This window comes from Prochlorococcus marinus str. NATL2A (assembly GCF_000012465.1).
GTDB lineage: Bacteria > Cyanobacteriota > Cyanobacteriia > PCC-6307 > Cyanobiaceae > Prochlorococcus_B > Prochlorococcus_B marinus_B.
On record NC_007335.2, the window covers coordinates 397,401 to 454,364 of the forward strand.

A 56,964-nucleotide genomic window follows, 5' to 3' on the forward strand; every position below is an offset into this window, starting at 1 on the left:
CTAAAGAAGTGTGGAAGGCCCCTATAAAAATATTGGCTGTAAAACCTCAACAATTGAGCAAAATCAAAGAATCTGTCTCGTCATTTCAATCGAATGATCAGTTTCCTAAACCGTTATTAATTTCAGTTTTAGCTGGAATAACACTGAAAAGTCTTAAGAAAGCTTTCCCTAGACACACATGTGTAAGAGCAGTGCCCAATACCCCTTCTCTTGTCGGCCAAGGGCTTACTGGTTTGGCGTGGCCAGATGATATGACTTTGGATCAAAAGAAAGTTGTTAGAAAGATTTTTGAACCTATTAGTGAAATTTACGAATTGGAGGAGCCAAAGCTTGATTCCTTTTTGGCTTTAACTTCTTCAGGACCTGCATATATAGCTTTAGTTGTTGAAGCAATGGCTGATGGAGCTGTTGCCGCAGGATTACCACGACTCTTATCCAATCAATTAGCTCATAAAACCCTTTCAGGTACTGCATCTCTACTAAGAGAAAAGAGTTTGCACCCTGCTGAACTAAAAGATATGGTTGCCTCTCCTGCAGGTACTACGATTAGTGCTCTTCGACACCTTGAACTTGCTGGCTTGAGATCCGCCTTAATTGAAGCAGTTGTTTTGGCAGCGCAGAAGAGTCGTCAATTGGCTGAGGAAGTTTAGAGCTAGATGATCTAAGTACGTTTGTATATAGATTTTCAAGTGAGTCAATATTTTGTTGAAGTGTATATTTTTCTTCTACTCTTAAGCGTGCACGTCTACCTAGTTCGTGGGTAAGTACTGGCTGATCGTGCAAAACAGGTAAAAGAGTCCTTAATTGAGACGTTACACCCTCAGTATTAAGTATGATTCCTGCTCCATTTTCAAGCACCTCTCCATCTGCTCCAGCATCTGTCGCGACACATGCTGTTCCTGTTGCCATAGCTTCCAACAAGGCAATAGATAATCCTTCTACAAGACTTGGAAGTAAAAAGACCTCAGCGATTTGAAGAAGAGCGACTCTTTTATTTTGATCAGCTTCGTATCCCCACCAAAACACATTATCTTCTTTGTTGGAAATTGAATGATTTTCGAGTGTTGGCCTTAGTGGACCATCTCCCACTATTACTAATCGACATCCTTTTGGCTGGACAAATCTCCATGCACGTAGTAGAGCTTCAACATTTTTTTCAGAAGCTATTCTACCCATATAGATAAATATTCTCTCAGAACCAAGCTTTTTCCTTATCTCGAAATGAAGTTCATTTTGTGAATTATGTGGTTTAAGCGTGTTCCACTTCTTTATATCAATTCCATTAGGTATTACTTCTAGTCTGCTCTCTTTTACTCCTAGTTTTGCGAGAACCTCTGCTTGTAAATCTGAAAAAACAATTACTTTGTCATACTTAGCTAATGATGGAGCATAAAGTTGGTAGGTAAGTTGCTGTGTATTGGCCGTAAGATTTCTGAGCTTTGAATCGAAAGCTGGGTGAAAAGTTGCTATCAAAGGTAAATTAAGTTGATGACAGAGCTCAGGCAGTCGGAAATCCAATGGAGAAAGCGTAAGACTTGCATGAACTAAATCAGGTTTCAGTCTTGAGAGCGATTCTCTAAGCTCCCTTTGCGCATTTAGAGAAGGAATTGTGTAAACCTGAGATTTAATTAAATAAGGAAGACTTACGTCGGGATCATTCGCCAAGAGGGAAGTCTTATTATTCCCATCCCTCATTGGGTTATCAAAATGAATAAAACTTGTTTGATATCCTCTTTCTTTGAGCTCTTCAGTCGTGCTAAGCCCATAACAGACATTCCCGCAAAAAGGTGTTTTTTTGCCTAGCCAGGCGATATGGGTCAAACTCTAGAAAACCGGTATTTTAAATTAGCAGCTATCATATATTTCTAATCAAACTATTGTTAATAGTTAAATAATTTATAAATAAGATTTTCTAAAAAAAATTTAAATATAAGTTACTACTTGGTATTTAGTTCATTACTAATTATTACTTCTCTCATCATTTCAAGAGATGTGATTTTTTTTTGTAAATGAGTTTCAATCCAGGTTTCAACAATTCTCAGTAGTTTTAACCAGACATTTTTAGGACCTAATAATTTCCCATTACTGTGAAAAGGTAATTTTTCAAGTAATAGTCTCTGAAGTAAAGCAAGTTCAGATGGATTCAGTTCTGCGCTTGCATTAGGAATTGTTCCAATAGCAAAACCTTCTTCAGGTATAAAGCTGCACTTCCAGCTCCATTCTCCAATAGGTGGTATCAGCCTGGAACCAGAATGACAACAGTTTTGAAGTGGTAGGCAATATCCTCCTAGAGCCAATAAATGAACACACGATTGAACGCTGATTGCTAAAGCTTCTAATGAATTAAATTCTGTTTTATGTAAGTCATTTAGTCTATTTAAATGGATTAAAACTAATTTAAGTAAATCTTTTTGAGGATCTTCATTGCCAACCATAACCATAATTAGCTCTGAAATCGCTTGGGCTGCTGAAAGTGTTTCGATGTTTCTTCCTAGATCCCCATAACTTTTAAGAATCTTTATTTGTGTAACTCGCCTAAGATTTTTCTTTCCGACTATATGTAAGTCTAAAAAATTAAAAGGTGATGTCGCTCCAAGCCTGCTTTTGGGTTTTCTTGCTCCTGGTATAGCAAAACGAGATATTCCATTTTCTTCACTAAGTATGGTTAATAGCCTGTCACTCTCGCCGAGAGGTCCAACTTTTAAAGAAAGTCCTTTCATTCTTTGATTTAAACTCATTATTCCTTTTTCTTTTGTTCTTGGGTAATTTCAAAACCAAAACTTGTCCCAATAAATGTTGATCCTGCTTCAATAATTTCTATTGCTTGATCAAAAGTTTTAATACCTCCTACAGTTTTAATTGAGCAGCGATTTTTAACAAGTTTAGAGACATGATTAGTTTGATCCTTTGATGCAGATGGCCCAAAACCATTGCCTATTTGAATTCCAATTGCGCCCGCATCAATTAATGCATCAATTGCCACGGAAAGTCTTGAGAAGTTTGAGAGGGTATTTGCATCAATAATTACTCTTACTGGAATACCAAGTTCACTTATTTGATTTATTTCCTCGGCAAATAGTTCTATATTTCCTTCTTTTAATGCAAAATAATTTGGAACTAGATCTAACTCTTCTGCTCCTTTATCTAATGCATATTCGGCTTCTTTTCGTTTGATAGAAGTTGGGATAAACCCAAAAGGGAAGGCGATAACTGAGATTAATTTTGTAGTACTTTTGCTTCCTAACCGTTCACGAGCAATTGGTAGATTGGACAGACTAGTGCATAAACCTGCAAAGCCATTTTGCTTGGATGCATCACAAATCTGAACAATCATTTCTTTATCAAAATGAGGATTTAGGACTGCTTGATAAATCACATTAGAAATATTGACATGAGCTTCTTCCACGCTGTTTTTACTCATTTGACTAGTAGTATTTAAATTTTTTCTTGGATTACGCCATATCCTCCGTGATTTCTCTTATAGATAACTCGCAAAGCGGATCCTTCTTCCTCTCTAAATAAATAGAAGTCATGATCAATCAGGTCTAATTGGACTCTTGCTTGCTCAATATTCATAGGAGTCATCTCGAAATATTTGCGTCTGACTCCTGGGCTAGGTAGATGTGGTTCTTTGCCTTCAGTGAGTGAATGATCCGAGGAAGAAAAATTTTGAGTGTCTTCGTTTTGGACTGATTTCGTTGACTGATTATGATGAACATTATGACTGTTATGTCGCTCTTTGTACTTACGTAATTGTCGTGCAAGTTTATTTGCTACTAAGTCGATGCTTGCATAAAGATTCTCACTTCTTTCTTGGGCTCTTATTACTGTTCCGTTTGCAAAGACAGTCACCTCAGCTGTCTGTTGTGGCACGCGAGGATTTCGAGCGACTGAGAGGTGGACATCAGCTTCTTGCACCATTTCTTGGAAATTGTGAGTTGCTTTATCAATTTTTGTTTTGGTGTAATCACGAAGCGATTGAGTTAATTCAAGATTGCGTCCATGGATAAGAAGCTTCATTTTGTTTCGCCTGAGACAGGGCCTAATAGCAACTTAGATCTAACCCCTCAACTTGCACAATCTTCTTCCGCTTTTCTTTTTGAACCTAAAAATATTGTGCCATTTGAGACTGCCTTAGGTTGGCAGAAGAATTTTCAAAAAAACCTTATTGAGCAACCGTTCTCACCCCAAGCAGTATGGCTACTCGAACATTTTTCTTGTTTCACAATGGGTAGAGGTAGCGATAAAAAAAATTTGTTGTTCGAAGAAAATAATTCTCCATTGCCAGTTTTTAGTATTGAGAGAGGAGGTGAAGTTACGCATCACATGCCTGGGCAGATCGTTGGATACCTAGTTTTAAATTTAAGTCTTCACAAAAAAGACTTATCTTGGTATTTGAGAGAATTGGAGCAAGTGCTGATTGATGTTCTTGACTTGTTGGGAATGGAGGGGAAGAGGGTAGATGGCTTAACAGGAGTTTGGTGTGAAGATAAAAAGGTTGGTTCAATAGGAATTGGTTGCAAGAGATGGGTGACTCAGCATGGGTTTTCACTAAATGTAGATTGTGATCTAATTGGTTTTGAAAAGATAATTCCTTGTGGACTAGATAAAGTGAAAGTAGGGAAATTGAGTGATTGGATACCTGGCATCAAAGTCTGTGACGTTACGCCTCTTTTAAGGGAATCTGTTAAAAGACGTTTTAAATTGAACTGGGAAAAATAAATCAACCTCTTTAAATATCACTAAAAAAATAACAAATTATTTTTTGGCTATGACAAAAACTAACTCACAAAAAAATATATTTTCTTCTGAGGATGCTTTGGCTTTTTGGATCCCTAATAGGAAAGAGGAACAAGCAATTAATAGAAGATCTCACCTTAATAAGATCACTCAAGTTGACCAGATTTGGGAATTATTAAAAGTTCAGTTGAGCGATGTATTGGCAGTTGATTCACCACATACTTTTCACCCAGAAAGCTTTACATATAAAGAACTTGCTGAAAATATTTCTAAGGCAGCATTTTCCTTTACTAAGCTTGGGGTAGGACCTGATGATGTGGTCGCTCTTTTTGCCGAAAATAGTCCTAGATGGCTCATCGCCGATCAAGGTCTTATGCGAATAGGTGCAACAGACTCTGTTAGAGGAGCGACTGCTCCACCTAGTGAACTTAGATATATTCTTGAAGACTCAAATGCGGTTGGATTGATTGTTCAAAACTCCGATGTCTGGGAAAGACTTTCGCTTAATGATGATCAAATCAATAGTTTGAAATTTGTTCTTCAACTTGAGGGGAAAGCTTGTGATGGCGTTTTTGAATGGGAGAGTTTTTTGAAGAAAGGATTGAATATAGAAAATGTAAGTAAACAGGAGAAAATAATTGATAGGCAACCAAAAAGAATAGCAACCATTTTATATACTTCTGGAACGACAGGTAAACCTAAAGGAGTGCCACTAACACATTCTAATTTATTACATCAAATTAGGTCTCTTGCTTGCGTAGCGAACCCTTCTCCAGGTGCGCCTGTATTAAGTGTCTTACCAATTTGGCATTCATATGAACGGAGTGCAGAATATTATTTTTTTTCTTGTGGTTGTACTCAAACATATACATCAATTAGGCATCTTAAGGAAGATTTGCCAAGGGTTAAGCCAATAGTAATGGCAACAGTTCCAAGACTTTGGGAGTCAATAAAGTTAGGGTTTGAGGATGCTGTTGATAAAATGCCGAGACTGAGAAAGACCTTGATAAAAAGTGCGATTTCTAATAGTAAGGCATATAAATTGGCTCGAAGAAAACTTTATTTTTTAACTATTGAGAGTGTTTCTAGTTTTGAACAAATTAGCTCTTTCATAGAGATTCTTCTGCGGTACCCAATGCATAGAATTTCTTCTATTTACTTATGGCCAAAAATTCTTACCAAGATTTGTGGAGGAAGATTGAGATTCCCAATTAGTGGTGGAGGTGCAATTGCTCCGCATATTGATTCTTTCTTTGAAGCTTTAGGTGTTGAATTATTAGTTGGTTATGGCTTAACAGAAACTAGTCCAGTCCTCACATGTAGAAGGCCTTGGAGGAATATACGTGGAGGAGCAGGTCAACCTTTACCAGAGACTGAGATAAAAATAGTAGATCCTGAAACATTCCAAATAAAAAAACTGCGTCAAAAAGGTTTGGTTCTTGCGCGTGGTCCTCAAATAATGTCTGGTTATTTAGGAAAACGATCTGAATCGAAGAAGGTTTTAGATGCTACCGGCTGGTTTAATACTGGAGATTTAGGGATGTTGCTTTCTGATGGATCCTTAATCCTGACTGGAAGAGCAAAAGATACGATTGTGCTAAGTAGTGGAGAAAATATTGAGCCTGGACCTTTGGAGGAATGTTTGATTGCTAGTTCATTGATTGAGCAGGCTTTTCTATTGGGGCAAGATCAAAAATATCTTGCTGCTTTGATTGTTCCAAGAATTGATCATGTAAAAGAATGGCTTGCAGAAAGGGGTGTGAATTCAAAAGTTGTTCTTGGAATATCTCCTGAAAATTATGAATTAAGACAATCTCTAAAATTAGAAATGAATCAAGCACTGGCAAATCGTCTTGGATCTAGAAGAGAAGAGAGATTATTTTCAATTGCCTTAGTAGAGCCATTTACAATAGAAAATGGCTTGTTAACGCAAACTCTTAAGCAAAAACGTGAACAAATTATCCAACGTGATTTGAAACTTATAAATGAAATATATGGTTTGTAATTTGTTTGTTTGGCCAATTAAATTGACCAATACTATCTTTTGTTGAGAACGTATTGATCGAATCATAATTTATTGATCAGGTGGACTCAATTTCTATAAAACGTTCAATAACTGTAAGAGCAGTTGTCACACCTTCATGGAAAGAGGAGGCTGAGCGTGAATTAAGTAATGCAATATCAGCAATAGATCAGCAACTGGGTGAATTAGAAAAAGAAGGACAACAAATTGTTGATGGTATTAGACGTCAGAGCGCTAATCCCCTTGACCCAAGAGTTCAAGAGCAAGTCGCTCAAGTTCAGAACCAAGTTGCTTCAAAGAGATCAGAATTTGAAGAACAAAAAAGAAATCTTCTGTCACAGCAATCTCAAGTTCGTGAGTTGGAGATGGAACAAATCGTCGAGCAAGGACAAATTGACAGCTTTTGTGATTTAAAAGTTGGTGATAACTTAGTCAGTAAAATGGGTGTGAGTATTTTGGTCAGAGATGGCGTAGTAGAGGCAATTGATCAAGATTGAAATTTGGTCGAACTACAATTAATCCAAAAATAATTTTTGATATTAAGAAGAAATCCACATAAAAAAACCTATCGTTGTAAGGACACTCATGTAGAACTAACATTGGTATGTATTGATACTTGCAAAGCTTCTAGATAGAAATTTTTGAAGCCTTGCCACAAACTCTCCATAAAGGAAATAGGAACAAATTATGGCCACTCATGACATCTTTATGCCTGCTTTAAGTTCAACTATGACTGAGGGCAAAATAGTTGAGTGGCTAAAAAAACCTGGAGATAAAGTTGAAAGAGGTGAGTCAGTTTTAGTTGTTGAGTCAGATAAAGCTGATATGGATGTTGAGTCTTTCCAAGATGGCTTTCTCGCTTCGATTGTGATGCCTGCAGGCAGCTCTGCACCTGTTGGAGAGACAATCGGATTGATCGTTGAGACATCAGATGAGATCGCTGAGGCTCAAGCAAATGCACCTTCTCCTTCCCCTCAATCAGGTAGTCAAGAAAAAGAGAGTTCATCGCCTCAAGTTCAAGAAAAACAAGCCTCTGTTGACTCTCCTAAAGCAACAGTAGTTACAAAGACATCACTTGCACCTCTTGTTTCAGAATCCTCTGTAAATCAGGATCAGTTTTTAAATGATGGTCGAATAGTTGCTTCCCCAAGAGCTAAAAAACTTGCTTCTCAAATGGGAGTGGATTTGGCAACTGTTAGGGGCTCAGGACCTCATGGACGAATACAAGCTGAGGATGTTCAAAGTGCAAAAGGGCAACCCATAAGCGTTCCTTGGATTGCAGAAAGTAATGCTCCAGCGAAAATCATTTCTGACGTGCCTCGCATAGAAAAAAAATCTGTTGACTCTGGTAAGCCACCTGCTCCAGGGAAAAGTTTTGGATCTAGAGGGGAAACAATTTCATTCAACACTCTTCAACAAGCTGTAAATCGGAACATGGAGGAAAGTTTAAATACTCCTTGTTTCAGAGTCGGATATTCAATTCTTACTGATGAATTGGATGATCTTTATAAACAAGTTAAATCTGATGGAGTAACTATGACTGCTTTACTTGCTAAAGCAGTTGGCTTAACCCTGGCTAGACACCCCCAGGTGAATGCAGCTTTTAGTTCTGAGGGGATTGCCTATCCTTCACAAATAAATGTAGCCGTTGCAGTTGCGATGGAGGACGGAGGGTTGATAACTCCAGTGCTGCAAAATGCTGATAAGACGAGCCTTACTGATTTATCCCTACAATGGGCTGATCTTGTTAAGCGTGCGAGGAATAAGCAATTAGAACCGCAAGAATACAGCAGTGGAACGTTTACACTCTCGAATCTAGGTATGTTTGGTGTGGATCGTTTTGATGCAATTCTGCCCCCAGGGACTGGAGCAATTTTAGCGGTAGGAGCTTCATTGTCTAAAGTTGTTGCTTCTAAAGATGGTTCGATTTCAATCAAAAAACAGATGCAAGTCAATCTTACCGCTGATCACAGAGTGATCTATGGGGCTGATGGAGCACTATTCCTGAAGGACTTGGCTTACTTAATCGAAAACAACCCTTGTAGCCTCTCGTCGTGAGATTTAATTGGTCGAACCACAAGTGATTTTTTCTTACTTTAACCTGATTTGATGTGTTAGATCAAAAAGATAATCTTTTAAGCTCCTATAACTATGATTTGCCAAATGAATTAATTGCTCAATCACCTACCAAGAGTAGGCATGATGCCAAATTGATGATTGTTAAAGATGGCCTCGATGATTCTTTAAACCTTGTGCATGCAAAGGTATGGGACATAAAGGATATCTTGAAGCCTGCTGATCTTTTAGTTGTGAATAATACGCGAGTTGTTAAAGCAAGATTGAAAATTCGATTGTCAGGAGGAGGGGCAGGTGAATTATTGCTAATGGAACCGAGGGGTGATGGTCGATGGCTTTGTCTTGGTCGTCCTGCTAGGCGTATGAGAGGAGGTGATCAATTGTGGTTGGATATGTCACGAGATAATTCTTTAATCTTGAAAGTTATTGATAAGGATGAGAGAACAGGCGGAAGAATTATTCAATTTTCAAATGAGTTTACTAGTTGGACGGAAATGGAAAATATACTTGATTTATGTGGAGAAGTCCCATTGCCTCCATACATAGATAAGGACAAATCTAGTGATCATGAGGAAAGCTATCAGACTAGATTTGCTTCGAAACCAGGAGCCATAGCTGCTCCCACAGCGGGCTTACATCTAAGTGATGAACTTATAGAAAATTTAAAAACGAGAGGTATTAAAATTGCTCAAATTACTTTGCATGTCGGCTTAGGAACTTTTAGACCATTAGAGAAAGAAGATCTATCTCAGTTGCATTTACACAGTGAGTGGATAGAGGTTACTGAAGAGACCATCAAAGCGATAACTAATTGTAAGGAGGATGGGGGGAAAGTCTTTGCTGTTGGCACTACTAGTGTGAGAGCCCTTGAGGCTGCTTACCTTTCAGGAAGAGGCGCCTTGAAGCCGTATGAAGGTAAAGTGGATTTGGTAATTAAACCAGGATTTAAATTTTCCGTCATTGATGGACTGCTCACTAATTTCCACCTACCTAAAAGTTCTCTATTACTTTTAGTTAGTGCTCTAATTGGTCGAAAACGTATGTTGAAACTATATAAACAGGCTATTTCTAATAAATATCGATTTTTCTCTTATGGAGATGCGATGTTGATAACGCCTGAGTCAGTTATATAGACCCAAGAGTCAAGCTAATGATGGTTCTTTAATAACACCTGTAGGAACATTCTCAAACATTACGGATGAGATATATCTTTCGGCAAGGTCAGGTAGAACTACAACGATTGTCTTCCCTGAGAACTCCTCTTTTTCGGCCAGCCTTAAGGCCACAGCAGCAGCAGCACCACATGAGATACCAACTAGTAGACCTTCTTCTTGTGCCAAACGTAATGCCATTGCAATAGACTCATCATTGGAGACTTGCTCAACTTGATCGACTACGGATAAGTCAAGGTTTTGAGGAATAAACCCAGCTCCAATCCCTTGGATCTTGTGAGGGCCGGGTTTTACTTCTTCTCCATTGAGAGTTTGTGTTATTACTGGGCTGTGAGTAGGCTCTACGGCAACAGACAATAATGAATGATTTTTTTCTTGCTTTATGAAACGAGAAACACCTGTAATTGTCCCACCTGTTCCGACACCAGAGACTAAAACATCAATTTGACCGTCCGTATCATCCCAAATTTCAGGACCTGTAGTTTTGAAATGTATTTCTGGATTGGCTGGGTTATCAAATTGTCCTGGCATGAAGTATTTTTTAGGGTCGCTATCTGCTATTTCCTTCGCTTTTGCAATGGCACCAGGCATTCCTTTTGCTGCTTCAGTAAGTATTAATTCAGCACCAAGAACAGCCATCATCCTCCTACGTTCAATTGACATGGATTCAGGCATCGTGAGGATTAACTTGTAACCTCTAGCAGCGGCTGTATAAGCAAGTGCTATTCCAGTATTCCCAGATGTTGGTTCAATAATTACTTTATCTTTATTGAGTAAACCTTTCTTTTCAGCATCCCAGATCATATTTGCTCCTATTCTACATTTAACACTGTAGGCAGGGTTACGACCTTCTATCTTTGCAAGTACTGTTGCTTTTGCGTTTTTTGTGATCGAATTAAGTTTGACCAATGGTGTATGACCAATAGCAAAACTATTGTCTTCATAGATTCTTGACATTTTTAAAATGACTTAATTAGCTAATACTCTAAATCTATATAAAAATCTCGGTAATTGGTTATTTAGATAATCTTTATTAGTGATTTTTTTATATTGCTGAATTAAATCTTGACCACAACTCATCTTCATTTTCTAGCCCTACTGACACTCTTAATAAGTGTTCCGAGACACCACAACTTTCAGCCCATTTCAATTCTTTGAAGTGAGCTAACTGAACATATGGACAAACCAATGTAAAATTTGTACCTAAACTTGGCCCTTTGTTTACTCTTAATGAATCATAAACTCTTTTTGATTCTTCAATCCCCCCTTTAAGTTCAAACGATAATAGACATCCATAACCTCCTCCTTTCTTTAATAGCGAATTAAAATTTTTACAATATTGGGGATGTAAAACCTTTGAAATTTCTTTTTTTGTTTCTAATTTTTCTTTCAGCTTTAAGCAAGATATATTTAACCTCTTTAAGCGATCCTTTACGTCTCTACTAGTTAACTCCAACTCAATAGCATCTGAATCAGATAGTGTAGATAATGCAACTTTAGGAATGATCTCAGCTATTTCTTTTTTCCATTTAGAGTATGGACTGATAACAGTACTGCCAGCAAGAATATCTCCTCTCCCAGCAAAACTTTTTGTAAGAGAACTAAAAATCACATCTGCGTAAGGAGTCAGGTGAACATTTAGAGATGAACCGATGGTATCGTCAACAATGACAGGTATGTTTTTTTCTTTAGCTAATTTTGAAATAGATATTAGGTCAACACATTGCAATAAAGGGTTGCTAGGTATTTCTATGATTAATGCAGCTGGATTTTTTTTATCCAGCTCTTCTTTTATATGATTTAATTTTGTTTTAATAATGAGATCGCTTCCTTGGAAAATAATTTGAGGTAGTTTAAGTACATCAACATATGGGAAGCCTATTTGAAGCGTCGAAGAAGTTCCTTTAATACAATTTATCGCTGAAATAATAGTCGTTAATGCAGCCATACCTGAACGATGTAGTCGTATTAGACTATTATCGCAATTGTATATATTTGCTAAGCGTTTGATAAGTGCCTCTCTGGCGCAATCACCATCTGAAGTGAGTGGTTTCTTCTCTTTCCCAAGGGCTATTGCCGCTTCACGTGAAGACAATCCAAGACCAGTGTGTTGCCAGAAGGCTTTTGCTGAAGAGGTATTTTTTTGGTCAATAATTAGACACGAAACACCAAGAAAGTCTTCTATTTTTGAAAAACAATCTGAATTCTTTCGAAGACAATATTCTTGAGCACTTAAAGCAGAAGCTCTGTTGGGGTAAGGCCAACTGCTTTTCTTCGATTCGCCATGAAATTCAAGTGATTTTCGAGCTATCTCGGCAACAAAAGGATTAAATCCAAATCTAGGGTAAATTGCTTTTAATGAATTTATACAAGCTGGCACCTTCTCTTCGTATGCGATTACATCTTCCCATCTAGGCAATGCAACAGATACAGCATGTGGCCTACTCGGTAGAGGCTCTCCTAAATCTTTGGCACTCCAGCAAGGATCAATTAGTAAATTTCTTTCAGTCAAGAGATAGTTCCTAAGGCTTGATTCAAATCAGCACTTAAGTCTTCAATGTCCTCACATCCAATAGAAAATCGAATAAGTGAATCAGTAATTCCAATTTTTATTTTTGTTTCCTTGGACACTGAAGCATGTGTCATTGTGGCTGGATGGCAAACAAGACTTTCAATTCCACCGAGACTTTCTGCCATTTTGAAGTAATGAAGACTTTTACAAAATGAATAGGTTTGAGCTTGGGTTGCGTTAACAGTGGCAGTAACAATTGCTCCTCCCATAGCCATTTGTCTTTTTGCTAATTTACATTGTGGATGATCATTCCTGAAAGGATATCGAACATATTTTATTGCTGGATTATCGGCTAATTGATTAGCTATTTTAGATGCATTATTAACTTGTCTTTCTAGACGAAGTGGAAGAGTTTTTATTCCTCGTGTAATAAGCCAGCAATCAAAGGGAGAAGGGTTTAATCCAAGAGCTTTCTGGGCGAAATTTAGCTTGTCTCTCCAGATAGCACTCTCAGTGCATACGGCACCTCCAAGTGCATCTGAGTGACCATTGATAAACTTGGTCGTGCTAGTTAAAGATAAGGTCGCTCCAAGTTGAAGAGGTCTTTGTAATAGAGGTGTTGCAAAAGTATTGTCTACAACAACAGGTATTTTCATTTTATTTGCGAAATGACAAATCCCTTCAATATCAATAATTTTGAGGAGTGGGTTAGTAGGACTTTCGATCCAAATCATCGCGGGTTTGTGATTTGAAATGACTTCTTGGAAATTAGGCTTAGTAAAGTCTATCCATTGAGTTTTTAATCCAAAACGATTAAAAACTTGTTCAAATAATCTCACCGTACATCCATAAAGATTCTCCTCACAAAGGATTAAGTCTCCAGCCTTAAGAGTGGAGACTATTGCTGTAATCGCAGCGACTCCAGAACTAAATACACTTGCGAACTTACATTCTTCCAGATCAGACAAAACTGATTCAAGAATTCGAAAATTTGGATTTCCTGAACGAGTGTAGTCAAAGCCACCCTCATTGCCATGAACGAACGTTGAGGTTGGAAAGATTGGCGGCATTATTGAACCAGTTCCTTCAGAAAAATTATCTTTGTGATGAATGACTCTTGTGTTTACTCCAGTGCTGAATTCCTTCTCTCTTTTTACTGATCCCATATCCTTTGAATAGTTTTTCTATAGGCTATAGAAAAACATGAAAAAGCCCCTAAAGAAAGGGGCACTATAATTAAATTTAATGAGAAAGAAGCTATGAGGGCCTATACCTTTCTTGAATAATACTCAACAACTAACAATTCATTAATTTCAATAGCAACCCATTCCCTATCTGTCTTTGCAGATATCTTTGCCGAGAGTTTGGTTTTATCAAGCTCAAGGTGTGGAGGAACATTCGCAAGACCTGGGAATTCTAAGTTGGCTTGAGCTAATTGCTTACTAGCTTTGTTGTCTCTGATAGCAATAACATCTCCAGCCTTGCATTGGTAGCTTGCAATGTCAGTGATCCTGCCATTAACAGTTACATGTCCATGGTTTACTAGCTGTCTTGAGCCTGGGATTGTAGGCCCAAACCCAAGTCTAAAACAAACATTATCAAGCCTATTTTCCAGAAGCTTTAAGAGATTTGTTCCTGTGGAACCCTCCTGAGCACGAGCTTTCTTTACGTAGCGAACAAGCTGGCGTTCAGAAATACCATAGTTGAATCGAAGTTTTTGCTTTTCTTCGAGTCGGATCGCGTATTCAGAGCGCTTGCGACGGGCTTGGCCGTGCTGACCTGGTGGATGAGACCTTTTAGCGGCCTTCCGGGTGAGACCAGGTAGGTCTCCCAAGCGTCGCGTGATCCTCAAACGAGGTCCGCGGTATCTAGACATAGGGGTTTAATTTAGAAAATGTTTACTGGTAAGGGTAATCTGGAATAAATCCATTGGCCCCTTATTCACCAGTTCATTATTCTATCTAAAGATGCTTACAAAGATCAATAAAGCCATTGCACTTGTTTTTGTTAGTTTGATTTCCTTTTATCAGAAGTGGATTTCGCCATTGTTTGGACCGAGTTGTCGATTTATCCCTAGTTGCAGTGCTTATGGGATAGAAGCCGTTAATAAGCATGGTCCCTGGAGAGGGGGGTGGCTGACTTTGAAAAGATTAAGTAAATGTCATCCTTTGACCCCTTGTGGGTGTGACCCAGTTCCAGAAAAATGAACTCAGATGTATTGATCTTGTATTCACGTAAAGGCTGCTGCTTGTGTCAAACACTTGAAAAAAAATTATCTAGGATATGTTTAGATAATTTAAACCCTTCTATTGAACTTTCCATTGTCGACATAGATAGTAAAACAGTGTCTTTAGATATACAAATGAAGTATACAAATGAAGTTCCAGTAATAGTTCTTGACTCAACTAGATTATTAAAAAATATTGAATTTCCTCGGGTCTCTCCACGTTTAAAGGAAGACATGCTTTTATCTTGGATACAAAAGAATTTGAATATTTTGTACAAAAAAGTTTAAGAAAATAACCAATTCTTCTTTTTAATAAATTTCTTTATTGATTTCAAAGAGAAAAACATAATTTATTTTTTTAACAACTAAAGTTATTTTGTGAAGATGATTAAATTTCTTTTTAATTACTGAATCGTAAGTTGATTTATTTTGTGGTGAAAATCATGCAGATCTTTTTATACTTGAAATGAGCGTTCATTGATTTTTCATTATCCGAGGTTTGTTTTGTCGCGTTATCTGCACACTTTGTTGAAAGCAATTGATCTTCAGGTCCGCTCAGGGTTAGCAAATCCAGAAATAAAAAATCTTTCCACTGATTCTAGAGAAATCGAAAAAGGTGATTTGTTCTTAGGTTTAGACGGTGAAAAAGTTGATGGAGGGAACTTTTGGGCAAAAGCAATTGAGAGAGGTGCTTGTGCAGCCATTATTAGTAAAAAGGCTTCTCTTTTAAATCCGCCAACTAACGAAGACCCCGTAGTTATTCTCCCAGAGCCAGTATCACTATTTATGGGTAAATTAGCTGCAGATTTTTGGGGTAAGCCATCTAGTGAGATTTGTTTGATAGGTATTACTGGGACTAACGGTAAAACGACTACATCATTTTTAATTGAATTTCTGACTACTTCGCTTGGTCATCCATCCGCTTTGTTTGGAACATTAATTAATAGATGGCCTAACCATGAGGAAACTTCAAAATATACAACTACTTTTGCGGTCCCTTTGCAGGCAAAACTTAGGAAAGCCGTTCAGGCAGGAGTTGAATATGGAGCAATGGAAGTAAGTTCACATGCTTTGTCTCAGAATAGAGTTGCTGGTTGTGATTTTAATGGGGCAGTATTTACAAACCTTTCAAGAGATCATTTAGATTATCACGATTCAATGGAATCTTATTTTGAGGCTAAAGCTAGTTTGTTCCGATCACATCTGATCGAAGATGGTGGCCCTAGATCAGTAATTAATATAGACGATAAATGGGGTGCAAAATTAGCAAAAGAGCTCAACAAAAAATGTTGGACATGTTCATTAAAAGAGAACTCCCAAACCAGAGAGAAAGCAGATTTATATATAAGTAATCTTCAAATTATGCAAGACGGATACAAGGGGAAATTGCATACGCCCTTTGGGGTTGAAAATTTTATTTCACCACTAATAGGTGAGTTTAATTTAATGAATATGTTGCAAGCAGTAGGAATTTTAGTTCAAAGGGGACTCCCATTAAATGATCTTTTGGCAGCTTTGAACAAGTTCCCTGGAGTGCCAGGGAGAATGCAACTGATTAACATGGATGGATTTAAAGTAAAAGAGGGCTATCCACTAGTGATAGTAGATTATGCGCATACACCGGATGGTTTGCAAAACGCTTTAATCGCATCGAGATCATTGACGAAAAGAAGATTAATTTGTGTCTTTGGTTGTGGTGGTGATAGAGATAAAGGTAAAAGATCTAAGATGGGGGAAGTTGCTGCTAAGTTTGCAGATTATATAGTTGTGACATCTGATAATCCTCGACAAGAAGACCCAATCGAAATTATTAAAGATATTGGAAAAGGTATAACAATTGATTCTGAGATTTCTGTTGAGCCAGAGAGATCCATTGCAATCCAATTGGCTATAGCAAAAGCCAAGAAAAACGACGTTGTTTTAATAGCAGGGAAAGGTCATGAGGATTATCAAATTCTAAAAGATCAGACAATTTATTTTGACGATCGTGAACAAGCTAGAAAAGCATTATCTTTAAAAACAGATTTTATTTGACTACTTAGTCGAGATGAAATTTTCTAGACCTATAACAAGGTTATTTATTTCGTTTGAATCTGTAGTTATATGAACGCAAGCACGAAGCCATTTAGGATCCTCGAGAACTCTGATCCACAAATTCTCTTTACCAAGATAGTTGACAACCTCTTCAGGAGAATGGTTCCCATTAATGGTAAAACTTATAATTCCTGAGGGTGGTGGACTATTTAAAACAAGTTCAATGTTTTTGATTTGATTGAGTTTCTCCCACAGGACACAGCTGAGGCTTTTAATCTTAAAAAAGCGCTCAGTCTCATTACCTTCATTTTTTAGCATTGCTAGAGAGCTTCTGAGACCAGCTAAAAGAGGGATACAAGAAGTCGCTATCTCAAAACGTCTGGCATCAGAATGAAAAGGAGCTTTATTATTTATATGTATTCCTTCTTCAGCTTTTAAGCTTTTCCAACCAATCAATGTTGGGCTTGATTCTTCTAGAACTCTTGCTGAAAGAACAACAGCGCCCAAGCCCTCAGGCCCGTAAGCCCATTTATGTCCTGTAAACGCATAGATGTCCGCAGTATCACAAGCACCTTTGCTTGGAATATGACAAAAACTTTGAGCAGCATCAACTAATAAATAAGGTTTGCTTGAATGCTCTTTAAGTCTTTTTGAAATAAGTTCAATTGGCATAATTTGCCCTGTATTCCAAAGGAGATGTGAGAGAACAACAAGCTTCGTATTTTTTTGAAGATATTCATCTATCAATTTCAGTACTGAGTTATACGTCTCATCTTTCTTGTCGTTACCATTGCATAACTTTGATACAGGAAGTATTGCTATTGTTAGATTCTTTTTTCGAGCTAACTCTTTGCATGCTGCGACTATCCCCGGATGCTCACAATCGCTAAGTAACAAATTATCACCATCAGAAAATGGTAGCCCTAGTAAAGGCAAGACACATCCGGAGGTGACATTTTCAGTAAATGCAATTCTCTTGGGATGTATAGAGCAAATCTCCGCTATAAGATTTTTTGTGGTTATTACTTCTTTCGTAATGTATGGCCAAACATGATTTGTGAATGGACCTAATTTTTGAATTGTTTGCCAACTAGAAGTTATTGCATTTAATGATTGAGTTGGGAGTGGACCTTGACCTCCATAATTGAAATAAGCTTTATTTTGCAGCGCGGGCATATTGTCTTTGAACAATATTGGTGACATATCTTCTTTTTCTTAGTTGTGGTTACTAAGAATATCTTTTTTTTGCCAACTTACCAATTTGTGTCTGTCTTCTAGTTATGTCAACCTAACGCCTACCATTTTTTTAGTACTTTATGAGCGATTAAAAAAACATGTTATTAAAGTATGATGGTTTTAATTTTTTATTGGTTCATGAATATTAAAAAAGAACAAAAAATCAAAGCTCAAGAATGGGTGGTTATGTTCGATGGGCAAATAAAAAAAAGTGAGAAACAGATCGATTCTGATGAGCATCATTTAGAAGTTAACAATCAAAAGAGTGATTAGCTTTTGGTTTTGTTGGGCAAATTAGTGGAAATGATATTTTCTTGAACTTTTGAATTTATTTCTTTTAAAAGTGTTTCACTTTTTATGGGTTTTATATTAAAATGCTATTCCTAATTAAGTTTCAAGATGAAAATCGATTTTGGCCCCATAACTTTTAGCAGGATTGCTAGCATCCTTTTGATATTGGGTTTTTTCGGTCTTTTAGCTTATAATTCCACTCTTTAATATTATATTAGTTGATAAAAAAACAATATAATATTCTAATTACACATATATAAACTAAATTATTTTCTATCGCTGGTAATTAATTATTTTTTAAAGTATTTATCACTTCAAAATCCTTTAACTACAAATGTCTTTTCAATTATTGATCCATTGAATTTAAGTTTATATTAGGCCAATTTAAGTAGTTTCCATTTGTAGCTCTCGATGTCTGTATTCATGCAGTAGAATCACGTGAATTAATCAATACAAATGGAAACTTCAACTATACTGATCCAACCTTATTGATGCTGATAGGAGGAATTGTTGTTTTATTAGCCGGCTCAGTAGCCTATGGCGTTTATTCAACATTCGGTTCGGGCTCAAAAGAGCTCAGAGACACTATTGATGAGCACGCAAAAATGCATGAATTAGGTATTGCGCATGGTCATGGTGGAAGTTCAGAGGCCTATGAGATGTCTGGAAAACTTCAAAAGGATCAAATTTCGTAAAAACGAAAGTCTCAAAACTTTATTTTGATGAAAAATTGTGTTTATAAAAAATTTCATCAAGATATTTAAACTACTGGGATGTAATATTCAACAATTGATTTTAGATAAACTGTTCACATTGAATGAAGATAATAATTTCTTCGAGAAAGTAATTTCTTCTGATCTTTTCTCATGTTGATCAGCGTCTTGACTGGCTTCTCTGCTGGGGCAGTGCATGTAGTTAGTGGTGCTGATCATATAGTCGCAATGGCTCCTTCCTCTGTCAGAAAACCTCGAGTAGCTTTGATTAATGGGTTGGCATGGGGGATTGGGCACTCAGCAGGGGTTTTAATTCTCTCGATATTAGGGATTTTGGCTAAAGACCTAATAAACATTGAACTAATGTCTTCTTATGCAGAGTTTCTTGTTGGTATAAGCCTTCTGATTGTGGGGGGAGTCGCTATTAGGACTTCCTTGAAAGTAAACATTCACATGCATCAGCATATGCATGGAGAAGAAGCGACTCACAAACATTTTCATTTCCATTCACTTGGAAATAAACTTCATAGAAGTCATACACATGCTGCAACTGGATTAGGGGTTTTACACGGGTTCGCTGGAGCCAGTCATTTGGTTGCAGTTATTCCAGCATTAGCATTACCTTTGTTTGGAGCATTGGCTTATCTATTTGCATATTTACTTGGATCAATTTTTGCAATGGGATGCGTTGTTTTAGGAATATCTTTTGCAACGAGTAAAGTGAATAAAATGTTTTATCCTTTCTTGATGAGATCAATAGGAGCACTATCAATAGTGACAGGAATATTTTGGCTTCAAAAGACCTCAATTCTAACTTTTTAAAAGTATTGCTTCATGAATTACACAGCTAGCCTTTTTGCTTTGGGGGGGTTCTTTTTGTGGGTTGTTATCGCGACACTTATATGGGCAAGAAGAATGAGAAAACTTAAAAAAGAATATTCTCTAAATAAATCAAAGTTCAAAAATTAATTGATACATCATTTTTCATCTTTAGATACATATTTATCAGTGAAAATTATTAAAGATTATGTATGATTAATTAACTATAAAGAAGAGTGATGAAAGGTGTTTTGTTTTTTTTAGGTTCTATCTTTAGATGGCCTGTTCAAAATAGTAAAGAATTTTTGATTCTGCATGTTTATCTTTTAGGTATATATGGAATAACTTTTTTGCTAAGAAACTTAGGTTTAGAAGTGTCTAATCTTATTTTTACAGTTGGACTAATGGCTCCAATCGGTTATCTCATTTATAATGGACTGCCTTTAGATTGTCTTGATTATAAGTCTGCAATTAAAAGAGAATTAAGTTCTCTAAATTAAACAATAAAGGTTAATTAGAAAGTTAATTTATAAAACTTGTATTACCTCGCTAACCTCCGGAATCATTTCCCTTAGTTTTCTTTCAATACCCATTTTTAAAGTCATTGTGCTACTAGGGCAACTTCCGCAAGCCCCCTGAAGTCTAACTTTGACGATTGGTCCATCTATTTCAGCTATCTCTACATTCCCTCCATCAGCCATCAGAAAAGGTCTTAATTCATCAAGAACCTTTTCAACGTTTTCTGTCGTCAGTGCAAGAGTTTCGTCGCTCATTTCGATTTACTTAATTTAATTTTGCTTAGCTTAGTTAATCGCAGGATAGTCTGTATGTAATCTTGATAAAGATTTTGTTTAATACCGGCACTCCAGATTCAGAAAATACTTATGACGCAATATTAGTAGGTGCAGGAATCATGAGCTCTACTCTTGCAGTACTTCTGCATGAGCTTGAGCCGGATTTACGGTTGTTGGTTGTTGAAAAACTATCTTCTGCTGGCTTGGAAAGTAGCTGCGCTAAGAATAATGCTGGAACAGGACATGCTGCTAACTGTGAGCTTAATTACACTCCAATCCAAGAGGATGGCCATCTTAGTACTACCAAAGCTTTTGAAATAAATAAATCCTTTGAGCAAAGCTTAGAATTTTGGGCATCTTTGGCAGAAAAAGGGAAATTGATACCAAAAACTTTTTTAAATAAGTTGCCACACATCAGCCTTGTCTTTGGAGATGAGGATATTTCTTTGCTTAAAAAAAGGTTTTCTAAACTTAGTTCTCATGCCGCTTTTGCCAAAATGGAATTCACTATGGACCATGGTGAATTACAAGACTGGATTCCATTGATTATGGATGGTAGGAAACAGAGTGAGAAGATTGCCGCGACAAGAATTAAAAGAGGTACTGATATTGATTTTGGCAATTTAACTCGCTCATATATCAATCAAATTGAAGGAGCAAAATCTATTGATATTAATTACTCTACTAATGTTGAAAATCTTCAACAAGATAGTGAAGGAGATTGGTATTTATCTTTAGAAGGAGCCAAAAAAAATAGAATTGTTAGATCAAAGTTTGTTTTCCTAGGGGCAGGTGGAGGAGCCTTATCCCTTTTGCAAAAATCGAGAATTCCAGAAGGCTTGTTATATGCAGGATTCCCTGTTAGCGGCAAGTGGTTGATTTGTGATGAGGAGAAATCAACAAAAACACATAATGCAAAGGTTTATGGAAAGGCAGCAGTTGGAGCCCCGCCAATGTCAGTCCCGCACTTAGATACAAGATGGATAGATAAAAAAAAATCTCTTTTGTTTGGTCCTTTCGCAGGATTTAGTTCAAATTTTTTAAAATACGGATCAAAGTTGGATTTGTTTAGATCAATCAAAACAACTAATCTTTTCTCAATGTTGCAAGCAGGATTAGACAATATAGACCTAGGAAAATACTTGTTAAATCAATTAATACAAACAAATGAGGATCGAATAGATACTTTAAAAAGATTTCTTCCTCAGGTTTCACCTAATGATTGGAAGCTTTCAACGGCAGGACAGCGTGTTCAAATAATTAAACAAACCTCTAAAGGTGGTGTTTTAAAAATGGGGACAGAAGTGGTTACTTCATCAGATGGATCTTTAGCTGCTTTGCTTGGTGCTTCTCCGGGCGCAAGCACAGCAGTAACAATCATGATTGAAGTTCTAAACCGCTGCTGGCAGGAAAAAATGAAATCAAGTAAATGGAAAAATAAAATGTTAGAGCTTTTCCCCAGTATTGGTACAGATATTAATTCAGATCAAGAAGCTCTTTTGGCAATTCGAAAAAGAAACGATTTCTTACTTAAATTAATTTAAAACTTTAGTACTGGTGAGCTATATTTAATTTTTATTCAGAGTTGAATTGATAGATGAAGATCTTGCTCCTTTAATTGCTTTCGTATGACTAATGTGCCCATTTCTCGTCTGAGGAACTTCTGCATAATTGCTCATATTGACCATGGTAAATCAACCTTGGCAGATAGGCTTCTTCAGGATACTGGCACTGTCTCCTCTAGAGACATGCAAGAACAATTCTTGGATAATATGGACCTTGAGAGAGAGAGAGGAATAACTATAAAATTACAGGCTGCGCGGATGAATTATAAAGCAGATGATGGAGAGGAATATGTTCTGAATTTGATTGATACTCCTGGCCATGTTGACTTCTCTTATGAGGTGAGTCGATCATTACAGGCTTGTGAGGGCGCCTTGCTGGTTGTTGATGCTAGTCAAGGAGTAGAAGCTCAAACTTTGGCCAATGTTTACCTCGCCTTGGAAAATGATTTAGAAATTATTCCTGTTCTCAATAAAGTTGATTTGCCCGGAGCTGATCCTGAGAAAATCAAAAATGAAATTGAATCAATTATTGGTTTAGATACATCTAAGGCAATTTCCTGTTCTGCTAAAACAGGGGTTGGTATTCCAGAAATACTGCAAGCAGTAGTAGATAGAATACCTTCTCCGAAAGATAATACTGATCAAGCTACAAAAGCACTTATTTTTGATTCCTATTATGACCCTTACAGAGGCGTGATTGTTTATTTCAGAATCATGAGTGGTGGCATAAGTAAGAAAGACAAGGTTTTGCTTATGTCTAGTAAGAAAAGTTATGAGTTAGATGAAATAGGTGTTATGGCACCTGATCAAGTAAAAGTAAATTCTCTTCATGCCGGTGAAGTTGGATATTTAGCTGCATCTATCAAAGCAGTTGCTGATGCGAGAGTAGGGGATACGATTACGTTGGTGGACAGACCTGCTCAAGATGCTTTGCCAGGTTATGCCGAAGCCAAACCAATGGTTTTTTGTGGATTGTTTCCCACGGATGCAGATCAATATCCAGATCTAAGAGATGCTCTAGATAAATTGCAACTATCCGATGCTGCATTGAAATATGAGCCTGAAACAAGTAGTGCAATGGGATTTGGCTTTCGTTGTGGATTTTTAGGTTTATTGCATATGGAAATTGTTCAAGAGCGTTTAGAACGTGAATATGATTTAGATTTAATCGTTACTGCACCATCAGTTATTTATAAAGTGAAAATGATTGATGGAGAAATTAGAATGATCGATAATCCAGCTACACTTCCAGACCCTCAAAAACGTGAAACCATAGAAGAACCCTACGTCCGAATGGAAATTTATGCTCCCAATGATTACAACGGTACCTTGATGGGTCTTTGTCAGGATAGAAGAGGAGATTTTATCGATATGAAGTACATAACGACTGATCGAGTGACGCTTATTTATGAAATACCTCTTGCAGAAGTTGTGACAGACTTCTTTGATCAGATGAAAAGTAGAACTAAGGGATATGCCTCTATGGAATATCACTTAATTGGTTATAGGGAAAATGATTTAGTCAGATTAGACGTTTTAATTAATTCAGAACGAGCAGACCCTTTAACAACGATTGTTCATAAAGATAACGCTTATGGTGTAGGGAAAGGACTTGTTGAGAAATTAAAAGAACTTATTCCAAAACAGCAATTTAAGATTCCTTTACAAGCTTCAATTGGGAGTCGAATTATTGCAAGTGAAGGTATTAGTGCTTTACGAAAAGATGTTTTGTCCAAATGCTACGGAGGCGATATATCCAGAAAAAAGAAATTGTTGAAGAAACAGGCAAAGGGGAAAAAACGAATGAAGTCTATGGGGAAAGTAGATGTTCCCCAAGAGGCTTTTATGGCTGTTTTGAAATTAAATAAAGATTAATAGTTATTTCTAAGATCTATGTTTGTCTTACATAGCTTATTTCACTTGAATTATTTATAAACATTGAGACTTCCTGATTCCCTTTATCTTTTGTTAGGGTCGTCCATATGAAACCTATAATTATTAAAACTGCAATGGTTATTGAGAGCTCCCCTACGGTGAGACCATCATTTTTAAAATGCATCTTAAAATATATGTATTCATTCATTTAAGCAATTTTTTTTTTAATTTCTACCTTTTACAGCTAAATTTAATTAGGTCTTATTATTTGATAATTGAATTTGAGAGGTTTTTTAAGACGAAATAATTTGTCGACACGGTTATTTTTCGCTGGGCTGATAATTTTATCCATATATATAGGCATCTCTATTTTTGTGCCACTATTAATAACTTTAGAGATTGTGCCTAATGGTGAATTTGGTTTAGGCAACCCGATTTTTTCGGCTCCATCGATAGATCACTGGTGTGGAACTGATCGACTAGGAAGAGATGTTTGTATTAGAACTTTGGCTGCGAGTGGAGTTGCGTTACAAGTTGTTTTTGTTGCCGTATCTCTTGCCGTTCTCGTAGGAATTCCTTTGGGACTTTTAAGTGGCTATATCGGTGGCCTTGTAGATAGGGTTTTGGTACTTTTCATGGATACTCTTTATACAATTCCTGTCCTTCTTCTTTCTGTGGTGATGGCATTTTTATTGGGTAGAGGCATATTGAATGCATCAATAGCATTGTGTGTCGTTTATATTCCTCAATATTTTCGACTTGTTAGGAACCAGACTTCACAGGTTAAATCAGAACTTTATATTGAGGCAGCAATATCAATGGGAGCATCCCCTTTGTGGGTAATAAGAAAGTACCTTCTTAAAAATGTTCTTACTTCTGTCCCTGTAGTTTTAACCCTTAATGCTGCAGATGCAGTATTAGTTCTTGGGGGATTAGGATTTCTTGGATTAGGTCTTCCTGAGAATATTCCAGAATGGGGAAGTGATTTAAATATGGCATTAGTTGCATTACCTACTGGTATCTGGTGGACAGCGATCTATCCTGGTATGGCTATGTTCGTTTTAGTGCTGGGACTGTCTTTTATTGGAGAAGGCTTGGAGAAAATTTTAAGTGAAACTAGTCTTCAGAATTAAAACTTACTTTAGGTTTGGATTTAATATCTCATTTTTTCTGTTCTTGGGAGATTATCTATAATCTCACCTTTATAATTAAGTTCTGGATATTTTCTGCCTTCACTTTTGCACCATTGAGCAACCTCGGGGTAAGCCCACTCGAAAAGCTTTTCTTTGTATGTTTCTTGGCTCATGCCTTCCCCAGATTCAGGAACCATATTGGCTACTTGTCGTTGCCTTAGCGCTTCAAACAATAATGCCGATGCCGCAACTGATACATTTAAAGATTCAACCATCCCTCTCATTGGAATATGAATATGCTCATCCATTAAACTCGAAGCTTCTTCACTGATACCCCATTTCTCGGCACCAAGCACAAATGCTGTTGGTCCCTTGAAGTCACATTTTCTGTAATCAATTGATCTGGGATTCAAGTTCGTTCCGTACAATTTAAACCCTTTTTCTTTAAGAACTTTTATCGCCTCAGTGGTCTTTTTATATTGGTTTATTTTGACCCATTTTTGACTTCCTTGAGCAGTGCTATTAAATGTTAAAAACTTCTCCTTATTGAAGATTGCATATGCTTCAAGAACACCAACAGCATCACAACTTCGTATTATCGCTGAGAGATTATGAGGCTTTTCAACATTCTCAATTAAGACTGTGAGATCTGAAATCCTCCTATTTAATACTGATTTTATACGTTCGAAACGTCTAGGGAGGAGAGGCATTTCTAATGATTTACAGAAGAGTTGTTAATCTTTGATGAAGATAGTTGTTTTAATTGTTTATGTGATAATTAAATGAATCACTCAATTAAATAAAACATCTTTTTAGAAGATTACATAAAGAAAAGCCCCTGCCTAAAGGACAGGAGCTTTTCTTTATCTTTGAAAATGTAAGATTCTATGTAATTAGAAGCTAAATACAGTTTCAAGAACAACACCAGAGTCATCATCACCAGTATTGTCTTCTACAGTGAAGAAACCAGGAGTGATTGTTACGCTGTCATTGATTGCATAAGTGTAAGAGACTTCAAAGCCTGTTACATCATCAGAGCTACCACCGTCAACATCAGTTTCATTGTAAGCAGCACTTAGTGTTCCAGGACCAACTTCGTAGTCAACACCAATGAACAAGTCAGTTGCATCAGCACCTGTCTCTGGATCTGTTGTGTCATAAGCAACGCTGAATGTTGCATCAATTGACTCTGGGCTGTAGTAGATACCACCACCAAATGTGTCATAGCCTTCACCCGCTTCGCCGTCGTTAGAAGCGATTACAAGACCGCCACCAAAGCCGTCGCCGTTATAGCCAAGAGTGAAAGTTGAAACATCATCTCCATCATCAGCGCCGATTCCTACTGTTGAATCAGAGCCACCAACAGAAACGAAACTTACAGAAGCAACTACGCCGTTGTCATTAGAATAAGCAACACCAACTCCAGGACCAGTTTCGTTACCAGCCAAAGAATAAGGCATACTGCCTAGTCTGAAAGCGTCTGAATAAGCAGAAGTTGTTGCAGCAACAACATCATCCTGATCAACCAAAGGTCCAACAGTTACTGAAAGATCGCCAACAGGGAAGTTGTAGAAAAGAGAAGTAACAGTTAGATCACCTGATTCAGCACTATCCATGCTTGCAAGTGGGCCACTAGCATTACCAGCTACAAGACCAGCAGAGAAAAGGTCTTCGCCTGTGAAGCTAGAATTTAGGTCAAGGCCATATGCATACTGCATATAAAGCTCTTCTTGGTTGTCTGCTGTTCCGCCGTCAGCAACAGAACCTGTTGTGAAAACAGCAGATCCAGAAAGAGTTGTTGTTGATGAAAATGCAGTATCTGCATTAGCCGCAACTGGAGCCATTAGGCCCAAAGCTGCTGGAGCTACTAATAAACGTGAAAAAAGCTTCATAGTGTCCTCACACATTAAAGAAGTTGTATCGAATTTAACGTTTCGTTGAGGAGAGTAAAAGTATCTTATGTTACACCTTTTGAGTTGGCCTAGCCCCGACTATTCCTTTGAAAGTCACTGCAGTATAAGACTTTTGGGGCTGTTTGGACTATGATTATTCCAATAAATATTTTAAAGTGAACTGAAGTTTTAAATGATCGCTTTTGAGTGAAAACCTGTCATTCATGAAGGGCTTAGATGCCAGAAAAGCTGCTTGGGATGTTATCCAAGCCGTAGGTGGAGGTGCATTCGCAGATGTTGCTTTGGAAAGGATTTTTAATCTTTATTCCTTTAAGTCGATAGATAAAGGATTGATAACTGAACTTTCTTATGGTGCAATTCGCCAAAGATATTATTTAGATTGTTGGATTGATTATTTAGGGAAAGTACCAGCTAAGAAACAACCTCCTTTATTGAGATGGTTATTGCATCTTGGCCTATATCAGGTTTTAAAAATGAAGAGAATACCTCCAGCGGCTGCAATCAATACAACTGTAGAGCTTGCGAAAACTTATCATTTAAAAAAGCTGGCTCCCGTTGTTAATGGAATTTTGCGATCTGCTCTTAGAAGCAAAGAGAGAGGTCTCTTGTTGCCTAAATCAAATAATCCTAGTTTAGAACTAGCAAAAAACGAATCCCTACCTCTTTGGTTGGCAGATGAATTGATTAAGTGGAAGGGATTAGAAGATGCTAAGAAGATTGCTAAAGCATTTAACTGTATTAGTCCTATTGATATAAGAGTGAATAGATTGCGTGCAGATTTAAAAGAAGTAAAAGAAATTTTTGATTCCTGTGGTATTCATAATCAAGCGATACCAAATTGTCCTTACGGATTGGAGGTTCGAGCTGGTGTTGGTGAACCTAGAAAATGGCCCGGTTATGAAGAAGGAAAATGGAGTGTTCAAGATAGATCTTCACAGTTAATTGCCCCATCATTAGGACCTCTACCTGGAGAAAAGATTCTTGATGCTTGTGCTGCACCAGGCGGAAAATCAACACATATTGCTGAATTAATTAATAATGAGGGCAATCTCTGGTCTGTTGATCGATCATCAAGAAGATCTAAAAAAATATTAGCTAACTCAGAGAGGCTTGGGACTAAATGCTTGCAAATATTGGTTGCTGATTCTAATGAGCTATTACTAAAAAATCCTGATTGGAAAGGTTTTTTTGATCGTATATTAATAGATGCTCCATGCTCAGGATTGGGTACTCTTGCTCGCCACCCTGATGCAAGATGGAGGATGAATCAAGATAATATTCAGCAGCTTGTCGCTGTTCAAAGTCAGTTGCTTAACTCGTTAGCGCCCTTATTGAAAAATGGAGGGAAGTTGGTTTATTCCACTTGTACTATTCACCCTGAAGAAAATTCTCATCAGATAAAAAATTTTCTTCAATCAAAGTCTGAGTTTTTATTGGAATATGAAAAACAGATCTGGCCTGGAGAGGGAGATAATGGAGATGGTTTTTATATTTCTGTTTTAAATAAATTAAAAAATTAATAAAGTATATGACGTGTAAACTCGATTTTTAATTAGCTTTGATATGATTTTTTGTTTTAATGATTAATTTTATAAACTAATTAAGGAACTATGTCCAATAGCTATTGCAGTCACAAGCATTCCTAAAATTAGAAATGGTTGTGCACTGGCTTGGTATTTAACATCAAATTTTAATGGATCGCGTAATAGCCATATGTCTTGGAATGTGATTTGAGGAATTATTAGTAAAACCAGAATGACAGATGCAAAATGTTGTCCTATAGCTATTAAAACTACTACCATTGCCAGCTGAAAGATATCTATCATTCCTGCGCTAATACGACTTGCATTTTTAATACCAAAAACAACAGGAAGTGATTCAAGCCCAAGGCTTTTATCCCCTTCCACGCTTTTAAAATCATTTATCACCGCAATCCCTAGACCTGACAAGCTGTAGGCAAGAGTAAGCAGGGCCGTTGTCCACGTTAAATGTCCAAATAGAGCCTGTCCAGCCCACCAAGGAAGAGCTATATAGCTCGCACCAAGTGCATAATTACCAAGCCAACCATTTTGTTTAAGTTTTAAAGGTGGTGCTGAGTAAATAAAACTTACAAATGAACCTCCCAAAGCCAAAAGAAGGACGGAAGGAATCGTGTGATGTGCCCACAAATCTAATAAATAGGCAACTCCAAGACCGGCTATTAGTAAAACCCAAATTTGACATTTTACTTGGAACAGAGAAATTGCCCCTGAAGGTATTGGTCTATTAGGTTCATTTATTGCATCAATTTCTCTATCAAAGTAATCATTTATTGTTTGGGTATATCCAGTTAAGAGTGGGCCGCTCATAAACATGCAACTTATCGAAGCAAGAATGTTGCTTAATTCCCAGTGATAATTGCCACTGGCCGCTGCTCCACATATGACTCCCCATAACAAGGGAATCCATGTGATGGGCTTCATCAATTGCAAACGAAGCTTCCATATGTTTGTTGTTTCAGAACCTCCTTTTATCCCAAGGAGTTGCCTAGCATCGCTCACTTTGTAATCTCAGGGTTAAGAAACTTCATCTTCGAAGAACCAATGTTTGCTCCCGTCATTCATTTTAATAACCACACCAATTCCACCCCTTCCATCTGTCATCTTATAATCGATTACAGTGCCTCTTGGGTCTTCTGATAGTTGGTCTATCAAATAAGAAGGTATGCGGTCCTGGACACGTTCAATATTAACTTTAATTTTTGAACCTATCCTTGAAAGGGAGGTTGGCTTAGCCATGGAATTAAATTACTTGATTTCGGCACCTTAACAGTTCCTCCGTTTAAAAATCATGGTTGCTTTAAGATTGATTCCTTGTCTTGATGTTTCAAACGGACGGGTAGTGAAGGGGGTTAACTTTGTTGGATTGCGTGATGCAGGTGATCCAGTTGAATTGGGATGTAGATATAGCAAGGCTGGAGCAGATGAATTGGTCTTCCTTGACATAACAGCTACATACGAGAAAAGATCTACTTTGGTTGATATGGTTAGACGAACATCCGAATCAGTAACCATTCCTTTCACTGTTGGTGGCGGAATAAGTTCATTGAATGGAATTAATGAATTGCTACGAGCAGGAGCTGACAAAGTAAGTTTAAACTCTAGTGCTGTTAAAGACCCTTCGTTGATTTCTAAAGGGGCAAATCGTTTTGGATCTCAATGTATTGTGGTCGCAATAGATGCAAAAAAGAACAAAAATATTCCTAATAAGTGGGACGTTTATGTGAGTGGGGGAAGGAATAATACTGGCTTAGATGCGATTGAATGGGCAGAAAAAGTTTTTGAGATGGGAGCAGGTGAAATTCTATTAACCTCCATGGACGGTGATGGAACTCAAAATGGTTATGACATAGAACTCACTAAATGTATTGCTGATAAAGTTCCAATACCAGTAATAGCTTCGGGAGGCGCTGGTTGCTTGAGGCACATTAAAGAGGCTTTTACTCTTGGGAAATCTTCAGCTGCTCTTTTGGCTTCTTTATTGCATGATGGACAATTAACTATCAGAGAAATAAAAGAATATTTGATTAAGGAAAATTTACCTATAAGACCAATTGAATGATAAATATTCTCATCAAAGGATGTAAAATCGATGTTTTTAACCTTAAAATTTTTTTGCTATCTAAGTTTTTTTCTGTATTTACATGAGGCCTGGTAATACTAAAGCTATAGAAGAAATGTTTAATTCAATTTCTTCAAAATATGATTTTTTAAATGATATATTTAGCTTTGGATTGCATAGGTTTTGGAAAACAAGATTATTGGATATTCTTAATCCAACTTTTGGAGAGAAATGGATAGATCTTTGTTGTGGAACTGGCGATATGTCAATACTTTTGGCTAGATATATAAAAAGTTCTAAAAATATTACTGGAATAGATTCAGCTTCTCAAGCATTAGTAGTTGCGAGGGAAAGATCTAAGCAAAACTATTCTTCAATTGAATGGATAAATGGTGATGCTCTAGAAACAAATCTCACATCTCATCAATTTGATGGCCTTTTAATGGCCTATGGCTTAAGGAATCTTTCCAGCCCTTATTCAGGCCTTGAAGAGGCTTTTAGAATTTTGAAACCAGGAGGAAGAGCTGGGATATTAGATTTTAGATCTTTTGAAGGAACCTCTATACAAGGGCTATTCCAAAAGATTTATTTAAGTTTTTATGTTGTTCCAATTTCATCTCTTTTCGGTTTAGGAAAAGAATATTCATATATAAAAAAAAGCTTAGTTAACTTTCCCTCTGGTGAAAAACAAATTCATTTGGCACTTTCTGCGGGCTTCAAAAAAGCAAAATACCAAACATTAGCAATGGGACAAATGGGGATTTTATTACTTGAAGCCTGAATCAAAATCGTTCAATCTATTCTCAATTCTTTTCTTCTACAAAAACTACATTTACCCCATAATTTAACTTCTCCCTTGGGAGATGGGACTTTGCAAATAGGACAATTGGTGATTCCAGTCTTATCAGTTCTACTTGGGTGCTTTTCCCATATTTCTTTTTCACTCTCCCTTGTAACTAAATCTTTGGGGTAATGTTGTCTAATCCGAATCTCTTTTATTTGATAGCCATATGATTTTAAAGACGCAATTAATTCTAAGCGGTTGTACTGGATAGCCTGTCTCCACTGAGGATGACTTGCTCCAATCGTTAAAATTTTATTTTGAATATTGAGTGGTGTGCTATTAAATGCGAGTTGTTCCCCAGCTATTGCTACCCAATCTTGAATAAGTCCCCCGACATTCCCTTTCCATGAAGACTTGATTTCCTCTAAACATGTATAAATTGACTGCTCTTTTTTTTCTTTTTTTTTATGCTTTAAGTCTTCTAAAATCAATTTTAATTAGACACTATTGGTGAGTTAGTGCTTAAATCTAGCTAATATTTTCTAGATTGCATAAAAAATCCTAATGGGATTATTCGATAGGTTAAGTCGATTGATAAGGGCAAATCTAAATGCTTTTGTCAGTGATGCAGAAGATCCAATAAAAATACTTGATCAGTCTGTTGCTGATATGCAAGAAGACTTGGTGAAGCTTCGTCAAGCTGTAGCTATGGCTATTGCAAGTCAAAAAAGATTAGAGAATCAGGCAAATCAAGCAAAAGAGCAAATAAAAAATTGGTTCACCAGAGCTGAATTAGCCTTAAAAAAGGAAGAGGATGATCTGGCTAGAGAAGCATTAAGTAGAAAAAAAACATTTCAAGAAACTTATGAATCTTTATCGACTCAATTTCAAACACAAAATGGTCAAGTTGAAAAACTAAAAAAAAGCCTTTTGTTATTAGAGAGAAAGATTGCCGAGGCTCGAACTAAAAAAGATATGCTTAAAGCAAGAGCTCAGGCAGCCAAGGCTCAGGAACAAATTCAAAGTGCAGTTGGTGATTTAGGGAGCAAGTCCGCTATGGCTGCTTTTGAAAGAATGGAGGATAAAGTAGAGGCATTGGAAGCTTCTGGGCAAGCTGCATTAGAGTTAGCAGGAGAAGATCTAGAAAGTAAGTTCGCAGCATTAGAAGGAGGTGATGATATTGAGAAAGAGTTAGAGACATTGAGGACTCAATTGAAATCGGGAGTTGAGGCAATAGCGTTGCCTCCGTCTGATTTAGATGTCAATGAAGTAAAAACAGTAGAAATCCAAGAAGTTGAAGTTGAATTAGAGGAGATGAAAAAATCAATGGATAATTCTTGATTTTTCAAGAACACATTACCTTTGAGATATGAATAATCAAAAATTCGATAGAGGGGTTGGGTTGATTTATAAATATCACAAATCAAATCATTGCTCTCCCAAGTCTTGGAGATTAATGCTGAAAACTATATGTGCTAGTACAGAAATAGAACTATCAAAATGGATTACAGAAAAACCAGTAAAAAAAAATCAGCCAATAGCTATTTTTTCTTCTTGCCAAAGATTTGGTAAAGGTCAAGCTGGTCGAATTTGGCATGCACCAAAAGGAGGGGTTTGGGTTAGTGCGGCTATTAACAGGGAAGATTCTTGTGAAAATAATTCTCAGCTTTATGGGTTAGCGGTGGCTTTAGCTTTGGTTGAAAGAATTGAACGGATAGGAGTTAATGTCAATATAAAATGGCCTAATGATCTATTGGTTGATGGACAAAAATTAGCTGGAATCTTACCTAGATTATTTTTTAGAGGAGGAAAACTTAGATTATTAAGAGTTGGAGTAGGTTTAAACGTTTTTAATAATGTTCCTCAAGAAGGGATTTCACTAAAACAAATTATTGGAGATAAAACGATGAATATAAATTTTTGGTCTTCAGAAGTTCTACTTGCAATAGAAAGATCTTTAGATCTTTTAGATAATAAAAATTTTTTGTGCAGTCAGGTTGAACAAAGACTGTGGTCAAGAAAATACATTGATAAAGAAACTGGATTGAAATGGGATATTAAAGGTATAGATTCAAGTGGAGGATTGAATCTTTCTAAAGAAGATAAAGTGAAAGTCTTGTCTAATTATGCATGATTGCTTGAGCTAATTATGAGTAATCTCTATTACTTTGCCATCTCTAAACCGTGCTATTTTTTTTGCTCTTTGAGCAACATTGTCTTCATGAGTAACTAAGACAATTGTGATTCCTTGACTATGAAGTTGGTCAAACAGATTTAAAACATCTTCAGTAGTTTTGGAATCAAGAGCACCAGTTGGTTCGTCTGCTAATAAAAGGGATGGTTTATTGATTATTGCCCTTGCTATGGCAACTCGTTGTTGTTGTCCACCTGATAATTGATTAGGAAGATTGGTCATCCTATTCCCAAGCCCTACTCGTTTAAGAGCCTCTTCAGCTCGCTTCTCTCTCTCTAAAGAGGGGACACATGCATAAATCATTGGAAGCATGACATTCTCAAGTGCTGAAACTTCTTGAAGCAGATGAAATTGTTGAAAAACAAAACCAAGTTCTTTGTTTCTAATATCTGCTAGCAAGTCATCATCAAGCTTTTCTACAGCAGTTCCATTTAATTCATAAGTCCCATTAGTAGGACGATCAAGGCATCCAAGTATATTCATTGCAGTACTTTTCCCAGATCCACTTGCACCCATAACAGCAAGGTAATCGCCCTGATAAACCTCAAGGTTTAGTTCGTCAAGAGCTTTCACTTTGACTGAGCCTTCCCCATAAAATTTATTTATATTAGTTAGTCGCGCTACAGACTTTTTCAATGATTTTAATTGGTTAACCAATTGAACTTTTACTTGCAAGAGTAATGGCTTCACGAAGTAATGGCGTTCCGTTTACCGCACTATCTGCAAAATTGAAGAGAGGGTTTGAAATAATTCCACCAATAGCAGTTACGAGAACACAAAAAATCAATGCCACTTTGAGAGATGACATCCCAGGAATTGACCATTCTATTGATGGATATGCTTTTACAACATCTGAGGCTTCTTTAGGTTCTGTTACTACCATCATTTTTATAACTGATATGTAGTAGTAAATTGAAATAACTGACGTAACTAGGCCGACAGTTACTAGTAAGTATTGCCCATCTGCCCATCCAGCAAAAAATAAATAAATCTTCCCGAAGAATCCCAACATTGGAGGAATACCTCCCAAGGAAAGAAGGCATAAACTTAATCCTAATGTGATTAATGGATCTTTTTGGTACAGTCCTGCATAATCTGAAATTTGATCACTACCCGTTCTGATTGAGAAAAGGATTATGCAGGCAAAAGCGCCAAGATTCATAAACAAATAAGCAGCCATGTATAGAACCATTGCGGCGAAACCATCTTCAGTTCCGCAAACCAAGCCAATCATTACAAAGCCAGCTTGTCCAATTGAACTATAAGCAAGCATCCTTTTCATTGATTTTTGAGCTAGCGCTACAACATTTCCCAGAGACATACTGAGAACAGCTAAAACAGTAAATAGCAATTTCCATTGTGTGTCAAAAGCACTAAAACATCCGACTAGTATTCTTATTGCGAGTGCAAAACCTGCTGCTTTGGAACCTACTGATAAGAAGGCAACTACTGGCGTAGGAGAACCTTCGTAAACATCGGGTGTCCATTGATGAAATGGAACTGCTGCAATTTTGAAAGCTACTGTAGATAATACGAAAACCAGTGCTAATGCAGACAAAGGTGTAGGAGCACTTAGTAAAGTTGTTCCTATTTCTTTTAAATTTGTAGACCCACTTATTCCATAGAGGAGGGATGCTCCATACAAAAATACAGCTGCTGCAGCAGAACCAACTAACAGATATTTCAAAGCTGCTTCTGAACTTCTTGAGTCTCTTTTGAGATATCCAGAAAGCAGATAGCTAGCCACGGAAAGTGTTTCCAATGACACGAAAACACTGACCAAATCAGTTGAACCACATAGAAGCATTGCTCCAAGAGTGGCAGCTAATAATATTGCAGCAAATTCACCAATAGGACTTCCATTTTGATCAGCATATCTCCAACTTATAAGTAGAGAAATAAGAGTTGAAAGAACTATCACCCCTCTAAAAGCAATAGCAAGATTGTCTGCAATAAATGCACCTAAAAAAGATTCTTGAATTTCTCCATCCCATTGCATTGCCAGCAAAATCAAAGCACTACCAAGACCTGCGTAACATATTGGAGGGGACCAGCGGGCTGATATCTTTTCACCAGCCAAATCAACCAAAAGTGTTCCAAGCATTGCCATTAGAACGGCAGCCTCTGGAAGAACAGCTTTGGCATTTAAAGAAAGATTTAAAAGCTCCACAGGTTCATTTATGAATATTTGAAAAGACAAAAGTTCTCCCATTTATGTATTGTTTTTAAGCAGTGTCAGATTTTATAACTCTAGCGAAGTTATGAAATATGCCTTTTTTATCATTTTGGGCTATGCATTTTACTATTCAGTACGTTAGATAAGAAGGAGGAAAACTGAGCTGATGCCCACTGACCATACTCTGGTGATTGTTGAAAGTCCTACAAAGGCAAAAACTATTAGAGGGTTTTTGCCTAAGGACTTTCAGGTTCTTGCGTCAATGGGGCACATAAGAGACTTGCCTAACAATGCATCTGAGATCCCTGCGAAGCACAAAGGCGAAAAGTGGGCAACGATTGGAGTTAATACAACTGCTGATTTTGATCCTTTGTACGTTGTACCCAAAGACAAGAAAAAAATTGTCAAGGAATTAAAACAATCTTTGAAGGGTGCTAGTGAATTGTTGCTTGCGACTGATGAAGATAGAGAAGGAGAAAGTATAAGTTGGCATTTAATGAATGTGCTTGACCCGAAAATCCCTGTGAAGAGGATGGTCTTTCATGAGATAACTAAAGAAGCTATTTCCAAAGCTCTATCGAAAACAAGAGCAATTGATATGGAATTAGTTCATGCCCAAGAGACAAGGAGGATCTTAGACAGATTAGTTGGGTACACGCTTTCTCCTCTTTTATGGAAGAAAGTTTCATGGGGTTTATCTGCAGGAAGAGTTCAATCAGTTGCAGTAAGATTGCTAGTTCTGAGAGAGAGAGCAAGGAGAGCTTTCAAAAGCGGGAGTTATTGGGACTTAAAAGCAAAATTAGAGAAAGAAGGTAGTGAATTTGAGGTGAAAATGACCTCAATTGGTGGGAAAAGAATTGCTACAGGTAGTGATTTTGATGAGTCAACGGGATTATTGAAATCTGGCCGAAATGTCATATTACTCAAGGAAGAGGAGTCTAAGGAACTTGCACAAAAATTAACTACTGATAAATGGAAAGTTGTTAATGTCGAGGAAAAGCCGTCAATCCGTAAACCAGTTCCTCCTTTTACAACAAGCACATTACAACAAGAGGCTAATAGAAAACTTCGATTATCAGCTAGGGAGACTATGAGATGTGCTCAGGGTTTGTATGAAAGAGGTTTTATTACATATATGAGAACAGATTCTGTTCATCTGTCTGATCAGGCAATTAATGCCTCACGAAATTGTGTTGAATCAAAATATGGTGTTGAATATTTAAGTAAAAAGCCCCGACAATTCTCCAACAAGACGAGAAATGCTCAAGAAGCCCATGAAGCAATACGTCCTTCTGGTGAGAGCTTTAAAACACCCAAAGAGTCAAACTTGCAAGGTAGGGATCTTTCTTTATACGAACTTATTTGGAAACGGACAGTTGCTAGTCAAATGGCCGATGCAAGGTTGACAATGCTTGGAGTCGAATTAAAAGCATCGGATGTATCTTTTCGGGCTAGTGGTAAACGAATAGATTTTCCTGGATTCTTTAGAGCTTATGTTGAAGGTACTGATGATCCTGATAGTGCACTTGAAGGACAAGAAGTGCTTTTGCCTAAATTAGAGGTAGGAGATTCTCCAACAGCTAAGAATGTAGAGGCATTGGGGCATCAGACTCAACCTCCAGCTAGATATAGCGAAGCTTCATTAGTTAAAACACTTGAGAAAGAAGGCATAGGTCGTCCGTCAACTTATGCAAGCATTATAGGAACAATTGTAGATCGAGGTTATTCAGTCCTAAATAACAATTCTTTAACTCCAAGCTTTACAGCATTTGCTGTGACGGCACTTCTTGAAGAACATTTTCCTGATCTTGTAGATACTAGTTTTACTGCTCGAATGGAATCTACACTTGATGAGATCTCAACAGGAAAAGTGAGTTGGCTTCCATACCTTAAGGGCTTTTATAAGGGTGATACTGGCCTAGAGAATCAGGTTCAACAAAGGGAAGGGGATATTGATGGAGGCGAGTTTAGAGCTGTTTCCTTGGAGGGACTTTCATCTCTAGTTAGGTTGGGCAAATTTGGAACATATCTGGAATCAAAGCAACTGGGTGAAAATGGCAAGCCCATAACAGCTACTCTTCCACAGGAAATTACTCCCGCAGATTTGGATGAGGATATCGCAGAGATGATTTTAAAACAAAAAGCTGAGGGTCCTGAATCACTTGGGGTTGACCCTGATAGTGGACAGAATCTATATCTATTAAATGGTAGATATGGTCATTTTGTTCAAAGGGGATTAGTAGTCGAATTGAAAGATCTTGGAATTCCAAAAGGTAAGAAAAAATTAGGAAATCTTCGCTTGTTCAAAAGCAGTCAATATGGACTCTATTTGAAGCAGGATTCATCAAAGGTTCAGCTTTTGTTGCCAGAGAATATAAAAGAGGAAGAGATAGATGTTGAAAAAGCACTTGAGTATTTAGATGATAAATCATTGAAAAAAGCTCCAAATCCAAAAAGAACTTCCTTGCCAAAGAGTTTAAAACCAGAGGACTTGACCTTTGAGGAGGCCCTTGGATTGATTCAATTACCACGTCTACTGGGAGAGCATCCAGAGGGAGGTAGGATTCAATCAAGTTTAGGTAGATTTGGTCCCTATGTGGTTTGGAGTAAAAATGGTGGTGAAAAAGATTATCGCTCAATTAAAGGTGACGATGACGTTCTTCAAGTAAGCCTAGAAAGAGCTCTTGAGCTTTTATCAATACCTAAAAGAGGAAGAGGCGGAAGAACTGCGTTGAAGGAACTTGGTATCCCAGAGGGAGAAAAAGAAACTATCCAATTATTTGATGGTCCTTATGGTTTATATGTTAAACAGGGCAAAGTAAATGCTTCTCTACCAGAGGGAAAAACCGCTGAAGATATCACTATTGAGGTAGCTATTGAATTATTGGCAGCTAAGAAATCAAGTAAAAAGACAACATCTAAGAAAAGAAAATCTACACAAAAGACAACCAAGTCAACAAAGAAAGATTTAAACTCATCAGCATCAAAAAAAAGTAGTACTCAAAAAGCGCCCTCTACAACTAAAACAGGACGTCTAAGAGCCAGTAAAGTAAGGGTAATTAAAACAAAATAAAGTTTTGAATATTACTAGATTAGTTGAGAAAATATTTATTAGATCATTTCTAATAGTTACCTTTTTTGCTCTTCAATCATGCTCAAATACTCTAATTGGCGAAAAGTTGGAAAGTAGTTTTGATAGCATGGAAAAACCAAGAACTCCAGAAAAAACTAATATTAAGCCACAGAAACCTGATGAAAAAACAAAAATCAAATCAATACCGAAAGATGATAAGAAAGAAAATAAAAATGCTTTTGCTAATACAGTTAAAGAAAATTCAATATCTAATAAAGATAGACTTAGTAAAAAAATAACCAAATCAAAAAAGAAGACTATTTTTAATCCACAACCCTACAGAATTATCTTAAGATTATCAGGTGCAAATCCATCTGCACCAGCGGAGACGGTTACTGAGGCTCTGAGGACTGCAGGTGTCCAATTTGAGGTGGAGAAGATCGAACGTTTTGATGAGGAGGATTTGTCAAAGGATTCATCTTTTAAAAGATAATAATTTTGAACTTAGACAATAAAAACTCTTTAAAAAGTAGATCTCTTTATAAAGCCCCTCTAAGTAAGAGACAAGCTTTGAAAATCGTTGAGTCCTCTTATCTTGCGGCTGCAACAGCTTTGATTTGGATAGCTCTTTATTATTTGCCTATTGGCGGAGCTGTTTTTCGTCTTGCTTTACCATTGCCATTGGCTCTTCTTCAAATTCGGAGAGGTGTCAAAACAGGTATTGAGGGAGTGACAATATGCGTAATGCTATTAACTGTTCTGATGGGTCCGCTAAGAGGACCTTTAGTGCTTTTTCCGTATGGATTGCTTTCCTTATGGTTAGGATATTGTTGGGAAAAGGGATGGAATTGGTGGTTAAGTTGGAGTGTTGGAGTCTCGATTGGAACGATGGGTTTTCTTGTTAGGGTTTTCGTCTTGTCTTTGTTGGTTGGTGAGAATCTATGGGTTATTCTTACTCGTGCTGGAGCGGGATTGCTTGAAAAAGGAATAGATATTTTTAATCTTTCTTTTACTCCCGATATGAGACAAGTTCAAATAGTTGCACTATGTCTAATTATTACTCAAGAAATCATTTACGTTCTATGTTTGCATGCTTTGGCTTATTGGATTTTCCCTAGACTCAAGTCATCTATACCTGAACCACCCGCTTTGCTAGAAAAATTAATTTCTCTAGAATCTAACTGATTAAAAATGACAGGAGACAACTACGTTTTGTTGCCGTCGAGAGTTTTGGCTTTTGGAGAAGGCCTCCATGAGCAAAATGTTGAAGAAAGAGTTCAAAGATGGCAAGAAAATATTACGAACATGGCTTTCTTTTTAATTCTTGCTGGATCTCAAACCGCTGAGATTGAGGGGATTTCTGCTGCTGGTTCAACTGCTGTTTCAAGACGTTATACAGCTGTTGCAGATGCTGAACTTTTATTAAGAGGACCTAATGTTCCGAAAAAATGGCCTTTGCCTCCTTTACCCGCAGGGGTCTCTCCTGCATTGATTAGTTACGTTGCCTCAAGTTTTTTGAAAATTAAACCAACAATAATATCTGCAGGACTACTACAAACTCCTCCCTTTACGCATGTTTCCTTAGAACCACCAGAGATTGGTCCCGCTAGATGCTTGAGTTCAGGAAATGCAATGGAAAGAGCTAGGGTTAAACTTTTATTCGAGGGTGGTTATGAGATAGGTAAGAAATTAAAAAAATCTCTTTTGCTCACAGAGTGTGTCCCTGGAGGTACCTCTACAGCTTTTGCTGTTCTTTCTGGGTTGGGAATAAATGTTAATGGTCTTATAAGTGGAAGTCATAGAAATCCACCTTCAGAATTAAAAATAAAATTAGTTAAACAAGGACTTGAGGCTGCGAGATTAAAGAAGAATCCATCTTCTGTTGAGCTAATGGCTGCTGTTGGTGATCCATTTCAGCCAATTGCAGTTGGTCTTTTAATGGGAGCTAGAGAATCTGGCCAGGAGATTTTATTAGGAGGAGGTTGTCAAATGTTGGCAGTGTTGGCGCTGGCATTAAATGAAATTGAACCTGAGTCACGCTCTGAATTTGTTGGTAAAATTTTAATAGGGACCACATCATGGTTAGTTGATGAATCACTTTCTTCTTCGGAAAATAGAAATTCTTTTATTCATTTAATGAATCATGTCGCTAATCATTTCAAAGTAAATATCCTAGGTCTCGCTAGTGGTTATAGATTTAATGATAGTAAGCAAAAGGTTTTGCGAGATTATGAGATTGGTTACGTCAAAGAAGGTGTTGGCGCTGGTGCATTATCGTTACTCGCTCAAATCAAGGGGTTGACTCAGAAAGAAATGATTCAAAGATGTGATATTGAGGTTAGTAATCTATTTAAGTTTGATAATGAAAAAACTTGTCAAGGGATCTAAGTAATATGAATACTAATACGCTAGGAAGGAGAGAATTCATCAAATATGGATTGAGTTCCTCTTTAGTTTTGTTATCTGGGTGCTCAACGTCTCAAAAAAAATTAGCTTTGAGAGGAGTTACCAACAGTTTCCCAAGTGAATTTGTTAATAGTTTGTCTAACGGTTGGGAGTTTTTCCCTATAAAAGATATTGAGTTCAAGAAATCTCCCTATAACTCTGCACTTAACGAAAAAACTGATTTATTAGTCTTAAATGATGGTTGGATTTCCGATTTACCTATTAATTCACTTCAAGAAATCAAAGCAAATAATATTAGAAATAATTTCAGCAAGCAGACTAGTGCTTTTCTCGATGGATTAGGAAAGGATTATAAAAACAAGCTTTTTCCTTTAGCTGTTAGTCCTTGGGTGATACTTTTTAGAAATGAAGATTCTTTGGCTCTCAACAATAAGAATTCTTGGGAAGTTGTTTTTTCGAGTTCACTTACAAAACAAATAGTTTTTCCTAAAAGTCCTTATCTTCTGATTTCAATAGCACAAAAAATAGATTTAGTTAATGATTTCTCAAAAATCAAAAGTCAAGCCCATTCATTTGATGATATGAATGCTTTAAATTGGGTTGTTTCAGGTCGAGCTAATGCAGCAGTTTTACCTTTATCTAGTTGTGTTGATAGCCTTGTTAAAGACCCTCGTTTGTCTGTTCTGTTGCCCCAAGAGGGTAGCCCACTGAATTGGACAGTACTTGCTTCTCCTTCCGCGTCTCTAGAGTCTTTCCCTACTGATTGGTTTAATTCGTTATGGAGCTCTACTTATTTGAGACGTGTAATAAGTAAAGGTTTTTTGCCCCCAACAAATTTCTTAGACTTAAGAAGAAAAAATATAAATGTACCCAAAAGGTATCAATCTATCTTTCTTCCTGAAGAAAGTGTTTGGAATAAATGTTGGTCATTGCCGATTTTAAGTTTTCAGGAAAAAAAAGAGTTGGCCTTGAATTGGAATAATTCATAACCGAACTATCTTTGAAATTCAAAAACCTTTTCAGAGACATTTCCAAATACCATAACTAGCATTCTAAAAGTTCTAAGCTCAATAATGTTTACTGGTTTAATTCAGGCTATTGGCACGATCAAGAAAAATAATTTGGGGGTAATTGTTGATGGATGTAACCCTTTCTCTCCGTTAAAACTTGGAGATAGTGTATCTGTTGATGGAGTGTGTCTAACAGTTTCTGAGTTGATGAATGATTCTTTTTTCTCAAATATAAGTGAAGAGACTCTTAAGAGAACAAATCTTGCAGAAAAAGCTCAGAAAAATGGTTATGTAAATCTTGAGCCAGCATTACGTCTGTCTGACCGCTTAGGTGGACATATTGTAAGTGGACACATAGACGGGTTGGGTAAAGTTGTTTCAATCGAAAATTTGAAAAATTCTTGGAATTTGAGAGTATCTTGGGATGATTTAAACTTTTGCAGATATATGTGCGATAAGGCGAGTATTAGCCTAAATGGAATAAGTCTTACTATCGCTGAGATCTATGTTGATGGGTGTGAATTTTCAGTAGCCGTAATACCTCATACGTGGTCAAATACATGCTTGAAGTTTTTGAAAATTGGAGAAAAGGTTAATTTGGAAGTTGACTTGATGGCTAAGTATGCAGAAAAACTTCTAAAAGTAAATAATAATGATTCCATTTCGAAACAAAGCCCAGTAATTAATTCTCAGTGGCTAAGTGAGCAAGGTTGGTAATAGTAATTTTATGTTTAATTTATATAATTTACTTTGAGAAATTTGTTATTTCTTGAGTGGTAACAAACTTATCGCGCCTGACTCTTTTCGTACATCAATACGAAATTCCTGTCCAGGTTCAAGCCCTAATTTTTTTGTATAGGCATGCCCAATAAGAAGATTGCCATTGCCATGAACTTTTGTACGGAATTCTGCCTGCCTTCCTCTTGAGGATCTATTTCCTGCTCTTCCAGGACCATTTGAACGAAGTTTATAACCCTTTGCCTCAACTAGAGCACGATAAAAACTTTTACGTAAAACTCTTCCACTTGGCCCAACGTAACCACAACCTTTAGCTATTTCGTCTTCTGGACGGTCGCTCAAAGATCTTGCTTTGTCTAGGAGTTCTTTTCCAACAAGCATTTCAGACTGTTTTAATTAACTGAATTCTGACCAATAAGTGGAATTGTGGCAACAAATTAATTGAAAGTTTCTTGCTTAGTATCATTATTCCCCTCTTAAAGCAGATAAAGGATGATGAATAAAACGACCCAAATCCCATCGACGAAGTGCCAATAGAGCTCTACAGCCTCAAATGGAAACTTGTTTTGATTATTCACTCGGCCAGATGGGACACGTGTTTGCCACCAAATAATCATTATCATTATTGAACCAAGTGTTACGTGAAGCCCATGAAAGCCAGTTAATGCATAAAAAGTACTCGCAAAAAGGTTGTCAGTTAATCCAAAAGGCAAAGTAAAATACTCAAACATTTGGCTGATTAAAAATGCCACTCCCAATACACCTGTTATGAGGAGCCATTTTTGGCAGAGCTTTGATTCGTTTTTTTCTAGGAATTTCCCAGCCCGATGAAAAGTAAAGCTACTAACTAAGAGCAAGATTGTATTTAAAGTTGGTAAAGGTAGTTCTAATTCATAAATAGCATCAGGACCAATAGGATTGACTGCTTTGAAAGTGAGATATGCCGCGAAAAAACCTGCAAAGGTCATCCCGTCTGCGATTAAAAAAGCTATTAAGCCAAACAAACGAAAATCTTCATGTTCTTCAGTTGATAGCTCATTCTTGCTTCCTGAGGATTGCTCTTTTGGAACTATTGATGTCATCTGATTGCCTCCTGAGTCTCATTTGAATCTTTTTTTCCATAACCATAAGGTTCAAGAACGAGTGGGGCTTCTCCGTCCCAATTCTCAACAGGAGGAGGAGAACTTGTTAACCACTCAGGAGTTAGTGCATTCCAAGGGTTATCACCAGCTTCTTCCCCAAAGAGGCTGCTTTGAAGAATATTCCATAAGAAAGGTAAAGTACTTAAAGCCATTAATAATGCACCTACACTACTAATTTGATTGATTAACTGAAATTGTGGATCGTATTCGGCAACTCGTCGAGGCATTCCGTTTAAACCTAGCCAATGTTGAGGAGCAAAACAAAGATTAAAGCCTATAAAAGTAATTATAAAGTGGAATCTTCCAAGATTTTCATTGAGCATTTTTCCAGTAAATTTTGGGAACCAGTGATAAATCGAGGAGAAGATAACAAAGACAGAACCGCCATAAACTATGTAATGAAAATGGGCAACAACAAAATAAGTGTCGTGTACATGAACATCAAAAGGTACTTGCGCTAGTGCAACTCCCGTTATTCCACCTAAAACAAAGTTAATAATAAATCCGCAGGAAAATAACATTGCAGCATTAAGTGATATTTTCCCTCCCCATAAGGTCGCAACCCAATTAAAAAATTTAATACCTGTGGGAACAGCTATAAATGCAGTAGCGATTGTAAAAAATAAGCGCATCCAAGGAGGAGTACCGCTTGTAAACATATGATGAGCCCAAACAACTAGACCTAACACAACTATTCCCATAATTGAGAAGACCATTGTTGTATAGCCAAAAAGTGGTTTTCTACTATGGATTGGAAGTATTTCACTGACTAAACCAAAGGCAGGTAAGACCATGATATAAACAGCAGGATGCGAGTAAAACCAAAAAAGATGTTGATAAACGATTACATTCCCACCAAGACTTGGGTTGAAGAAACCGGTATGAGCAACTATGTCAAAGCTCAGCAGTATTAGAGTACCAGCGAGAACAGGAGTTGATAGAACTACAAGAATACTCGTGCCAAGCATTGCCCAGCAATACATAGGTAATTGCATTAATTTAAGACCAGGTCTCCTTAGCTTGAGGATGGTGGCGATGAAATTAATGCCACCAAAAATTGAGCTCCCACCCAAAAGCAAGACACTTAATATCCAAATGATTTGCCCAGCGGCTGGAGTCGTAATGCTTAAAGGCGGGTAAGCTGTCCACCCGGATTGTGCGGCTCCGTTTATGAAATAACTTGTTATTAACATTAAGCCAGAGGGAGGTATTAGCCAAAAAGCAACTGCATTCAGCCTTGGGAAAGCCATGTCCCTAGCCCCAACATAAAAGGGTATTAAATAGTTTCCAAAGGCACCATTTACTACAGGCACGATCCATAAGAAAATCATGATTGTGCCGTGGAGAGTTAAAACCTGGTTGTAAACCTCTCTAGGCATAAAATCTGAGAGGGGACTGATGAGTTCTACTCTTATTGCTCCAGCTAAAGATCCTCCAATTAAATAAAACAAGAAACCACAAACTAAATATTGAAGTCCTATGACTTTGTGATCAAGACTAAAACTCAGATATTTGAGCCATCCAGTTGGTTGAAGTTTTTCTGGAGAAGAGTTGTTTGGTTTGAGTGAAATAGTCATGAACTTATATTGATTCTTTAGAGTTTTCTTTTAACCAAGTATCAAAGTCTTCTTGTTCATCAACTATTACGTTTGATCTCATCCCACCATGATAAGGACCACACAATTCTGCGCAAACAATTGGGAAATTACCTGCTTTTGTCGGAGTGAAATTTAAAATAGTTGGTTGGCCAGGAATGACATCTTGTTTAAGTCTGAATTGAGGCACCCAAAAAGCATGTATTACATCTTTAGATTCCATTTTTAAACTAACTTCTCTTCCAACAGGAACATGAAGTTCGCCCGAAATAATATCTCCTTTTGGATAGTGAAAGATAAAAGCAAATTGCATTGCAGTTAACTCAATTGGTAATGATGATGAATTTTTTTTAGATGAAGACTCAATTGGACCAGAACCAATCCCTCCCCAAACTCTCTCGGCCTGATTATCCATTTGCCCACTGTGATCATGCATTAAAGGTTGCATACCACCCATTCGATCATAAATATCGTAGCTATATAAACCTACAAATAAAACAACAATTGCAGGAACTGCTGTCCAGAAAATTTCGAGAGAAATATTACCCTCTAAGTTAACGCCATCTCCAGTTTCTCCAGGTCTACGACGAAATTGGATAAGACTATAAATTACTAAAGCAGTCATACCTATGAAAAGTATGGCGCCAATAATGAACAGGACTCGATAGAGTTCATCGTAAACAGGAGCATTCATGCTCGCGCTCACGGGAAGCATATCTACGTTGTACGCAACCCAAACTCCAGCTATTCCAAGAATTAAACTTGTTGTAAGAGTTAAGATGGCCGACAGTTTCGGCAAGAAGATCTCCTTTTCTATCTATAGGTTATGGGCAAAAGTAATTAATGTATCGGCTAATTGTTAATTCAAGATGAATAATTTTTTTTAAAGAGAATCTTTATGTTCCAGTCAGTTTATTCAGGTGACGTGTAAGAAGTAATCGCTACGTTGAGTAAACAATGATCTTGATGGATTTTTGCATACGTGCAGTTTTTTTATCCACCCAAGCCACTCTTTAGATTTGGCCAGCTTGCTGCTCACGTGGTAGTTGCGCTTATTGCTCTTGTAGTGATAGGAGGAGCAACCAGAGTTATGGAGGCTGGTCTCGCTTGCCCAGACTGGCCCCTTTGCTACGGATCGTTTTTGCCTGGTAGGCAAATGAATTTACAAGTCTTCTTGGAATGGTTTCATCGCTTAGATGCCTTCTTCGTAGGGATTGTGTTAATTACACAATTTGCTTTCTCTTTATACTGGGCAAAAACTTTACCTAAATGGCTTCCTTGGATCTATGGATTCTTGACTTTTTTGGTTTCTCTGCAGGGTTTTTTAGGTGCTTTGACAGTACTGCAATTATTACCATCTTTAGTCGTCATGGCTCATCTTGTAGTTGCATTTACTCTTGTTGCCATTATGAGTGGTGTGACTCAACAATTACTTAATCCAGGTAAATCAATTTTTCCAACTTGGCTTCGTTGTTTTGGATTTTTATCCCTTTTTGCAGTGATAGCTCAGTCTTTACTAGGAAGTAGGGTTGCAACCTCGTGGGCCGCTCAAAGATGCTTGGATTTTGGAGAGTCTTGCAATCTTTTAGGACTTCATCGAGTAAGTGCTATCCCAGTGAGCTTTTTGGTGATTTTATTTGTAATCGTTTCATCTTTACAGAGAGATGTTTTTATTAAGCAATGGCCCTATCTTTTAACGATTATTTTTTTGATCATTTCACAAATCCTTTTAGGAGCTTTTTCTATTCATCTAAGGATGAGTGAGCCTAGCCTTATCATTGGTCATCAACTAATTGCCTGCTTGTTAGTTGCCGTAATAGCAGCCTTGAATTTTAAAGGTAGAGGAAATGATGACTCTTCCCAATCACTTTATATAAATCAATCAACATTGGAGACATGTCATGGTTAGCTCTACGTCAGAATTAATTACACAGCCCGTTAATCGTGAGGAAGTAGTTCCTTCCAGAAAGCGTATTAAACTGCCAGCCTGGCTAGAAGTCGTCAAACCAAGATTAATTCCTCTTTTACTTGCAACAACTGTTGGAGGAATGGCTCTTTCGGAGGAATGGCCATTACCCTCTCCAAGATTGGCATGCACTTTAGGAGGAGGAGCCCTTGCCGCTGCGGCTGCAGGAGCTCTTAATTGCTTATGGGAACAAGATCTTGATAAGCGAATGAAACGAACCAGTAATAGAGCATTACCTTCTGGGCGCCTTTCTCAGTCTTCTGTTTTTATTGGAGCAGTTGCTTGTACACTTGTTTCTTCAGCCCTTTTGGTAAGTGGAGTTAACTGTTTAGCAGCGGGACTTACTCTTTTAGGACTTTGTAGTTACGTACTTCTCTATACAGCTTTCTTAAAACCTAGAACATCTCAAAATATAGTTTTTGGAGGTGTTGCTGGAGCAATTCCCCCTCTTGTAGGAGCTTCAGCGGCGGCAGGACATATTGGATTAGGTGGTTGGTGGCTATTCTCTTTGGTTATGGTGTGGACCCCAGCACATTTTTGGGCTTTGGCCATCTTGTTGAAAGAGGACTATCGATCTGTTGGCATTCCTATGCTTCCTACAGTAAGTGGACCTTTTGTTACAGCTAAGGCTATCTCTGTGTATGGCTATCTAACTGTATTTTTGAGCTTTTTAGGGTGCTTCGTTTTACCTGAAGGAGGTTTGTTATATGGAATTTTATTGCTACCTTATAATTCAAGACTTCTTCAATTGGTTTCCAGATTAAGAGATAATCCCGAAGATTTAGATCGTGCGAAGGGTTTATTTCGATGGTCTATTCTTTACATGTTTGGGGTTTGTTTTTTGCTTGTTATTAGTAGATTACAAGTGTCAATTGTTTTTAATGATCAGTTGATAGCTTTAATTAAAGACTTCTCTACCGGATTTTCGTAAATCTATAAAATAAAAATAAAAACTTTATGAACTTGCTCTCCAAAATTAATTAGAATTTGTTAGAAGATATCAGCTTATCTTTTTAGGCAATTTATTCCTAGATGTTTTTCATCAAACTTAGAGATTTATTTAAGTCTTATGGGCCTGTTATGGCTCTAAATGGACTTAACCTTGAAGTCCCTAAAGGTTCTTTGTATGGATTGTTGGGGCCAAATGGTGCAGGTAAAAGCACTGCACTTAGAATTATCTGTACTCTCCTTTCGCCTGATTCTGGTCATGTTGAGGTCGGGGGACATAATGTCTTGTTTGAGGAAAAAGAAACCAGACGAAGATTGGGTTATGTAGCTCAAGATGTCGCAATCGATAAAATACTTACAGGTAGAGAGTTGTTAGAGCTTCAAGGGGATCTTTATCATCTTGATAAAAAATATAAGAGAAGGAGAATTGAAGAATTGATAGAGAGACTGGATATGCATGAATGGATTGATAGACGATGTGGTTCTTTTTCGGGAGGTATGAAAAGAAGACTTGACCTCTCCTCAGGATTGTTGCATGAACCAGAATTATTGATTCTTGATGAACCTACTGTTGGGTTGGACATAGAAAGTCGGTCAGTTATTTGGGGATTATTGAAGGAACTTAGAAATAAAGAAACTACAATTCTTTTAAGTAGTCATTATCTCGAGGAAGTGGATGAATTGGCAGATGAGATGGCTATTATTGATAAAGGAAAAGTCATTGCGAGTGGAAAACCAGATGATTTAAAGAAAGAACTTGGTGGAGATAGAGTGACACTTAGGGTGCGAGAGTTCAGTGATGAAGTAGAAGCTGAATCTGTAAAGAAATTAATTAAAAATATAAATGGGGTGTCAAATGTAGTGGTGAATCAAACGCAAGGATATTCTCTAAATTTTTTAGTGCAAAGTAATGATGTTATATCTAATTTGTCGGGTCATCTTTCAAAAGAAAATTTCGAAGTCTTTGCTCTTTCTCACAGTAGGCCAAGTTTAGATGATGTTTATCTTCAGGCGACAGGAAAAACGCTTATGGACGCTGAATTAGAACTTGCTGGTAAAAGAGATTTTAAGCTTGAGAATAAGAAATCGATGCGTTAATGAACTGTATTACTCCTGAATTATTAAACACATGATTACTACTAACCCATCACTTCAGAAGGAAAAGCAATCTAGAAATGATTTGAATGAAATGTCTCAGGAGATTTCTGCTTTAACTTGGAGGCTTTTCATTCAATTAATTCGACGACCCTCAACGTTATTTGCAGGGATTCTTCAGCCTTTGATATGGCTTTTACTTTTTGCAGCGTTATTCTCTAAAGCTCCTATTGATTTTTTGCCAGGGAGCAGTAGCTATGGAGAATTCCTTGGTGCAGGATTAATAGTCTTTACTGCTTTTAGTGGTGCTCTTAATGCTGGTCTCCCTTTGATGTTTGATAGAGAATTTGGTTTTCTAAATCGACTATTAGTTGCACCATTGAGTAGTAGAAGTTCAATAGTAATTTCGTCAGTAATCTATATAACTTCTATTAGCCTTTTGCAGAGTTTTGCAATAATGGCAACTTCTGCTCTCTTGGGTTATGGATGGCCAAGTCTGGGAGGTTTTCTTCTCATAGCAATAACCTTATTGTTATTGGTATTTGCAATAACTGGCCTAAGTCTTGGGTTGGCCTTTGTTTTACCAGGACATATAGAACTAATTGCAATTATCTTCATAGCTAATCTGCCTGTCCTTTTTGCTAGCACAGCCCTAGCCCCCATATCTTTTATGCCCGAATGGCTTGGATGGATAGCATCAATTAACCCATTAACATTTGCAATTGAACCTATTCGAATGGCTTACCATAGTTCTGTCGATCTGAGAGCAATTTTAATAGAGGCTCCTTATGGAGAAGTGAATGGATATTCTTGTTTAGCAATTCTATTAATTCTTACAGTTGGATTATTTTTTCTTATCAGACCTCTTTTAAATCGCAAACTTGCTTGATAATCTTAATTTAGCGATTTAAAAGAATCTTGGAGACTAGAAAGTATCAACTACAAAAACAGATTGTAGAAGCTCTGAAGGCTAACGATAATGATTTATATTCTCTACTGAAATCTCAATGGGCTCATCGTTTTGGAGTAGATAGCTTGGAAGAACTGAAAAGCCTAGATTTAGAACAGTTAAATCAAACCCCAAGTGATGTAGATAATCAAACAATTGATCAATCAAAAGAAGATTCTTTCGAGGGCGAAAAAGAAACTTCTATCAAAGACGATGATAATCAGTCAAAAGAAATAATAAACAAAGAGGTTGATGAGTCAGTTAAGGATGAGAATGATAAATCTTTTACAATTACATCTTACTCAATAGCTGACAAAGAAAATGATGAAGATAAAACTATAAACCAATACAAAGACAGTAGAAGTCACCCTGAAATTAAAGCTTTGATTCCTTTGCCTCCTAAACCTAAATATAGTTATCTCAAGAAGTGGTTGTTGAGAAAATAAATTCTAAATTAGTTTTTACTAATTTAGAATTTTTTAATTTGAGATTGTAGATCTTTTTATATTCTTACATCATTCCTGGCATTCCCATTCCGCCCATTCCGCCCATTCCGCCCATTCCGCCCATTCCGCCCATTCCGCCCATTGGGTCTCCACCTTCAGCTCCTGGTGCTGATGGGGGCTCAGGTTTGTCAGCAATAACAACTTCAGTAGTTATGAGAAGTGAAGCAATTGATACAGCATCTTGAAGAGCAAGCCGTATTACTTTTGAAGCATCTAAGATCCCTGCTTCAAGCAAATCCTCGTACTCTCCAGTTTGTGCATTGAAGCCTTTGCCTAAACGCTTGATATCTGAAACAACAACATCTCCGTTAAATCCAGCATTTATAGCTATCTGTTTTGTTGGAGCAGTCAATGCTCTTTTTATAATTTCAACTCCAGTTTTCTGATCACCCTCTAGCTTTTTAGCTAAATCTCCAAGCCCTTCACTCAGCTCTAAAAGAGTTGTTCCACCACCAGCAACAATACCTTCTTCAATGGCTGCACGAGTTGCATTCAGAGCATCCTCAATTCTGAGCTTTCTGTTTTTTAACTCAGTTTCAGTTGGAGCTCCGACTTTAATTACAGCTACACCGCCAGCAAGTTTAGCTATTCTCTCATTTAATTTCTCTTGATCGTACTCAGAGTCTGTCTCTTCAAGTTCTCTCTTGATTGAGGCAATGCGATTTGATAATTCGGTGTTTTGAGCCTCATTTGCGACAATTGTTGTGCTGTCTTTTGTAATTGTTACTCTTCTTGCTTGACCTAGGTCAGAAATTTGAACTTTCTCAAGACTCATTGCTTTGTCTTCGCTTATTAATGTGCCGCCAGTTAATACTGCAATATCTCCAAGTGCAGCTTTTCGTCTCTCGCCAAATGATGGAGCTCTAACAGCTGCTACCTGTAAAACACCACGATTTTTATTAACTACTAATGTGGCTAATGCTTCACCCTCTACTTCTTCTGCAAGAATTATTAATGGTGTTCCGTTCTTTTGAACTGTTTCTAGAACAGGAATGAGATCGGCAATTGATGAAATCTTTTTGTCAGTAATTAGGATTGAAGGATTTTCAAATTCGCAAATTAATCGATCTTCATCTGTCACAAAATATGGAGAGCTATAGCCTCTGTCAAATGCCATTCCCTCAGTGATATCTAATTCGGTGGCTAGAGATTTGGATTCCTCAACAGTTATAACTCCATCAAAACTTACCTTATCTATTGCATCTGCAATCATTGAACCTATTTCCTCGTCTCCACCGGCACTTACTGTCGCAACTTGTTTAATAGCATCACCACTGACTGATTTACTTTTTTTCTTTAAATCATCAACTATTTGAGCTACAGCCTTTTCCATTCCCCTTCTTAATTCGATTGGGCTGGCTCCGGCGGCTGTATTTCTCAAACCTTCTTGAACCATAAATTGCGCTAAAACTGTTGCAGTAGTTGTTCCATCTCCAGCTTTTTCTTTCGTTTTTGATGCAACCTGTTCAATGAGCTTTGCTCCTATATTTTCAAATGGATCTTCAAGATCTATTTCCTTTGCAATAGTTACTCCATCATTAACAATATCTGGGGCTCCAAATTTTTTTTCAATAACAACATTTCTACCTTTAGGTCCAATTGTGACTTTTAGAGCGTTGGCTAGATTGTTTACTCCTTTTTCGAGAGCACCGCGAGATTCGTCTGAAAAACTTAGAAGTTTTGCCATATTTGATTTGAATTATTATTAATCTCCCACAGGAATCACACATTAGGGGAGGCTAAATAAGTGGGGAAAGCCGAATTGTAATTCACAAATTACTCCCAATTTTTGCAGAAGGTAGTTAGTGTCAACGTATGAACGATCCTGGGGCTTTATTTTTTATTCTCATGGCTGGGTTGGCAGGGACTATGACTTTGATTTATTTCCCTTTGAGGATATTTCTTACAGCTACAGCAAGAAGTAGAAGATTAAAATTATTGCAGCGAATTAGAAGATTGAGAGATGAATTAGGACAGCCTCTTCAAAATTGATGTTTTCTTAACTCATAACCATCCCTCCATCAACTTGAATTACCTGACCTGTTATGTAAGAAGCCGAAGGATCCGCTGCTAAAAACTTCACTGCCCCTGCAACATCTTCAGGGTTGCCGAATCGTCCAAGCGGGATAGCAGAAAGGATTGATTCACTATTCAGATCTTTTGTCATATCAGTTGAAATAAAACCAGGGGCAACTGCATTTACAGTAATTCCTCTGCTGGCAAATTCTTTTGCAGCACTTTGTGTGAGACCTACTACTCCTGCCTTGGCTGCAGAATAATTTGCTTGCCCTGGGTTGCCCATCAACCCAACGACAGAAGTTATGTTGATAATTCTTCCTTTTTTTTGCTTCAACATCTGCCTTGATACCGCTCTTGTGCAATAAAAAACACCACTCAAGTTAAGATCTAAAACTTTCTGCCAATCGTCCGTTTTCATTCTCATTAAAAGGCCATCTTTAGTTATACCAGCGTTATTGACGAGGACATCAATTTTATTATTTTTCTCCAGTACTGTTTTTATTAATTCATTTACCGAGTTTTCATTAGAAATATCAGCTTGAAGAGGGTATGCTTTGCCTCCAAAGGAGTTTATTTCTGATACGACTTTATTTGCATTCTCCAAAGATGAAGAATAATTGATGATTACTTCTGCTCCTTCCTTCGCTAGAAAAATTGCAATAGCTTTACCAATACCTCTGCTTGCGCCAGTTACAATTGCAGTCTGTCCTTCAAGTAATTTTGATAATGTCATAATCTTATGATTTTAAAATCGTTAGAATCGGATAATTATTTTATTTAACTTACTATTGACTTACTTGCTTTTTATAAAGACTTTAAGCTCAGATAGTAAAAATAGTTATTTTTACTGGTCGAATATATTGAATAAATAATCAATAAAGGGGGATCAGTTTTGCATTTGTTAATTGCGGCGGCAGGGAGTGGAAGTCGAATGGGTGCTGATAGAAATAAACTCCTTTTGAAGGTTGCAGGTAAGACGGTTTTAGAATGGACTTTAAAAGCAGCTTTCGAGGCTAAAACAATTTCTTGGATTGGAATTATTGGACAACCCAAAGATAAAAATCCCATTTGTTCAATTCTTGATAACTCAGTAAAGGCAGTTCAATGGATCAATGGAGGATCAACAAGACAGCAGTCAGTTCAACTGGGATTAGCTGCTCTTCCAAATGATGCAAAGTCTGTGCTGATTCATGATGGAGCAAGATGCTTGGTGAGATCATTCGTTTTTGATGAGATCTCAAAGATTGTTTCCAAGGGACAATCTGTTATTGCTGCTTCACAAGTCACTGACACCATAAAAAAGGTTGATATAGATGGTGAGATTATTGAGAGCCCTCCTCGCTCAGATTTATGGGCTGCGCAGACACCTCAGGGTTTTCCAGTAAATAAACTGAAGCATGCTCATAGTGAAGCAATCTCCAAAGGATGGAATGTAACCGATGATGCATCCTTGTTTGAACGTTTAGGATTGCCAGTGAAAATATATGATGCAGGACCTTCAAATATTAAAGTGACAACTCCATTTGATCTCGTAATAGCAGAGTCTTTATTGTCTACTTTAAAAGACTAAGGCTCCCTTTGTCGCCATTCAAGATGGCTTGACTACCTAGTGGAAGTGATGCATTCCCACAGCAGTGTCCAATAGGCAGACTTGAAACGATTGGGATTTTCAGGTCTTGTGTTCGATCTTTGAAAATTTCAAGAAGCTTAAACGTCTTTGATTTGTCGACGTCCTTCTCATCATCACAACTTGTAAATGAACCAAAACCTAGTCCAGATAGCTGATGTAGAACTCCAGCCAATCTTAAGTGAGTTAGCATTCTGTCAATTCTGTAGGGAGCTTCTCCAATATCTTCGATGATTAGAATTGATTTTTTGAAACTTGGGAGATGTTCAGTCCCAATTAAGTGAGTCAGGACAGTGAGGTTGCCAACTATCAGACGCCCCTTTGAAATTCCTCCCCCCCACGGCTCCCCATAAATATCTGGTACGCAATTGCCAAACAAAATTGATTTAAGCCTGTCTTTACTCCAATCTGGTTCGGAACCTAAAGTTGTAATTAGTGGACCATGAATGCCTCCTTGAAATCCACTGGCTAGCCGCGCAAGAAGTATGGAAGTCAAATCAGAAAAGCCTATCATCCAACCTTCTTTCCATGGTTGTTGTTTTTCTAGCAATCTTGCTGATCCCCACCCACCTCTGGCAAAAGCTAAGAGAGGGTAATGATTGCTTGGGTGTAATTCATTAAATCTAACTTCATCATTACCTGCTAAATAACCCCATGACCTATCTATTTCATCGAAATGGTTACATATCAATCCCCATTCCTGAAGGACTTTGATTCCGGAGTGAAGATCTTCTTTTTTAGTTATTGGCGAACTTGCCGCAACTATGTGGAAATAATCTCCTTTCTTTATAGGTTCAGTCATTTGCGAATCTTGGTCAGTACATTAATTAAATAATCTTGCTGAAGACCATGCCAAGAAGTAATAAGCTGCCAAGTCTCACTTGATTGCTGAAATGCAAACCTGAAGTCTTAATACCTTTTGATTTTGAACTTAATAAGAAAACCTCTCTTTGCATTCCTAAAGTAGTTATCAACCAAAAAGGCCAATAGATTAATCCTAAATTTGCTTTGAAAGCAGCAAGAGCTAGAAAAATACAAGTTAAAAAGTAGCAAAGAGAAACTGTTTTTAATGACTTTCCCCCGAGACTGATCGCACTGCTATTTAGACCAATTACTTTGTCTTCACTTTCATCTGCCATTGCATAAACAGTATCAAAACCGAAAGTCCAAAGAATAGTTGCAAGCCAACAAAATAGTAATGTTACTCCTCCTGCTAAAGAAGATTCACTTGCTGCCCAAGGTATTAAAACTGAAAAACCCCAGCAAATAGAAAGAATAAGTTGGGGATATTGAAACCATCTTTTCGCTGATGGATATAAAAGAATAAAAGGTAATGATAGGGATGAAAGGAGAAGGCATAAATTCCTACTATCTTGTGGGATTGAAAGAACTATAAATAGACTAAAAAATAACATTAAAATTAGTAGTATCCATGCTGCCTTTAGAGATACTTTTCCATTGGCTAATGGTCTCTCTTTTGTTCTTATTACCTTCTTGTCAAACTTTCTATCCCAAATATCATTAGCGATACATCCAGCACCGCTTACAAATAATCCACCTAAAATTATTATTCCCAAAATTAATAGAGAAGGAGGGGCTGCAGGAGTTAGCCAAAGAGACCAGCCAGAGGGAATGAGAAGTATCAATCTTCCGCTGGGTTTGTTCCATCTAAGAAGTTGAAAATAATATCCCATTTTTTGGGTAAGAAGATTATTCACGAAAATTCAAATTGATAATGATTTATAAGGTCTTCTCAATGGGGTGCTGAGGGTGTCAGAGTATTGAGGTTAAACCTACTTATTTATGTTAGGTGACTCAATAAATAATTCCTCTGAAAGGAATTCTATTGAATTAGATCTTGGCGAAAAGGAAGATGCTGAATTATGCCGTGTGGCAACAATTGATATTGGCACCAACTCAACGCATTTATTAATTGCAAAGATTGAGCGAAAATTAAATACTTTTAGTATTGAACTTGCAGAGAAATCGACAACACGACTAGGAGAAAGAGAT

62 protein-coding genes (2 of these 62 running past the window's edge) are annotated in these 56,964 nt (G+C 37.2%); 36 read left to right on the forward strand and 26 right to left on the reverse strand.

Annotation, left to right across the window (positions count from 1 at the left end):
- Positions 1-650: the 3' portion of a pyrroline-5-carboxylate reductase gene (gene proC / locus PMN2A_RS02115; RefSeq protein WP_041710931.1), read on the forward strand. It extends 187 nt beyond the left edge of the window; 650 of the gene's 837 nt are visible here — the last part of the coding sequence; its start codon lies beyond the left edge, outside the window; the stop codon is at positions 648-650.
- Here the strand turns inward: proC and PMN2A_RS02120 are convergent.
- The 4 genes from PMN2A_RS02120 to hpf all read right to left on the reverse strand — a co-directional run bounded on the left by PMN2A_RS02120 (position 547) and on the right by hpf (position 4,020).
- Positions 547-1,821: a glycosyltransferase family 4 protein gene (locus PMN2A_RS02120; protein ID WP_011294365.1), complete on the reverse strand. Its 1,275-nt coding sequence runs from the start codon at positions 1,819-1,821 to the stop codon at positions 547-549. The genes proC and PMN2A_RS02120 overlap by 104 nt on opposite strands.
- A 116-nt stretch (positions 1,822-1,937) precedes the next feature.
- Positions 1,938-2,738 (reverse strand): DNA repair protein RecO, encoded by an 801-nt coding sequence (recO, locus tag PMN2A_RS02125; RefSeq protein ID WP_011294366.1) that lies wholly within the window; start codon positions 2,736-2,738, stop codon positions 1,938-1,940.
- Complete coding sequence (gene deoC, locus PMN2A_RS02130) at positions 2,738-3,421, reverse strand: deoxyribose-phosphate aldolase (RefSeq protein ID WP_011294367.1); 684 nt, start codon at positions 3,419-3,421, stop codon at positions 2,738-2,740. The genes recO and deoC overlap by 1 nt, the downstream gene beginning before the upstream one ends.
- Positions 3,422-3,435: 14 nt before the next feature.
- Complete coding sequence (hpf, locus tag PMN2A_RS02135) at positions 3,436-4,020, reverse strand: ribosome hibernation-promoting factor, HPF/YfiA family (RefSeq protein WP_011294368.1); 585 nt, start codon at positions 4,018-4,020, stop codon at positions 3,436-3,438.
- Here hpf and lipB point away from each other — a divergent pair.
- From lipB to queA, 5 genes are all read left to right on the forward strand, one after another.
- Positions 4,003-4,722 carry a lipoyl(octanoyl) transferase LipB gene (lipB, locus tag PMN2A_RS02140; protein WP_011294369.1) on the forward strand — a complete coding sequence of 240 codons (720 nt, stop codon included), beginning with the start codon at positions 4,003-4,005 and terminating at the stop codon, positions 4,720-4,722. The genes hpf and lipB overlap by 18 nt on opposite strands.
- A 49-nt stretch (positions 4,723-4,771) precedes the next feature.
- The gene (locus PMN2A_RS02145; RefSeq protein WP_011294370.1) at positions 4,772-6,745 is read left to right on the forward strand and encodes an AMP-binding protein; all 1,974 of its coding nucleotides are present in this window, start codon (positions 4,772-4,774) and stop codon (positions 6,743-6,745) included.
- 80 nt (positions 6,746-6,825) lie between these two features.
- Entirely contained in the window at positions 6,826-7,260 is a 435-nt protein-coding gene (locus tag PMN2A_RS02150) for a YlqD family protein (RefSeq protein ID WP_011294371.1), read from the forward strand.
- A 190-nt stretch (positions 7,261-7,450) separates the two neighbouring features.
- Complete coding sequence (locus tag PMN2A_RS02155; RefSeq protein WP_011294372.1) at positions 7,451-8,821, forward strand: dihydrolipoamide acetyltransferase family protein; 1,371 nt, start codon at positions 7,451-7,453, stop codon at positions 8,819-8,821.
- A 53-nt stretch (positions 8,822-8,874) separates the two neighbouring features.
- Positions 8,875-9,972: a tRNA preQ1(34) S-adenosylmethionine ribosyltransferase-isomerase QueA gene (gene queA, locus PMN2A_RS02160; protein ID WP_011294373.1), complete on the forward strand. Its 1,098-nt coding sequence runs from the start codon at positions 8,875-8,877 to the stop codon at positions 9,970-9,972.
- Between the two features lie 9 nt (positions 9,973-9,981).
- Here queA and cysK read toward each other — a convergent pair whose 3' ends face one another.
- From cysK to rpsD, 4 genes are all read right to left on the reverse strand, one after another.
- Entirely contained in the window at positions 9,982-10,968 is a 987-nt protein-coding gene (gene cysK, locus PMN2A_RS02165) for a cysteine synthase A (protein ID WP_011294374.1), read from the reverse strand.
- An 88-nt stretch (positions 10,969-11,056) separates the two neighbouring features.
- A complete protein-coding gene (locus PMN2A_RS02170) occupies positions 11,057-12,523 on the reverse strand; it encodes a PLP-dependent transferase (protein WP_011294375.1) in 1,467 nt (488 codons plus the stop codon).
- The gene (locus PMN2A_RS02175; RefSeq protein ID WP_011294376.1) at positions 12,520-13,689 is read right to left on the reverse strand and encodes a trans-sulfuration enzyme family protein; all 1,170 of its coding nucleotides are present in this window, start codon (positions 13,687-13,689) and stop codon (positions 12,520-12,522) included. The genes PMN2A_RS02170 and PMN2A_RS02175 overlap by 4 nt, the downstream gene beginning before the upstream one ends.
- A gap of 101 nt (positions 13,690-13,790) precedes the next feature.
- On the reverse strand, positions 13,791-14,399 hold the full coding sequence (gene rpsD / locus PMN2A_RS02180; protein ID WP_011294377.1) for a 30S ribosomal protein S4: 609 nt from the start codon (positions 14,397-14,399) through the stop codon (positions 13,791-13,793).
- 91 nt (positions 14,400-14,490) lie between these two features.
- Here rpsD and yidD point away from each other — a divergent pair, with 91 nt between their 5' ends.
- The 3 genes from yidD to PMN2A_RS02195 all read left to right on the forward strand — a co-directional run bounded on the left by yidD (position 14,491) and on the right by PMN2A_RS02195 (position 16,784).
- On the forward strand, positions 14,491-14,730 hold the full coding sequence (yidD, locus tag PMN2A_RS02185; RefSeq protein WP_011294378.1) for a membrane protein insertion efficiency factor YidD: 240 nt from the start codon (positions 14,491-14,493) through the stop codon (positions 14,728-14,730).
- Positions 14,727-15,038: a glutaredoxin family protein gene (locus tag PMN2A_RS02190; RefSeq protein ID WP_011294379.1), complete on the forward strand. Its 312-nt coding sequence runs from the start codon at positions 14,727-14,729 to the stop codon at positions 15,036-15,038. The genes yidD and PMN2A_RS02190 overlap by 4 nt, the downstream gene beginning before the upstream one ends.
- A 216-nt stretch (positions 15,039-15,254) precedes the next feature.
- On the forward strand, positions 15,255-16,784 hold the full coding sequence (locus PMN2A_RS02195; RefSeq protein ID WP_011294380.1) for a UDP-N-acetylmuramoyl-L-alanyl-D-glutamate--2,6-diaminopimelate ligase: 1,530 nt from the start codon (positions 15,255-15,257) through the stop codon (positions 16,782-16,784).
- Here the strand turns inward: PMN2A_RS02195 and PMN2A_RS02200 are convergent, their stop codons facing one another.
- Positions 16,785-17,987, reverse strand: coding sequence for an aminotransferase class V-fold PLP-dependent enzyme (locus PMN2A_RS02200; protein WP_011294381.1), 1,203 nt, complete (start codon positions 17,985-17,987; stop codon positions 16,785-16,787).
- A gap of 171 nt (positions 17,988-18,158) precedes the next feature.
- Here PMN2A_RS02200 and PMN2A_RS10970 point away from each other — a divergent pair, with 171 nt between their 5' ends.
- The 5 genes from PMN2A_RS10970 to PMN2A_RS02215 all read left to right on the forward strand — a co-directional run bounded on the left by PMN2A_RS10970 (position 18,159) and on the right by PMN2A_RS02215 (position 20,343).
- On the forward strand, positions 18,159-18,293 hold the full coding sequence (locus tag PMN2A_RS10970) for a hypothetical protein (protein WP_011823217.1): 135 nt from the start codon (positions 18,159-18,161) through the stop codon (positions 18,291-18,293).
- Between the two features lie 509 nt (positions 18,294-18,802).
- Positions 18,803-19,006: a photosystem II reaction center protein PsbN gene (psbN, locus tag PMN2A_RS02205; RefSeq protein WP_011294382.1), complete on the forward strand. Its 204-nt coding sequence runs from the start codon at positions 18,803-18,805 to the stop codon at positions 19,004-19,006.
- Positions 19,007-19,177: 171 nt separating this feature from the next.
- Entirely contained in the window at positions 19,178-19,846 is a 669-nt protein-coding gene (locus PMN2A_RS02210; RefSeq protein ID WP_011294383.1) for a hydantoin utilization protein A, read from the forward strand.
- Between the two features lie 12 nt (positions 19,847-19,858).
- Positions 19,859-19,993: a hypothetical protein gene (locus PMN2A_RS10975; protein WP_011294987.1), complete on the forward strand. Its 135-nt coding sequence runs from the start codon at positions 19,859-19,861 to the stop codon at positions 19,991-19,993.
- Between the two features lie 89 nt (positions 19,994-20,082).
- The gene (locus PMN2A_RS02215) at positions 20,083-20,343 is read left to right on the forward strand and encodes a hypothetical protein (RefSeq protein ID WP_011294384.1); all 261 of its coding nucleotides are present in this window, start codon (positions 20,083-20,085) and stop codon (positions 20,341-20,343) included.
- A gap of 27 nt (positions 20,344-20,370) precedes the next feature.
- Here PMN2A_RS02215 and PMN2A_RS02220 read toward each other — a convergent pair whose 3' ends face one another.
- Positions 20,371-20,616: a NifU family protein gene (locus PMN2A_RS02220; RefSeq protein WP_011294385.1), complete on the reverse strand. Its 246-nt coding sequence runs from the start codon at positions 20,614-20,616 to the stop codon at positions 20,371-20,373.
- 74 nt (positions 20,617-20,690) lie between these two features.
- On the opposite strand from PMN2A_RS02220, the gene PMN2A_RS02225 reads away from it, so the two are divergent.
- Together PMN2A_RS02225 and lepA are read left to right on the forward strand one after the other, a co-directional pair.
- Positions 20,691-22,181 carry a malate:quinone oxidoreductase gene (locus tag PMN2A_RS02225; RefSeq protein WP_041710934.1) on the forward strand — a complete coding sequence of 497 codons (1,491 nt, stop codon included), beginning with the start codon at positions 20,691-20,693 and terminating at the stop codon, positions 22,179-22,181.
- A gap of 84 nt (positions 22,182-22,265) precedes the next feature.
- Positions 22,266-24,077: a translation elongation factor 4 gene (gene lepA / locus PMN2A_RS02230; protein WP_011294387.1), complete on the forward strand. Its 1,812-nt coding sequence runs from the start codon at positions 22,266-22,268 to the stop codon at positions 24,075-24,077.
- 16 nt (positions 24,078-24,093) lie between these two features.
- Here the strand turns inward: lepA and PMN2A_RS10410 are convergent, their stop codons facing one another.
- Positions 24,094-24,261: a hypothetical protein gene (locus tag PMN2A_RS10410; protein WP_187146456.1), complete on the reverse strand. Its 168-nt coding sequence runs from the start codon at positions 24,259-24,261 to the stop codon at positions 24,094-24,096.
- 190 nt (positions 24,262-24,451) lie between these two features.
- Here PMN2A_RS10410 and PMN2A_RS02240 point away from each other — a divergent pair, with 190 nt between their 5' ends.
- Positions 24,452-25,210, forward strand: coding sequence for an ABC transporter permease (locus tag PMN2A_RS02240; protein WP_144043256.1), 759 nt, complete (start codon positions 24,452-24,454; stop codon positions 25,208-25,210).
- A gap of 20 nt (positions 25,211-25,230) precedes the next feature.
- On the opposite strand, the gene trmH is transcribed toward PMN2A_RS02240, so the two are convergent.
- Both trmH and PMN2A_RS02250 read right to left on the reverse strand, forming a co-directional pair.
- A complete protein-coding gene (gene trmH, locus PMN2A_RS02245; protein WP_011294389.1) occupies positions 25,231-25,920 on the reverse strand; it encodes a tRNA (guanosine(18)-2'-O)-methyltransferase TrmH in 690 nt (229 codons plus the stop codon).
- 183 nt (positions 25,921-26,103) lie between these two features.
- Positions 26,104-27,102: a porin gene (locus PMN2A_RS02250; protein WP_011294390.1), complete on the reverse strand. Its 999-nt coding sequence runs from the start codon at positions 27,100-27,102 to the stop codon at positions 26,104-26,106.
- A 224-nt stretch (positions 27,103-27,326) separates the two neighbouring features.
- Here PMN2A_RS02250 and PMN2A_RS02255 point away from each other — a divergent pair, with 224 nt between their 5' ends.
- Positions 27,327-28,643 (forward strand): 16S rRNA (cytosine(967)-C(5))-methyltransferase, encoded by a 1,317-nt coding sequence (locus PMN2A_RS02255; RefSeq protein WP_011294391.1) that lies wholly within the window; start codon positions 27,327-27,329, stop codon positions 28,641-28,643.
- Positions 28,644-28,712: 69 nt separating this feature from the next.
- On the opposite strand, the gene chlG is transcribed toward PMN2A_RS02255, so the two are convergent.
- Positions 28,713-29,663 carry a chlorophyll synthase ChlG gene (gene chlG, locus PMN2A_RS02260; RefSeq protein WP_011294392.1) on the reverse strand — a complete coding sequence of 317 codons (951 nt, stop codon included), beginning with the start codon at positions 29,661-29,663 and terminating at the stop codon, positions 28,713-28,715.
- Between the two features lie 15 nt (positions 29,664-29,678).
- Entirely contained in the window at positions 29,679-29,900 is a 222-nt protein-coding gene (petP, locus tag PMN2A_RS02265) for a cytochrome b6f subunit PetP (RefSeq protein WP_011294393.1), read from the reverse strand.
- A 52-nt stretch (positions 29,901-29,952) separates the two neighbouring features.
- Between petP and hisF the strand changes: the two genes are divergently transcribed.
- Both hisF and ubiE read left to right on the forward strand, forming a co-directional pair.
- Positions 29,953-30,723, forward strand: coding sequence for an imidazole glycerol phosphate synthase subunit HisF (hisF, locus tag PMN2A_RS02270; RefSeq protein WP_011294394.1), 771 nt, complete (start codon positions 29,953-29,955; stop codon positions 30,721-30,723).
- Between the two features lie 82 nt (positions 30,724-30,805).
- Positions 30,806-31,504, forward strand: a complete 699-nt coding sequence (ubiE, locus tag PMN2A_RS02275) for a bifunctional demethylmenaquinone methyltransferase/2-methoxy-6-polyprenyl-1,4-benzoquinol methylase UbiE (RefSeq protein ID WP_011294395.1) — start codon at positions 30,806-30,808, stop codon at positions 31,502-31,504.
- A gap of 11 nt (positions 31,505-31,515) precedes the next feature.
- On the opposite strand, the gene PMN2A_RS02280 is transcribed toward ubiE, so the two are convergent.
- Positions 31,516-31,998, reverse strand: a complete 483-nt coding sequence (locus PMN2A_RS02280) for a DUF721 domain-containing protein (protein WP_011294396.1) — start codon at positions 31,996-31,998, stop codon at positions 31,516-31,518.
- 73 nt (positions 31,999-32,071) lie between these two features.
- On the opposite strand from PMN2A_RS02280, the gene PMN2A_RS02285 reads away from it, so the two are divergent.
- Entirely contained in the window at positions 32,072-32,848 is a 777-nt protein-coding gene (locus tag PMN2A_RS02285) for a PspA/IM30 family protein (RefSeq protein ID WP_011294397.1), read from the forward strand.
- Positions 32,849-32,876: 28 nt separating this feature from the next.
- Positions 32,877-33,641 carry a biotin--[acetyl-CoA-carboxylase] ligase gene (locus PMN2A_RS02290; protein ID WP_225866321.1) on the forward strand — a complete coding sequence of 255 codons (765 nt, stop codon included), beginning with the start codon at positions 32,877-32,879 and terminating at the stop codon, positions 33,639-33,641.
- A 9-nt stretch (positions 33,642-33,650) separates the two neighbouring features.
- On the opposite strand, the gene PMN2A_RS02295 is transcribed toward PMN2A_RS02290, so the two are convergent.
- Positions 33,651-34,337 carry an ABC transporter ATP-binding protein gene (locus PMN2A_RS02295; protein WP_011294399.1) on the reverse strand — a complete coding sequence of 229 codons (687 nt, stop codon included), beginning with the start codon at positions 34,335-34,337 and terminating at the stop codon, positions 33,651-33,653.
- A 13-nt stretch (positions 34,338-34,350) separates the two neighbouring features.
- Positions 34,351-35,913, reverse strand: a complete 1,563-nt coding sequence (locus PMN2A_RS02300; protein WP_011294400.1) for an NAD(P)H-quinone oxidoreductase subunit N — start codon at positions 35,911-35,913, stop codon at positions 34,351-34,353.
- 130 nt (positions 35,914-36,043) lie between these two features.
- Here PMN2A_RS02300 and topA point away from each other — a divergent pair, with 130 nt between their 5' ends.
- The 6 genes from topA to PMN2A_RS02330 all read left to right on the forward strand — a co-directional run bounded on the left by topA (position 36,044) and on the right by PMN2A_RS02330 (position 43,083).
- Positions 36,044-38,950 (forward strand): type I DNA topoisomerase, encoded by a 2,907-nt coding sequence (gene topA / locus PMN2A_RS02305; protein ID WP_011294401.1) that lies wholly within the window; start codon positions 36,044-36,046, stop codon positions 38,948-38,950.
- Between the two features lie 4 nt (positions 38,951-38,954).
- Entirely contained in the window at positions 38,955-39,443 is a 489-nt protein-coding gene (locus PMN2A_RS02310; protein ID WP_011294402.1) for a hypothetical protein, read from the forward strand.
- A 5-nt stretch (positions 39,444-39,448) separates the two neighbouring features.
- Positions 39,449-40,135: a DUF2232 domain-containing protein gene (locus PMN2A_RS02315; RefSeq protein ID WP_011294403.1), complete on the forward strand. Its 687-nt coding sequence runs from the start codon at positions 39,449-39,451 to the stop codon at positions 40,133-40,135.
- A 6-nt stretch (positions 40,136-40,141) separates the two neighbouring features.
- Positions 40,142-41,338 (forward strand): nicotinate-nucleotide--dimethylbenzimidazole phosphoribosyltransferase, encoded by a 1,197-nt coding sequence (locus PMN2A_RS02320; RefSeq protein ID WP_011294404.1) that lies wholly within the window; start codon positions 40,142-40,144, stop codon positions 41,336-41,338.
- A 5-nt stretch (positions 41,339-41,343) separates the two neighbouring features.
- Positions 41,344-42,345, forward strand: coding sequence for a hypothetical protein (locus PMN2A_RS02325; protein ID WP_011294405.1), 1,002 nt, complete (start codon positions 41,344-41,346; stop codon positions 42,343-42,345).
- Between the two features lie 84 nt (positions 42,346-42,429).
- Positions 42,430-43,083, forward strand: coding sequence for a riboflavin synthase (locus PMN2A_RS02330; protein ID WP_011294406.1), 654 nt, complete (start codon positions 42,430-42,432; stop codon positions 43,081-43,083).
- A gap of 45 nt (positions 43,084-43,128) precedes the next feature.
- Here the strand turns inward: PMN2A_RS02330 and PMN2A_RS02335 are convergent, their stop codons facing one another.
- From PMN2A_RS02335 to PMN2A_RS02350, 4 genes are all read right to left on the reverse strand, one after another.
- Entirely contained in the window at positions 43,129-43,485 is a 357-nt protein-coding gene (locus tag PMN2A_RS02335; RefSeq protein WP_011294407.1) for an AbrB family transcriptional regulator, read from the reverse strand.
- 95 nt (positions 43,486-43,580) lie between these two features.
- Entirely contained in the window at positions 43,581-44,186 is a 606-nt protein-coding gene (locus PMN2A_RS02340; protein ID WP_011294408.1) for a cytochrome c oxidase subunit 3, read from the reverse strand.
- Positions 44,183-45,823 (reverse strand): cytochrome c oxidase subunit I, encoded by a 1,641-nt coding sequence (ctaD, locus tag PMN2A_RS02345; RefSeq protein WP_011294409.1) that lies wholly within the window; start codon positions 45,821-45,823, stop codon positions 44,183-44,185. Before ctaD ends, PMN2A_RS02340 begins: the two co-directional genes overlap by 4 nt.
- A 4-nt stretch (positions 45,824-45,827) precedes the next feature.
- Positions 45,828-46,640, reverse strand: coding sequence for a cytochrome c oxidase subunit II (locus PMN2A_RS02350; RefSeq protein ID WP_011294410.1), 813 nt, complete (start codon positions 46,638-46,640; stop codon positions 45,828-45,830).
- Positions 46,641-46,823: 183 nt separating this feature from the next.
- On the opposite strand from PMN2A_RS02350, the gene PMN2A_RS02355 reads away from it, so the two are divergent.
- From PMN2A_RS02355 to PMN2A_RS02375, 5 genes are all read left to right on the forward strand, one after another.
- Positions 46,824-47,750: a COX15/CtaA family protein gene (locus tag PMN2A_RS02355; protein ID WP_011294411.1), complete on the forward strand. Its 927-nt coding sequence runs from the start codon at positions 46,824-46,826 to the stop codon at positions 47,748-47,750.
- Positions 47,743-48,738 carry a heme o synthase gene (locus tag PMN2A_RS02360; RefSeq protein ID WP_011294412.1) on the forward strand — a complete coding sequence of 332 codons (996 nt, stop codon included), beginning with the start codon at positions 47,743-47,745 and terminating at the stop codon, positions 48,736-48,738. The genes PMN2A_RS02355 and PMN2A_RS02360 overlap by 8 nt, the downstream gene beginning before the upstream one ends.
- A gap of 101 nt (positions 48,739-48,839) precedes the next feature.
- Positions 48,840-49,853, forward strand: a complete 1,014-nt coding sequence (locus tag PMN2A_RS02365; protein ID WP_011294413.1) for an ABC transporter ATP-binding protein — start codon at positions 48,840-48,842, stop codon at positions 49,851-49,853.
- A 31-nt stretch (positions 49,854-49,884) separates the two neighbouring features.
- On the forward strand, positions 49,885-50,739 hold the full coding sequence (locus tag PMN2A_RS02370) for an ABC transporter permease (RefSeq protein ID WP_011294414.1): 855 nt from the start codon (positions 49,885-49,887) through the stop codon (positions 50,737-50,739).
- Positions 50,740-50,768: 29 nt separating this feature from the next.
- A complete protein-coding gene (locus tag PMN2A_RS02375; protein WP_011294415.1) occupies positions 50,769-51,245 on the forward strand; it encodes a hypothetical protein in 477 nt (158 codons plus the stop codon).
- A gap of 64 nt (positions 51,246-51,309) precedes the next feature.
- Here the strand turns inward: PMN2A_RS02375 and groL are convergent, their stop codons facing one another.
- Positions 51,310-52,992: a chaperonin GroEL gene (groL, locus tag PMN2A_RS02380; RefSeq protein WP_011294416.1), complete on the reverse strand. Its 1,683-nt coding sequence runs from the start codon at positions 52,990-52,992 to the stop codon at positions 51,310-51,312.
- A 128-nt stretch (positions 52,993-53,120) separates the two neighbouring features.
- Here groL and PMN2A_RS10255 point away from each other — a divergent pair, with 128 nt between their 5' ends.
- The gene (locus PMN2A_RS10255; RefSeq protein WP_011294417.1) at positions 53,121-53,297 is read left to right on the forward strand and encodes a hypothetical protein; all 177 of its coding nucleotides are present in this window, start codon (positions 53,121-53,123) and stop codon (positions 53,295-53,297) included.
- 7 nt (positions 53,298-53,304) lie between these two features.
- Here PMN2A_RS10255 and fabG read toward each other — a convergent pair whose 3' ends face one another.
- Positions 53,305-54,057 carry a 3-oxoacyl-[acyl-carrier-protein] reductase gene (gene fabG / locus PMN2A_RS02385; RefSeq protein WP_011294418.1) on the reverse strand — a complete coding sequence of 251 codons (753 nt, stop codon included), beginning with the start codon at positions 54,055-54,057 and terminating at the stop codon, positions 53,305-53,307.
- A gap of 159 nt (positions 54,058-54,216) precedes the next feature.
- Between fabG and ispD the strand changes: the two genes are divergently transcribed.
- Entirely contained in the window at positions 54,217-54,894 is a 678-nt protein-coding gene (gene ispD / locus PMN2A_RS02390) for a 2-C-methyl-D-erythritol 4-phosphate cytidylyltransferase (RefSeq protein WP_011294419.1), read from the forward strand.
- Here the strand turns inward: ispD and PMN2A_RS02395 are convergent.
- Positions 54,878-55,753, reverse strand: a complete 876-nt coding sequence (locus PMN2A_RS02395) for an LD-carboxypeptidase (protein WP_011294420.1) — start codon at positions 55,751-55,753, stop codon at positions 54,878-54,880. The genes ispD and PMN2A_RS02395 overlap by 17 nt on opposite strands.
- Before the next feature lie 25 nt (positions 55,754-55,778).
- The gene (locus tag PMN2A_RS02400) at positions 55,779-56,669 is read right to left on the reverse strand and encodes a 4-hydroxybenzoate polyprenyltransferase (RefSeq protein WP_225866322.1); all 891 of its coding nucleotides are present in this window, start codon (positions 56,667-56,669) and stop codon (positions 55,779-55,781) included.
- A gap of 85 nt (positions 56,670-56,754) precedes the next feature.
- Here PMN2A_RS02400 and PMN2A_RS02405 point away from each other — a divergent pair, with 85 nt between their 5' ends.
- Positions 56,755-56,964 carry the 5' portion of a Ppx/GppA phosphatase family protein gene (locus PMN2A_RS02405; protein WP_011294422.1) on the forward strand. 1,425 nt of this gene lie beyond the right edge of the window, so the window shows 210 of its 1,635 coding nt (coding positions 1-210); it begins with the start codon at positions 56,755-56,757; its stop codon lies off the right edge, out of view.

What these genes read in the sequence shown, in the direction of transcription:
- recO (WP_011294366.1), bottom strand. Translation starts at nt 2,738, where the DNA reads ATGAGTTTAAATCAAAGAATGAAAGGACTTTCTTTAAAAGTTGGACCT.
- deoC (WP_011294367.1), bottom strand. Translation starts at nt 3,421, where the DNA reads ATGAGTAAAAACAGCGTGGAAGAAGCTCATGTCAATATTTCTAATGTG.
- lipB (WP_011294369.1), top strand. Translation starts at nt 4,003, where the DNA reads ATGGATAAGAAGCTTCATTTTGTTTCGCCTGAGACAGGGCCTAATAGC.
- hpf (WP_011294368.1), bottom strand. Translation starts at nt 4,020, where the DNA reads ATGAAGCTTCTTATCCATGGACGCAATCTTGAATTAACTCAATCGCTT.
- PMN2A_RS02145 (WP_011294370.1), top strand. Translation starts at nt 4,772, where the DNA reads ATGACAAAAACTAACTCACAAAAAAATATATTTTCTTCTGAGGATGCT.
- PMN2A_RS02155 (WP_011294372.1), top strand. Translation starts at nt 7,451, where the DNA reads ATGGCCACTCATGACATCTTTATGCCTGCTTTAAGTTCAACTATGACT.
- cysK (WP_011294374.1), bottom strand. Translation starts at nt 10,968, where the DNA reads ATGTCAAGAATCTATGAAGACAATAGTTTTGCTATTGGTCATACACCA.
- PMN2A_RS02175 (WP_011294376.1), bottom strand. Translation starts at nt 13,689, where the DNA reads ATGGGATCAGTAAAAAGAGAGAAGGAATTCAGCACTGGAGTAAACACA.
- rpsD (WP_011294377.1), bottom strand. Translation starts at nt 14,399, where the DNA reads ATGTCTAGATACCGCGGACCTCGTTTGAGGATCACGCGACGCTTGGGA.
- yidD (WP_011294378.1), top strand. Translation starts at nt 14,491, where the DNA reads ATGCTTACAAAGATCAATAAAGCCATTGCACTTGTTTTTGTTAGTTTG.
- PMN2A_RS02190 (WP_011294379.1), top strand. Translation starts at nt 14,727, where the DNA reads ATGAACTCAGATGTATTGATCTTGTATTCACGTAAAGGCTGCTGCTTG.
- PMN2A_RS02200 (WP_011294381.1), bottom strand. Translation starts at nt 17,987, where the DNA reads ATGTCACCAATATTGTTCAAAGACAATATGCCCGCGCTGCAAAATAAA.
- PMN2A_RS10970 (WP_011823217.1), top strand. Translation starts at nt 18,159, where the DNA reads ATGAATATTAAAAAAGAACAAAAAATCAAAGCTCAAGAATGGGTGGTT.
- psbN (WP_011294382.1), top strand. Translation starts at nt 18,803, where the DNA reads ATGCTGATAGGAGGAATTGTTGTTTTATTAGCCGGCTCAGTAGCCTAT.
- PMN2A_RS02210 (WP_011294383.1), top strand. Translation starts at nt 19,178, where the DNA reads ATGTTGATCAGCGTCTTGACTGGCTTCTCTGCTGGGGCAGTGCATGTA.
- PMN2A_RS10975 (WP_011294987.1), top strand. Translation starts at nt 19,859, where the DNA reads ATGAATTACACAGCTAGCCTTTTTGCTTTGGGGGGGTTCTTTTTGTGG.
- PMN2A_RS02215 (WP_011294384.1), top strand. Translation starts at nt 20,083, where the DNA reads ATGAAAGGTGTTTTGTTTTTTTTAGGTTCTATCTTTAGATGGCCTGTT.
- PMN2A_RS02220 (WP_011294385.1), bottom strand. Translation starts at nt 20,616, where the DNA reads ATGAGCGACGAAACTCTTGCACTGACGACAGAAAACGTTGAAAAGGTT.
- lepA (WP_011294387.1), top strand. Translation starts at nt 22,266, where the DNA reads ATGACTAATGTGCCCATTTCTCGTCTGAGGAACTTCTGCATAATTGCT.
- PMN2A_RS10410 (WP_187146456.1), bottom strand. Translation starts at nt 24,261, where the DNA reads ATGCATTTTAAAAATGATGGTCTCACCGTAGGGGAGCTCTCAATAACC.
- trmH (WP_011294389.1), bottom strand. Translation starts at nt 25,920, where the DNA reads ATGCCTCTCCTCCCTAGACGTTTCGAACGTATAAAATCAGTATTAAAT.
- PMN2A_RS02250 (WP_011294390.1), bottom strand. Translation starts at nt 27,102, where the DNA reads ATGAAGCTTTTTTCACGTTTATTAGTAGCTCCAGCAGCTTTGGGCCTA.
- PMN2A_RS02255 (WP_011294391.1), top strand. Translation starts at nt 27,327, where the DNA reads ATGAAGGGCTTAGATGCCAGAAAAGCTGCTTGGGATGTTATCCAAGCC.
- petP (WP_011294393.1), bottom strand. Translation starts at nt 29,900, where the DNA reads ATGGCTAAGCCAACCTCCCTTTCAAGGATAGGTTCAAAAATTAAAGTT.
- hisF (WP_011294394.1), top strand. Translation starts at nt 29,953, where the DNA reads ATGGTTGCTTTAAGATTGATTCCTTGTCTTGATGTTTCAAACGGACGG.
- ubiE (WP_011294395.1), top strand. Translation starts at nt 30,806, where the DNA reads ATGAGGCCTGGTAATACTAAAGCTATAGAAGAAATGTTTAATTCAATT.
- PMN2A_RS02285 (WP_011294397.1), top strand. Translation starts at nt 32,072, where the DNA reads ATGGGATTATTCGATAGGTTAAGTCGATTGATAAGGGCAAATCTAAAT.
- PMN2A_RS02290 (WP_225866321.1), top strand. Translation starts at nt 32,877, where the DNA reads ATGAATAATCAAAAATTCGATAGAGGGGTTGGGTTGATTTATAAATAT.
- PMN2A_RS02300 (WP_011294400.1), bottom strand. Translation starts at nt 35,913, where the DNA reads ATGGGAGAACTTTTGTCTTTTCAAATATTCATAAATGAACCTGTGGAG.
- topA (WP_011294401.1), top strand. Translation starts at nt 36,044, where the DNA reads ATGCCCACTGACCATACTCTGGTGATTGTTGAAAGTCCTACAAAGGCA.
- PMN2A_RS02320 (WP_011294404.1), top strand. Translation starts at nt 40,142, where the DNA reads ATGACAGGAGACAACTACGTTTTGTTGCCGTCGAGAGTTTTGGCTTTT.
- PMN2A_RS02325 (WP_011294405.1), top strand. Translation starts at nt 41,344, where the DNA reads ATGAATACTAATACGCTAGGAAGGAGAGAATTCATCAAATATGGATTG.
- PMN2A_RS02330 (WP_011294406.1), top strand. Translation starts at nt 42,430, where the DNA reads ATGTTTACTGGTTTAATTCAGGCTATTGGCACGATCAAGAAAAATAAT.
- PMN2A_RS02335 (WP_011294407.1), bottom strand. Translation starts at nt 43,485, where the DNA reads ATGCTTGTTGGAAAAGAACTCCTAGACAAAGCAAGATCTTTGAGCGAC.
- PMN2A_RS02340 (WP_011294408.1), bottom strand. Translation starts at nt 44,186, where the DNA reads ATGACATCAATAGTTCCAAAAGAGCAATCCTCAGGAAGCAAGAATGAG.
- ctaD (WP_011294409.1), bottom strand. Translation starts at nt 45,823, where the DNA reads ATGACTATTTCACTCAAACCAAACAACTCTTCTCCAGAAAAACTTCAA.
- PMN2A_RS02360 (WP_011294412.1), top strand. Translation starts at nt 47,743, where the DNA reads ATGGTTAGCTCTACGTCAGAATTAATTACACAGCCCGTTAATCGTGAG.
- PMN2A_RS02365 (WP_011294413.1), top strand. Translation starts at nt 48,840, where the DNA reads ATGTTTTTCATCAAACTTAGAGATTTATTTAAGTCTTATGGGCCTGTT.
- PMN2A_RS02370 (WP_011294414.1), top strand. Translation starts at nt 49,885, where the DNA reads ATGATTACTACTAACCCATCACTTCAGAAGGAAAAGCAATCTAGAAAT.
- groL (WP_011294416.1), bottom strand. Translation starts at nt 52,992, where the DNA reads ATGGCAAAACTTCTAAGTTTTTCAGACGAATCTCGCGGTGCTCTCGAA.
- PMN2A_RS10255 (WP_011294417.1), top strand. Translation starts at nt 53,121, where the DNA reads ATGAACGATCCTGGGGCTTTATTTTTTATTCTCATGGCTGGGTTGGCA.
- fabG (WP_011294418.1), bottom strand. Translation starts at nt 54,057, where the DNA reads ATGACATTATCAAAATTACTTGAAGGACAGACTGCAATTGTAACTGGC.
- PMN2A_RS02395 (WP_011294420.1), bottom strand. Translation starts at nt 55,753, where the DNA reads ATGACTGAACCTATAAAGAAAGGAGATTATTTCCACATAGTTGCGGCA.